48 protein-coding genes and 1 pseudogene (2 of these 49 cut by a window edge) are annotated in these 57,671 nt (G+C 63.4%); 20 read left to right on the top strand and 29 right to left on the bottom strand.

All coding sequences use genetic code 11. The features are described 5' to 3' along the window. Window positions 1-327: the 3' portion of an antibiotic biosynthesis monooxygenase gene (locus tag QJT78_RS04780; RefSeq protein WP_080586532.1), read on the top strand. Its footprint begins 114 nt before the window's first position; only the last 327 of its 441 coding nucleotides appear in the window; its start codon lies off the left edge, out of view; it ends in the stop codon at window positions 325-327. 50 nt (window positions 328-377) lie between these two features. Here QJT78_RS04780 and QJT78_RS04775 read toward each other — a convergent pair whose 3' ends face one another. After that, window positions 378-1,316, bottom strand: a complete 939-nt coding sequence (locus tag QJT78_RS04775) for an EamA family transporter (RefSeq protein WP_028148294.1) — start codon at window positions 1,314-1,316, stop codon at window positions 378-380. A gap of 133 nt (window positions 1,317-1,449) precedes the next feature. Between QJT78_RS04775 and QJT78_RS04770 the strand changes: the two genes are divergently transcribed. Next, window positions 1,450-2,046 (top strand): Ada metal-binding domain-containing protein, encoded by a 597-nt coding sequence (locus QJT78_RS04770; RefSeq protein WP_028148293.1) that lies wholly within the window; start codon window positions 1,450-1,452, stop codon window positions 2,044-2,046. Window positions 2,047-2,062: 16 nt separating this feature from the next. On the opposite strand, the gene map is transcribed toward QJT78_RS04770, so the two are convergent. Together map and QJT78_RS04760 are read right to left on the bottom strand one after the other, a co-directional pair. Then, a complete protein-coding gene (map, locus tag QJT78_RS04765) occupies window positions 2,063-2,881 on the bottom strand; it encodes a type I methionyl aminopeptidase (protein WP_028148292.1) in 819 nt (272 codons plus the stop codon). Between the two features lie 107 nt (window positions 2,882-2,988). Beyond that, window positions 2,989-4,305, bottom strand: a complete 1,317-nt coding sequence (locus QJT78_RS04760) for a mechanosensitive ion channel domain-containing protein (RefSeq protein ID WP_038942794.1) — start codon at window positions 4,303-4,305, stop codon at window positions 2,989-2,991. Window positions 4,306-4,515: 210 nt separating this feature from the next. Here QJT78_RS04760 and QJT78_RS04755 point away from each other — a divergent pair, with 210 nt between their 5' ends. After that, entirely contained in the window at window positions 4,516-6,309 is a 1,794-nt protein-coding gene (locus tag QJT78_RS04755) for a potassium/proton antiporter (RefSeq protein ID WP_038952086.1), read from the top strand. Window positions 6,310-6,352: 43 nt separating this feature from the next. Here QJT78_RS04755 and modC read toward each other — a convergent pair whose 3' ends face one another. From modC to mepA, 5 genes are all read right to left on the bottom strand, one after another. Continuing rightward, on the bottom strand, window positions 6,353-7,015 hold the full coding sequence (gene modC, locus QJT78_RS04750) for a molybdenum ABC transporter ATP-binding protein (RefSeq protein ID WP_028148289.1): 663 nt from the start codon (window positions 7,013-7,015) through the stop codon (window positions 6,353-6,355). Window positions 7,016-7,017: 2 nt separating this feature from the next. Next, entirely contained in the window at window positions 7,018-7,713 is a 696-nt protein-coding gene (modB, locus tag QJT78_RS04745) for a molybdate ABC transporter permease subunit (RefSeq protein ID WP_028148288.1), read from the bottom strand. Window positions 7,714-7,726: 13 nt separating this feature from the next. Further along, entirely contained in the window at window positions 7,727-8,512 is a 786-nt protein-coding gene (modA, locus tag QJT78_RS04740; protein WP_028148287.1) for a molybdate ABC transporter substrate-binding protein, read from the bottom strand. A gap of 193 nt (window positions 8,513-8,705) precedes the next feature. Continuing rightward, entirely contained in the window at window positions 8,706-9,209 is a 504-nt protein-coding gene (locus QJT78_RS04735; RefSeq protein ID WP_028148286.1) for a hypothetical protein, read from the bottom strand. Between the two features lie 350 nt (window positions 9,210-9,559). Further along, entirely contained in the window at window positions 9,560-10,504 is a 945-nt protein-coding gene (gene mepA, locus QJT78_RS04730) for a penicillin-insensitive murein endopeptidase (protein ID WP_028148285.1), read from the bottom strand. 468 nt (window positions 10,505-10,972) lie between these two features. Between mepA and QJT78_RS04725 the strand changes: the two genes are divergently transcribed. Further along, on the top strand, window positions 10,973-13,138 hold the full coding sequence (locus QJT78_RS04725) for an EAL domain-containing protein (RefSeq protein ID WP_038952084.1): 2,166 nt from the start codon (window positions 10,973-10,975) through the stop codon (window positions 13,136-13,138). A 47-nt stretch (window positions 13,139-13,185) separates the two neighbouring features. Here QJT78_RS04725 and QJT78_RS04720 read toward each other — a convergent pair whose 3' ends face one another. Further along, window positions 13,186-14,352, bottom strand: a complete 1,167-nt coding sequence (locus tag QJT78_RS04720; RefSeq protein WP_281460184.1) for an acyl-CoA dehydrogenase family protein — start codon at window positions 14,350-14,352, stop codon at window positions 13,186-13,188. Window positions 14,353-14,800: 448 nt separating this feature from the next. Here QJT78_RS04720 and QJT78_RS04715 point away from each other — a divergent pair, with 448 nt between their 5' ends. Beyond that, window positions 14,801-15,919 (top strand): acyltransferase, encoded by a 1,119-nt coding sequence (locus QJT78_RS04715; protein WP_080586533.1) that lies wholly within the window; start codon window positions 14,801-14,803, stop codon window positions 15,917-15,919. A gap of 221 nt (window positions 15,920-16,140) precedes the next feature. Here QJT78_RS04715 and QJT78_RS04710 read toward each other — a convergent pair whose 3' ends face one another. From QJT78_RS04710 to QJT78_RS04690, 5 genes are all read right to left on the bottom strand, one after another. Continuing rightward, window positions 16,141-17,070, bottom strand: a complete 930-nt coding sequence (locus QJT78_RS04710) for a hypothetical protein (protein ID WP_028148281.1) — start codon at window positions 17,068-17,070, stop codon at window positions 16,141-16,143. Then, entirely contained in the window at window positions 17,070-17,534 is a 465-nt protein-coding gene (locus QJT78_RS04705; RefSeq protein WP_281460183.1) for a hypothetical protein, read from the bottom strand. The genes QJT78_RS04710 and QJT78_RS04705 overlap by 1 nt, the downstream gene beginning before the upstream one ends. Before the next feature lie 305 nt (window positions 17,535-17,839). After that, window positions 17,840-19,060 (bottom strand): MFS transporter, encoded by a 1,221-nt coding sequence (locus tag QJT78_RS04700; RefSeq protein ID WP_028148279.1) that lies wholly within the window; start codon window positions 19,058-19,060, stop codon window positions 17,840-17,842. 160 nt (window positions 19,061-19,220) lie between these two features. Continuing rightward, complete coding sequence (locus QJT78_RS53115) at window positions 19,221-20,336, bottom strand: winged helix-turn-helix domain-containing protein (protein WP_028148278.1); 1,116 nt, start codon at window positions 20,334-20,336, stop codon at window positions 19,221-19,223. 111 nt (window positions 20,337-20,447) lie between these two features. Then, window positions 20,448-22,034: a winged helix-turn-helix domain-containing protein gene (locus tag QJT78_RS04690; protein ID WP_028148277.1), complete on the bottom strand. Its 1,587-nt coding sequence runs from the start codon at window positions 22,032-22,034 to the stop codon at window positions 20,448-20,450. Window positions 22,035-22,187: 153 nt separating this feature from the next. On the opposite strand from QJT78_RS04690, the gene QJT78_RS04685 reads away from it, so the two are divergent. From QJT78_RS04685 to QJT78_RS04675, 3 genes are read left to right on the top strand one after another with little or no spacing between them, the layout of a single operon-like run. Then, window positions 22,188-23,105 (top strand): DUF1127 domain-containing protein, encoded by a 918-nt coding sequence (locus QJT78_RS04685; protein ID WP_028148276.1) that lies wholly within the window; start codon window positions 22,188-22,190, stop codon window positions 23,103-23,105. 46 nt (window positions 23,106-23,151) lie between these two features. Further along, a complete protein-coding gene (locus tag QJT78_RS04680) occupies window positions 23,152-24,126 on the top strand; it encodes a tripartite tricarboxylate transporter substrate-binding protein (RefSeq protein ID WP_038942802.1) in 975 nt (324 codons plus the stop codon). A gap of 24 nt (window positions 24,127-24,150) precedes the next feature. Beyond that, window positions 24,151-25,356, top strand: a complete 1,206-nt coding sequence (locus QJT78_RS04675) for a methyltransferase (RefSeq protein WP_240537554.1) — start codon at window positions 24,151-24,153, stop codon at window positions 25,354-25,356. Between the two features lie 257 nt (window positions 25,357-25,613). Here the strand turns inward: QJT78_RS04675 and QJT78_RS04670 are convergent, their stop codons facing one another. Further along, window positions 25,614-25,823 carry a hypothetical protein gene (locus QJT78_RS04670; protein ID WP_014498566.1) on the bottom strand — a complete coding sequence of 70 codons (210 nt, stop codon included), beginning with the start codon at window positions 25,821-25,823 and terminating at the stop codon, window positions 25,614-25,616. Window positions 25,824-26,122: 299 nt separating this feature from the next. Here QJT78_RS04670 and QJT78_RS04665 point away from each other — a divergent pair, with 299 nt between their 5' ends. Continuing rightward, complete coding sequence (locus QJT78_RS04665) at window positions 26,123-26,539, top strand: SRPBCC family protein (RefSeq protein WP_038942804.1); 417 nt, start codon at window positions 26,123-26,125, stop codon at window positions 26,537-26,539. A gap of 192 nt (window positions 26,540-26,731) precedes the next feature. Here the strand turns inward: QJT78_RS04665 and QJT78_RS04660 are convergent, their stop codons facing one another. Continuing rightward, entirely contained in the window at window positions 26,732-28,105 is a 1,374-nt protein-coding gene (locus QJT78_RS04660; protein WP_028148273.1) for a (Fe-S)-binding protein, read from the bottom strand. A 319-nt stretch (window positions 28,106-28,424) separates the two neighbouring features. Here QJT78_RS04660 and QJT78_RS04655 point away from each other — a divergent pair. From QJT78_RS04655 to QJT78_RS04645, 3 genes and pseudogenes are all read left to right on the top strand, one after another. Continuing rightward, window positions 28,425-30,007: pseudogene (locus QJT78_RS04655) on the top strand (winged helix-turn-helix domain-containing protein). A 275-nt stretch (window positions 30,008-30,282) separates the two neighbouring features. Beyond that, on the top strand, window positions 30,283-31,128 hold the full coding sequence (locus tag QJT78_RS04650; RefSeq protein ID WP_038942805.1) for a hypothetical protein: 846 nt from the start codon (window positions 30,283-30,285) through the stop codon (window positions 31,126-31,128). Between the two features lie 482 nt (window positions 31,129-31,610). Beyond that, window positions 31,611-32,198, top strand: coding sequence for a hypothetical protein (locus QJT78_RS04645; RefSeq protein WP_038942806.1), 588 nt, complete (start codon window positions 31,611-31,613; stop codon window positions 32,196-32,198). 131 nt (window positions 32,199-32,329) lie between these two features. Here QJT78_RS04645 and QJT78_RS04640 read toward each other — a convergent pair whose 3' ends face one another. After that, window positions 32,330-33,334: an ABC transporter substrate-binding protein gene (locus QJT78_RS04640; protein ID WP_080586535.1), complete on the bottom strand. Its 1,005-nt coding sequence runs from the start codon at window positions 33,332-33,334 to the stop codon at window positions 32,330-32,332. A 337-nt stretch (window positions 33,335-33,671) separates the two neighbouring features. On the opposite strand from QJT78_RS04640, the gene QJT78_RS04635 reads away from it, so the two are divergent. Next, entirely contained in the window at window positions 33,672-35,252 is a 1,581-nt protein-coding gene (locus tag QJT78_RS04635) for a winged helix-turn-helix domain-containing tetratricopeptide repeat protein (protein ID WP_038942807.1), read from the top strand. A 238-nt stretch (window positions 35,253-35,490) separates the two neighbouring features. On the opposite strand, the gene QJT78_RS04630 is transcribed toward QJT78_RS04635, so the two are convergent. Further along, complete coding sequence (locus tag QJT78_RS04630) at window positions 35,491-36,390, bottom strand: alpha/beta hydrolase (RefSeq protein ID WP_080586985.1); 900 nt, start codon at window positions 36,388-36,390, stop codon at window positions 35,491-35,493. 517 nt (window positions 36,391-36,907) lie between these two features. Further along, the gene (gene lepA / locus QJT78_RS04625; protein WP_028148267.1) at window positions 36,908-38,719 is read right to left on the bottom strand and encodes a translation elongation factor 4; all 1,812 of its coding nucleotides are present in this window, start codon (window positions 38,717-38,719) and stop codon (window positions 36,908-36,910) included. Between the two features lie 126 nt (window positions 38,720-38,845). On the opposite strand from lepA, the gene QJT78_RS04620 reads away from it, so the two are divergent. Then, complete coding sequence (locus QJT78_RS04620; RefSeq protein ID WP_028148266.1) at window positions 38,846-40,471, top strand: glycosyltransferase family 39 protein; 1,626 nt, start codon at window positions 38,846-38,848, stop codon at window positions 40,469-40,471. A gap of 7 nt (window positions 40,472-40,478) precedes the next feature. Here the strand turns inward: QJT78_RS04620 and QJT78_RS04615 are convergent, their stop codons facing one another. From QJT78_RS04615 to QJT78_RS04595, 5 genes are all read right to left on the bottom strand, one after another. Continuing rightward, window positions 40,479-40,796: an HPr family phosphocarrier protein gene (locus QJT78_RS04615; protein ID WP_028148265.1), complete on the bottom strand. Its 318-nt coding sequence runs from the start codon at window positions 40,794-40,796 to the stop codon at window positions 40,479-40,481. Next, complete coding sequence (locus QJT78_RS04610) at window positions 40,793-41,194, bottom strand: PTS sugar transporter subunit IIA (protein ID WP_007597752.1); 402 nt, start codon at window positions 41,192-41,194, stop codon at window positions 40,793-40,795. The genes QJT78_RS04615 and QJT78_RS04610 overlap by 4 nt, the downstream gene beginning before the upstream one ends. Before the next feature lie 133 nt (window positions 41,195-41,327). Continuing rightward, on the bottom strand, window positions 41,328-41,852 hold the full coding sequence (locus tag QJT78_RS04605) for an HPr kinase/phosphatase C-terminal domain-containing protein (protein WP_028148264.1): 525 nt from the start codon (window positions 41,850-41,852) through the stop codon (window positions 41,328-41,330). Then, window positions 41,849-43,651 carry a sensor histidine kinase gene (locus tag QJT78_RS04600; RefSeq protein ID WP_028148263.1) on the bottom strand — a complete coding sequence of 601 codons (1,803 nt, stop codon included), beginning with the start codon at window positions 43,649-43,651 and terminating at the stop codon, window positions 41,849-41,851. The genes QJT78_RS04605 and QJT78_RS04600 overlap by 4 nt, the downstream gene beginning before the upstream one ends. Window positions 43,652-43,768: 117 nt before the next feature. Then, window positions 43,769-44,470: a response regulator transcription factor gene (locus QJT78_RS04595; RefSeq protein ID WP_038952081.1), complete on the bottom strand. Its 702-nt coding sequence runs from the start codon at window positions 44,468-44,470 to the stop codon at window positions 43,769-43,771. A 241-nt stretch (window positions 44,471-44,711) separates the two neighbouring features. Between QJT78_RS04595 and QJT78_RS04590 the strand changes: the two genes are divergently transcribed. The 3 genes from QJT78_RS04590 to QJT78_RS04580 all read left to right on the top strand — a co-directional run bounded on the left by QJT78_RS04590 (window position 44,712) and on the right by QJT78_RS04580 (window position 50,016). After that, the gene (locus tag QJT78_RS04590; RefSeq protein WP_028151656.1) at window positions 44,712-45,446 is read left to right on the top strand and encodes a DUF2470 domain-containing protein; all 735 of its coding nucleotides are present in this window, start codon (window positions 44,712-44,714) and stop codon (window positions 45,444-45,446) included. A gap of 78 nt (window positions 45,447-45,524) precedes the next feature. Continuing rightward, window positions 45,525-48,116: a CHAT domain-containing tetratricopeptide repeat protein gene (locus tag QJT78_RS04585; RefSeq protein WP_028151655.1), complete on the top strand. Its 2,592-nt coding sequence runs from the start codon at window positions 45,525-45,527 to the stop codon at window positions 48,114-48,116. 283 nt (window positions 48,117-48,399) lie between these two features. Next, a complete protein-coding gene (locus tag QJT78_RS04580; protein WP_028151654.1) occupies window positions 48,400-50,016 on the top strand; it encodes a phosphoenolpyruvate carboxykinase in 1,617 nt (538 codons plus the stop codon). A gap of 242 nt (window positions 50,017-50,258) precedes the next feature. Here QJT78_RS04580 and QJT78_RS04575 read toward each other — a convergent pair whose 3' ends face one another. Both QJT78_RS04575 and QJT78_RS04570 read right to left on the bottom strand, forming a co-directional pair. Then, a complete protein-coding gene (locus QJT78_RS04575) occupies window positions 50,259-51,074 on the bottom strand; it encodes a thioesterase family protein (protein WP_028151653.1) in 816 nt (271 codons plus the stop codon). A gap of 94 nt (window positions 51,075-51,168) precedes the next feature. Continuing rightward, window positions 51,169-53,685, bottom strand: a complete 2,517-nt coding sequence (locus QJT78_RS04570) for a glycogen/starch/alpha-glucan phosphorylase (protein ID WP_038952079.1) — start codon at window positions 53,683-53,685, stop codon at window positions 51,169-51,171. Between the two features lie 206 nt (window positions 53,686-53,891). Here QJT78_RS04570 and QJT78_RS04565 point away from each other — a divergent pair, with 206 nt between their 5' ends. After that, window positions 53,892-54,125: a hypothetical protein gene (locus QJT78_RS04565; protein ID WP_028151651.1), complete on the top strand. Its 234-nt coding sequence runs from the start codon at window positions 53,892-53,894 to the stop codon at window positions 54,123-54,125. Between the two features lie 27 nt (window positions 54,126-54,152). On the opposite strand, the gene QJT78_RS04560 is transcribed toward QJT78_RS04565, so the two are convergent. The 3 genes from QJT78_RS04560 to QJT78_RS04550 form a co-directional block, all read right to left on the bottom strand. Then, on the bottom strand, window positions 54,153-54,719 hold the full coding sequence (locus tag QJT78_RS04560; RefSeq protein ID WP_028151650.1) for a PAN domain-containing protein: 567 nt from the start codon (window positions 54,717-54,719) through the stop codon (window positions 54,153-54,155). A 112-nt stretch (window positions 54,720-54,831) separates the two neighbouring features. After that, a complete protein-coding gene (locus QJT78_RS04555) occupies window positions 54,832-56,202 on the bottom strand; it encodes a glutamate--cysteine ligase (protein WP_028151649.1) in 1,371 nt (456 codons plus the stop codon). Between the two features lie 101 nt (window positions 56,203-56,303). After that, window positions 56,304-56,798, bottom strand: a complete 495-nt coding sequence (locus QJT78_RS04550; RefSeq protein WP_014498535.1) for a MarR family winged helix-turn-helix transcriptional regulator — start codon at window positions 56,796-56,798, stop codon at window positions 56,304-56,306. 127 nt (window positions 56,799-56,925) lie between these two features. Between QJT78_RS04550 and gstA the strand changes: the two genes are divergently transcribed. Both gstA and QJT78_RS04540 read left to right on the top strand, forming a co-directional pair. After that, entirely contained in the window at window positions 56,926-57,540 is a 615-nt protein-coding gene (gstA, locus tag QJT78_RS04545; protein ID WP_028151648.1) for a glutathione transferase GstA, read from the top strand. A gap of 12 nt (window positions 57,541-57,552) precedes the next feature. Beyond that, on the top strand, window positions 57,553-57,671 hold the 5' end (the start) of the coding sequence (locus QJT78_RS04540) for a hypothetical protein (protein WP_028151647.1). The gene runs 334 nt beyond the window's last position; 119 of the gene's 453 nt are visible here — the first part of the coding sequence; the start codon lies at window positions 57,553-57,555; its stop codon lies beyond the right edge, outside the window.

Here is a 57,671-nt window from a genome sequence, read left to right as displayed (position 1 = left end):
AAGATGGAAGCGACCATTCGCACCGGTAGCGACGTCGCGACCCTCGTCAACGTCTTCACGGTCGAGCCGGACAACCAGCAAAAGCTGGTTCACTTGCTGAAGGAGGGTACCGAGACCTTCTTCAGCAAGCAGCCCGGCTTCATCTCGTCCAGCGTCCACGCCAGCAAGGAGGGCCGGCGCGCGATCAATTACTCGCAATGGGCAAGCGCAGGGGACATCGAGAATTTTCGCCGGGATCCGCGATTTGCGCCGTACGTCCAGAGCCTTGCGGCGCTGTCGAAGGCCGAGACGATCCTGTGCGAGGTCGTCGAGGTCAATCATGCCTGATCGGTAGCGGCGGCTCGGGGGCGGTCCAGAAGATCGCCCCGCGGACGCTCTCACTGTTCGAGATCACGCTGCCGCGCCGGCGGGGGTATTGTGATGGCGATGACCCCGGCGAGAACGAGCGTCATGCCTGCAAGGGCCGACCAGGTGAAGCGTTCGCCGAGCCATGCCGTGCCGAGCGCCACCGCGAAGCCGGCGCGCAGATAGCTGCCGCTGGTTGTGCCGAGTGGGCCGAGCGTGCGGATCAAGCGGAAATAGATCACCATCGCGAGCGCCGTGCAGACCACCGCGAGGCTGACGACGGCCGCGACCGCGTGCGAAGTCGGTGCCAGCGTCCAGGGCTGCTCGAGGACGAGTGCAGCAGGGACCATGAGGATCGCGGCAGAGCTCATGGCGCCGGCCGCCGTGACGGTGGCGGGAAAGCCGGAGAACCGCTGCCCCCATATCGGTGCGAGCGCGTAGCAGAGGCTTGCGCCGAGCACGGCGGCCTGCGCCAGCGGGGCCGTCGTGCCCAAGGCGGACAGCGCATCGATGCCGATCGTGACCGCGACGCCCGCAAGACCAAGCGCGACGCCGATGATCTTCCGGCTGCTGATCGCCTGCCGCCCACGTCCGGTCATCATCGCGATCGCGAGCACGAACATCGGCGGGGTCGCATTGAGCACGCCGGCGAGACCGCTTGCGATATGCAGCTCGCCCCAGCTGATCAGGGTAAACGGCAGCGCGCTTTGCAGCAGCCCTTGCACGAAGAAAGCCGCCCAGATCAGTCCTCGACCGGGAAGAGCGTGCCCCTGCGCGCTAGCGATCGCGATCAGGAGAATGGCCGCGATCGTCACGCGCGCGGCGACCATCGTGAATGGCGGGATCGTCGGGATTGCGACCTTGATCAGCGTGAACGAGCTGCCCCAGATCAGTGAGAGCAGCAGCAGAAGCCCGATCTCGAACGTGAGCGTGGTTCGTCCTGACGTCGTTTGTTGCGCCTGCGTGTGCATTGCGAATCTGCTCCGGGATGGACCGGGACCATGATCCGGCGCGGCGGCGCAGGCTGGCTGGATTCGGACCTCATCGCCCGATCGAGTCCGATTCCAGCTACTCGGCGGGCTGCGTTGAAGCTAATCTTCCGCCATGGCAACAGGCTCGGCACATCGGCAGACGCTGCCGCCGCATCTCGACTGGGACACCTGCGATCGGGCGCGGCTCGCGCGGGCACGCGCGTTCGACGGGCTGTTCTTCTCCGGCGTTCGCTCGACGCGCATCTATTGCCGGCCGGTCTGTCCGGTTCGCCCCGCTCGCTCCGAGAACGTCACCTTTTATGCGACCGCCGCTGCCGCCGAGCGCGCCGGATTTCGTCCATGCCTGCGCTGCCGGCCGGAAGCCGCGCCGGGATCGCCGGCCTGGATGGGAACGGCCACCACCGTCGCGCGCGGGATGCGCCTGATCAATGACGGATTCCTGGATCGCGCGTCGATGATGGACCTTGCGGAAGCCCTGGGAGTCGGACCGCGCCATCTGCTCCGCCTGTTCATGCGCCACGCCGGTGCGAGCCCGAGCGAGATCGCCGCGACCCGCCGTGTGCAGGAAGCCAAGCGTCTGATCGACCAGACAAGCATGACATTGGCGGAGATCGCCTTCGCCGCCGGTTTCGGCAGCGTTCGCAGATTCAACGATGCCTTTGTCGCGACCTACAAGCGGCCGCCGTCGTCATTCCGGCGCCGCCACTAGGACGCCGAGCCGGGCATCACCCGATCTGCTTCTCGCCGTGCCGCTTCGACAGCGTGAAGATCTCGACGCCCGTCGCGGTCACGCCGACGGAGTGCTCGAACTGCGCCGACAGCGAGCGGTCGCGGGTCACCGCGGTCCAGCCGTCGGAGAGGATCTTCACATGCGGCTTGCCGAGATTGATCATCGGCTCGATGGTGAAGAACATGCCGGGCTTGAGCTGAACGCCTTCGCCGGGCCGGCCGATATGGATGATGTTCGGCTCGTCGTGGAACATGCGCCCGAGGCCATGGCCGCAGAAATCGCGCACCACGCTCATGCCCTGCGGCTCGACGAAGCTCTGGATGGCGTGGCCGATGTCGCCGGTGGTGGCGCCGGGTTTTACGGCGGCGATGCCGCGCATCATCGCCTCATACGTCACCTCGATCAGCCGCTCGGCCTTGCGGGCGATCGGGCCGACCGCATACATCCGGCTGGAATCGCCGTACCAGCCGTCGACGATGAAGGTGACGTCGATGTTGACGATGTCGCCTTCCTTCAACGGACGGTCGCCAGGCATGCCGTGGCAGACCACGTGGTTGAGCGAGGTGCAGGTCGAGTAGCGGTAGCCGCGATACATCAGCGTCGCCGGATAGGCGCCGTGGCTGAAGGCGAAGTCGCGGACGAACTGGTCGATGCGCTCGGTCGGCACGCCGGGCCCGACGATGTCGGTGAGCTCGTCGAGGCACTCCGCCACCAGCGCGCCCGCCTTGTGCATGCCGGCAAAGGCGCTCGGCCCGTGCAGCTTGATCTGTCCGGTCTTGCGCAGGGAGGTATCGGAGGCTTCGACGTAGCTCATGCGGGGCTGGTCTCGATGTCGGCGGAAGGGCTTGATTTCAGGGCCATAATCTAATGATCACGGGCCCTCATGCAAGTCGGGCGTGCCTCTTGCGCCCGAAACAGGGCCTAATTCGGGACTTCTACGGTGGTTTCCACCGGCAGGGCGCCGCCCCAGACGCGAATCTCGCGGACCGGATAGGGAACCCGGATGCCCTCGCGCTTGAAGGCCTCCCACAGCGCCAGCATCACGTCGCTCTTGACGCCATCCATGCCGTCGGGGTCCGCGATCCAGAAGGTCAGCGAGAACTTCATCCCGGCTTCCGCGAACTCGGTCAGGATGCTGTTCGGCGGCTTGCCCTTCTGCGCGCGGGGATGGGCGGCCGCGGTCTCCGCGGCGAGCTTGCAGACCAGCCGCGGGTCGGCGTCGTAATTGGTGCCGAAGGCGATCTTCACCAGCGTGTTCTTGTCGGTATAGGTCCAGTTGACGACCTTCTGCGTCACCAGGTCCTCGTTCGGCACCAGGAATTCGCGGCCGTCGCCGGCGGCGACGGAAATATAGCGCGTCTTCATCGCGCTGATGCGCCCGGTATTGTCGCCGATGGTGACGAGGTCGCCCGGCTTCACCGACTTGTCCGCGAGCAGGATGATGCCCGAGATGAAGTTGGCGACGATCTTCTGGAGGCCGATACCGATGCCGACGCCGACCGCGCCGGAGAACACCGCGAGCGCCGAGAGATCGATGCCGACCGCGCCGAGCGCGATGACGATTGCAATGGCCAGCAGCCCGATGCGGATGATCTTGACCAGCAGCACCTGCACCGACGGGGTCAGATCGGTGGTCGAGTTGATCCGGCTCTCGGCGAAATTGCTGGCGATGTTGGTGGCCCAGAGCGCGATGAGCAGCAGCGCGCCGGCCTTGATCACCAGCAGTGGCGTCAGCCGCAGGCCGCCGAGCACGATCGCAAAGGAATCGAGCAGATCGATCGTGGCATCGAGCTGTCCGATGATGGACAGCGCCGCGACGAACCACGCCGTGATCGACACCAGCTTGACGATGAAGGCGTTGCGCAGCACCGAGGTCACGAGCCGGATCGCAAGCCACGCCAGCCCCAGCTTGGCGGCGACCATCAGGAGATAGCTGCGGCTCGGCCAGGTCGCGTGATACATCACCACGCGGGAGATGATCACGATCAGGGTGAACACCGCCGTCGAGGCGCTGGAGACCATCACCCGGGCGAAATGCCGGAGCGGCAGCGGCCAGCGGATCGCCAGCGACGTCATGTCGACGCGGTTGCGAACCCCGGCTTCCGCGGCATAGGCGATGCCTGCCGCGGCCAGGATCAGGCCGAATTGCAGGTAGAACCAGGGTGAGGAGATTTCCGCCCCGACGCTGCGCGCGGTGGTCTGCACGAACTCCATGAAGTCCTTGAGGTCCATGTCCATCGGTCTCGTCGGCAAGCAGGCGGGAGGATTTGATTCGAGGGCGCCGCAGAATCCCACAACGGGCGCCGCCGGGCCATCGATACACCGCTAAGTGAAGCGCGTTAAGGCCGCAAAATACGGGCAGATTGCCGCGAGCGGGAGAAAATGGGTTGGCGCGGGAGTCTGCCGACGATAAGGATGCAATTCCAGTGATTTGTACCCGGAAGGTGGATGGCTTCCCTCGACTCTGTCAGCCTCGCCATATTGCTCGGCGCCGTCCTCGTCATGGCCGGTATCTTGTCGAGCCTGCTTGCTCTGCGCTTCGGCGCGCCCCTGCTGCTCGTCTTCCTCGCCATCGGCATGCTCGCGGGCGATTCCGGCCCCGGGCAGCTTCAGTTCGACGACGTCCGCACCACCTATCTGGTCGGCTCGGTGGCGCTCGCCCTGATCCTGTTCGACGGCGGCCTGAAGACGCGCTTTGCCAGCATCCGCACCGTGCTCGCGCCCTCCGTCGTGCTCGCGACCGTCGGAGTGCTTCTGACCGCGCTGATCACGGCGCCGTTCGCCAAATACGCGCTCGACCTCAACTGGACGGAATCGCTGCTGGTCGGTGCCGTCGTGGCCTCGACCGACGCGGCCGCAGTGTTCCTGCTGGTGCACACCCAGGGCCTGCGCCTGCGCCCGCGCGTCGGTGCGACGCTGGAGGCCGAATCCGGCACCAACGATCCCTTCGCGATCTTCCTCACCCTGATGCTGGTCGAATACATCTCGCTGGGATCGAGCTCGGCGGGCCATGTGGCGATGGAGTTCATCCAGGAGGCGGTGCTGGGCGCCGTCGTCGGCGTGGTCGGAGGACGTCTCGTCGTCGTCGCGCTCAACCAGGTTGCGCTGCCGCAGGGCCTGCATGCACCGTTCGTGACCACGGGCGCGCTCGTGATCTTCGGCGGCTCCCAGATCATGCATGCCTCCGGCTTCCTCGCGGTCTATCTCGCCGGCATCATCATCGGTAACCGGCCGACGCGCGCGCACAATTCGGTGGTCGCCTTCCTGGATGCAGCGACCTGGCTGGCGCAGATCGTGATGTTCGTCCTGCTCGGCCTGCTGGTCTCGCCGAGCCGGCTTGGCGCCAGTGCGCTGCCGGCGGTCGAGGTCGCATTCGTCCTGATGCTGGTCGCGCGGCCGATCGCGGTGCTCGTGTGCCTGGCGCCGTTCCGCTTCAACTGGCGCGAGAAGATCTTCATCGCCTGGACCGGCCTGCGCGGCGCGGTCGCGATCTTCCTGGCGTCGATCCCGATGCTGGTCGGCCTGTCGAAGGCCTATCTCTATTTCGACGTCGCCTTCGTCGTCGTCATCATCTCGCTTCTGCTGCAGGGCTGGACGCTGGCGCCCGCCGCGCGCAAGCTGCACGTGGCGTTGCCGCGCGCCGAGCGTGGTCCGCGCCGTGTCGAGCTGGATCTGCCCGGCCAGCTCGAGCAGCAGCTCGTCGGCTATCCGGTGCGGCCCAAGAGCCTGTACTTCCGCCGCGGTCTGATCCCGTCCTGGTCCAAGCCGACGCTGGTCATCCGCAACGAGAACATCTTGACCCCGACGGAAGCCGATCCGATCGCGCCCGGCGACTACATCTATCTGCTGGCCCCGCCGGAAAAGGCTGAGTCGCTCGACCGCTTCTTCGTCGACATGCAGCCGAGCTCGGCACCTGATCCGCATCTGCTCGGCGACTTCATGGTCTCCGGCGAGCACACGCTGGCCGAGCTTGCCGAGATCTACGGCGTGAAGGTCGGCGAGGATGACGGCAAGCTGACCCTCGCCGACTATTTCGACGTCCATCTCGACCGCGCGCCGAAGGAGGGCGCCGAGCTGCCGCTGGACGAGATCGTGCTGGTCGCGCGCAGCATCTCCGGCGGCCGCGTCAACGTCGTCGGCCTGCGCCTGCCGGAGGACGAGGAAACGCCCGCGCCGCTGACGCGCCGGCAGGCGCTGCGGCGCAAGCTCGCGGATTTGTGGACGTCGGTGGCGGGGGTTTAGCCACGGGCTCTGCGCTCGCAATGACGCGAGTGGGCTACGACCGCTACGTCAGCACCTTCACCCCGCCGAACGATGTCACCCGGCCCTGCTTCAGCATCACGATCTGCGTCGCGAGCTGGCGCAGCTCGGCGACGTCGTGGCTGACATAGACCATGGGGACATTGGCCTCATCGCGCAGCCGCACCAGATAGGGCAGGATCTCCAGCTTGCGGCCCTCGTCAAGCGCGCCGAGCGGCTCGTCGAGCAGCAGCAGGCGCGGCCTCGACAGCAGCGCGCGCCCGAGCGCCACGCGCTGGCGTTCGCCGCCGGAGAGCTTTCCTGGACGGCGATCAAGAAGCGCGCCGATGTCGAGCAGCTCGATGATGCGCTTGTGCTGGGCAGGATCGGGCGTGAGGCCGTTCATCCGCCTTCCGTAGTCGAGATTCTGCGCGACGTTGAGATGCGGAAACAGCCGCGCGTCCTGGAACACATAGCCGATGCGGCGGCGATAGGTCGGGACATGGATGCCGGCGGAGGTATCGTCCACGGTCTCGCCGTCGATCACGATGGTGCCGCGGTCGGGCCGCAGCAGGCCTGCGATCATGTTGACCAGCGAGCTCTTGCCGGCGCCCGACGCGCCGAACAGGCCGATGACGCGGCCTTCGCTGGTGAAGGTTGCGGAGAGCGAGAATTCGCCGAGTTGTTTTTCGATGTCGACGCGCAGCATGGTCAGTTCCCGTGCAAGCGCTGTGTGGCGCGGCGGGCGAACCATTCGGCGGCGATCAGCGCGCCGAGCGCGAGCACGATCGAGATGATCACGAGTCGTCCCGCGGCCGCGTCGCCATCGGGCGTCTGGATCAGCGAGTAGATCGCCGAGGAAATTGTCTGGGTTTCGCCGGGAATGTTGGAGACGAAGGTGATGGTCGCGCCGAACTCGCCGATCGCCTTGGCAAAGCCGAGCACCATGCCGGCGAGCACGCCGGGCAGCGCCAGCGGCAGCGTCACTGTGAAGAAAACTTTCCAGGGCGCCGCACCGAGCGTCTCCGCGGCCTGCTCGAGCCGGCGATCGATCGCCTCGATCGACAGCCGCATCGGGCGCACCAGCAGCGGAAACGACATCAGGCCGCAGGCGAGCGCCGCCCCGGTCCAGCGAAACGCGAAGACGATACCGAGATAGTCGGCCAGAAATCCGCCGACGAGTCCCTTGCGACCGAAGGTGAGAAGCAGGAGATAGCCCGTAACGACAGGCGGCAGCACCAGCGGCAGATGCACGAGCGCATCGAGCACCGATTTGCCCCAGAAGTCATGGCGGGCAAGCAGCCATGCCAGCGCAATGCCGAATGGCGTTGCGACCAGTGTCGCGATGACGGCGACCCTGAGCGAGAGCAGGATCGCCGTCCATTCGGCGGGAGAGATCTCGAGCATCAAGTCGTAGATATCAGGTCGTCGGGCTAACCAGGAACTTGAAGCCGTATTTTTCCAAGATGGTCTTGGCGGCGGTCGAGCGCAGGAAGGCGAGATAGTCGTTGGTCTCGGCCTTTGCGGTGGTCGTTGCTGCAACCGGATAGATGATCGCGGGATGGGAGTCCGCCGGGAAGGTGCCGACGACCTTCACGCCGGGCTCCACCTTGGCGTCGGTCGAATAGACGATGCCGAGATTGGCCTCACCACGCGCCACCAGCGTCAGCGCGGCGCGCACGCTCTCGGCCATGGCGAATTTCGGCTCCGCAGCCTGCCAGGCGCCCAGCTTCTCCAGCGCCGCCTTGGCATATTTGCCGACCGGCACGGACTTGACGTCGCCGGTCGCGATCTTGCCGTCACCGGCGAGCTTTGCGAGGTCGAAACCCTGCGCGATTGTGACGTTGTCGATCTTGGAGTCCTTCGGCGCGATCAGCACGATGCTGTTGCCGAGCAGGTTGACGCGGGTCGGCTCGTTGATGGTCTTCTTTGAGATGGCGTAGTCCATCCAGTCGGTGTCGGCGGAGACGAACACGTCGGCCGGCGCGCCCTGCTCGATCTGCTTGGCGAGCACCGAGCTTGCGGCATAGCTGACGCTGAACTTGACGCCGGTCTTGGCGGTGTAGGCGGCGTCGATCTCGTCGAGCGCGTTCTTCATCGAAGCGGCGGCGAATACGGTGATGGTCTTGTCCTCGGCGGCGGCAGGCGAAAGGCTCGCGCCTGCGAGGAGGACGAAAGCGGTGAAAAGTCCGGCAATACGAATCATGGAATGCGCTCCGTGCGAGTTCGCGCGCGCGAATGCACGCGCAAATCTGGCGTTGGGTGGGTTGGCGTGCGACGGGCGGAAGCGCTGTTCCACGTGTCCTCGCAACGGCTTACGGCCGGCGGGGATATCGCAGGTGCGAAGATAGCAGGCTAAGCCTTCAGATCAAAGGCGGCCGTTTGTCCAACCAAGCGACTTATTGTGCCGGCAGGATCGCGATCGACAGCGAATTGTCCTTGGCGCCGCTGACCTGGAGCACGAAAGGCTGCGCCGACAGCTCGTATTTCATGGTCTTGCGGATGCCTTCGCAATCGGTCGCGCCGCTGAAGGCGACGGGCTTGAGGAAATGCCCGTCCTGGACCACGTCGACCCAGGCCCCGCTGGACAGGCTGACGGTGTAGAGCCCGGCCTTCGGCGCCTTGATGCTGGTGAAGCCCGCGAAGGTGCCGTCCTTCGGCGCCCTTTCGGGCGGCGTCGGCAGCTTTGCGTCCGCGGGTGCCACCAGCCCCAGCGTGATGGCCGACGACGGCAACGCCGCCTGCTCGCTCCCCGAGGCGAGCTTGGCGCGGGCCGGCGCGGTGAGCGCGGCGCGCTCACGCTCGATCGGCCATTTGAACTTGTCGCAGCCGCTGGGCTCTTCGGCAGCCAGAGCGGTGGTCGCACCGAGCAAAAGCGCAGCGAGGAAGGTGAGGACGCGCATGTCAAATCTCATCGTTGGCCACGCTAAAGATGCGGGGCTTGCGGTCAGGCTTGTCGAACGGCGGGATGCGCATCCCGGGATGCCGCGGGCTTACGGCCGCGCGGTAAGGCGATCCTAGCGCATTTCGCGGGATAGGGGCCAGTCATCAGTCCGTCATCCCGGGCGCGCGCCCGAATCACCACTGTCATCCCGGACAAGCGCAGCGCAGCTGCGCGCCGATCCGGGATCCATACCCACAGGGAGATGTTTGGCGAAGACTCGGAGTGACCAGCTCGTGCCAAACCGCTCCCTGTGGCTATGGGTCCCCGCGTGCGCGGGGACGACACCGAGAATGTGGCGGGCAGCGTACGCTATTGCTTCGCATCCGCCGCGTGCAGCACCGCTTTGCAGGCGGCCGGCATCTGCGCCAGCGTCATCGGCGGCTTTGGCTTCGGCGGCTCCGGCGGAGGCTTTGGATGCAGCACGGCGTCGCTGAACCAGTAGGCGAGGTCGGACGCCTTGCAGCCTTCGTCCTCGGATTGCGACGACTGGCCTTCGCATTCGCTCGAGCCAGCAGGGCAGCGCATGCGGATGTGGAAGTGATAGTCGTGGCCCCACCACGGCCGGATTTTCGACAGCCATGAGCGGTCGCCCTTGGCCTCGCGGCACAGCGCCTTCTTGATCGCGGGATTGACGAAGATGCGCTGCACCGCCGGCTCCTGCGCCGCGTCGCGCAGCACCAGCACATGAGCAGGTGTGAACACTTTGGGGTCGATGTCGAGCCGGTCCTGGCGCACCATCATCACCGCCGATATGTCCTCGCGCTCCTCGCGCGACAAACGACGGTCCGGCATCGGCGTCAGCCAGATGTCGGCATCCAGGCCAATTTGATGGCTGGCATGGCCTGACAGCGCCGGCCCGCCGCGCGGCTGGGCGATGTCGCCGACCAGAATGCCCGGCCATCCGGCGTCCTTGTGCGCCCTGGCCGCGAGCCGCTTGATCAGCGCGATCATGTCGGGATGGCCGTAATTGCGGTTACGCGACAGCCGCATCACCTGCCAATTGTCGCCGTTGAGCGGCATCTGCACGGCGCCGCCGATACAGCCCTTGCTGTAGGAGCCGATGACATGAGCCGTTCCCTTCGACGGCAGCAGCTTTCGCGCGAACAGCTCCTTGGCGCCGATGCTGGGATCGTTTGGGTTGGCGAGCGGCGGCAGCGGCTTTGGGTTGACGCTGCCCTTGTCCTGGGCCAGCGCGGCGCCGGCGGTCAGGAACGTCATGACAAGCAGGAGAGGGGCGAGGCGGCGGGGACTCATGCTGTCATCCTTATAACGCAAAGCGGCGTCAGGGTTAAGAAACAGTCCTTCGGCCGAAATATTGTCCGAAAGTCGCAGTTCCCTGCGCGCGGCCGGCCGATGTTTAACGACGCGATAACCCTCTCGTGCATTGACCAAAATTCGTGCGTGGGAGGCGTGCTCCCAACCCTCTGTATACATTGGCGCGCGATCTCGGAAATGATTCAAGGCAGCGCGCAATTTTGCGCCATCGCGTTCTCCGATGACGACGATGTGATGGGCCTGGCGCGCCCGGCGGCGCTGCCGCGCCGCGCAAAGCGGCAATAAGGGCTGCTTTCCTGCGGCCATCAGACTGTGCGGCCGACCGGCAAGCCACCCAAGATTACTTTTTTTTCAGACACTTGCCCCAAAACTTGCGGCCACTGGGCGCGACTGGGACGTATCAAGTTGAGTTTGGGGTTTCGAAAAACAACAAAGCGAAAGGGAGGCGTGCTCGCCCGGGCTCGCCGACAGCCGCGCAAGCCGCGCTTCGCGCGCGCGCCTCAATCCGCTTCCGAACGCGACGAACTCCTGCGCCGCCGCGCCGAGGCGGAGACCGCGATTGCCGAGGCCCGCAAATCCCGTGAGCGCCTGCGCCAGGCCATCGACCTCCTGCCGCAAGGCATCGTGTTTCTCGATGCCGAAGGCCGTTACGTGCTCTGGAACAGGAAATACGCCGAGATCTACAGCAAGACCGCCGATCTGTTCGAGGAAGGCGCGCGCCTCGAGGACACGCTGCGCATCGGCGTCGCGCGTGGCGACTATCCCGAGGCGGCCGGCCACGAGGACGAGTGGATCGCCGAGCGGCTGCAAAAGCTTTATCAACCCGGCGCGCGCCACGAGCAGATGCTCGCGGACGGCCGCGTCATCCTGATCGACGAGCGGCTGACCGACGACGGCGGCGTGGTCGGCCTGCGCGTCGACATCACCGAGTTGAAGCAGCGCGAGGCCTCGTTCCGCCTGCTGTTCGACGGCAATCCCGTCCCGATGATCGTCTGTGCGCTCGACGACGAGCGCATCCTCGGCGTCAACGATGCGGCAATCTCGCATTACGGCTATAGCCGCGCCGAATTCGAGAAGCTGAAGATCCGCTCGTTGCAGGCTTTCGACAGCGAACCGCCCTGGACCACCGATCACTCCAGCGAGGAGCAGGCCGCCCGCACCTGGAAGCACGTCAAGGCCAACGGCGCGCTGATCGACCTTGCGATCTATTCCCGCGAACTGACCTATGCCGATCGGCCCGCGGTGCTGCTCGCGCTGATGGACATCACCGAACGCAAGCGCGCCGAGGCGCGGCTCGCCTTCATGGCCCAGCACGACGGGCTGACCGGCCTGCCGAACCGCAATCTGCTGCGCCGGCAGGTGGACGAGATGCTGCTGCATATGCGGCGCAGCTCCGACAAGGTCGCGCTGCTGATGCTGGGGCTGGACAATTTCAAGGCGGTCAACGACACGCTGGGACACGCGGTCGGCGACAAGCTGCTGCGCGGCGTCGCCAAGCGGCTGCGCTCGACCTTGCGCGAGGAGGACGCGCTGGCGCGGCTGAACTCCGACGAGTTCGCGATCGTGCAGAGCGGGCTGACGCGTCCCGAGGATGCGGTGATGCTGGCCAAGCGACTGCTGGAAGCCATCGCCGATCCCTATCTGCTCGATGGCCATTCCGTGGTGATCGGCGCCTCCATCGGCATCGCGATGGCGCCCGGCGACGGCGATGATTCCGAAAAGCTGCTCAAGAGCGCCGACATGGCGCTGTCGCGCGCAAAATCCGACGCGCGCGGCACCTTCGCCTTCTTCGAGGCCGCGCTCGATGCCAGGGCGCAGAGCCGCCGCAAGATCGAGGTCGAGCTGCGCGACGCGATCCAGAACGACGTGCTGCGCCCTTATTATCAGCCGCTGATCGACCTCCAGAGCGGCCGCATCACCGGCTTCGAGGCGCTGGTGCGCTGGCCGCATGCCGAGCGCGGCATGGTCTCGCCGGCCGAGTTCATTCCGGTCGCCGAGGAAACCGGGCTGATCAATCCGCTCGGCGGCCTGATGCTGCGCCGGGCGTGCCTGGATGCCGCGACCTGGCCGGACGATGTCCGCGTCGCCGTCAACCTGTCGCCGCTCCAGTTCCGCAGCGGCAATCTGCTCTCGGTGGTGACGGACGCGCTGAAACATTCCGGCCTGCCGCCGCGGCGGCTCGAGCTCGAGATCACCGAGATGTTGCTGCTCGAAAAGAGCGCGCAGGTGCTGGCGACGCTGCATGCGCTGCGCGCGCTCGGCGTCCGAATCTCGATGGACGATTTCGGCACCGGCTATTCCAGCCTCAGCTATTTGCGCAGCTTCCCCTTCGACAAGATCAAGATCGACCAGTCCTTCGTGCGCGATCTCGGCGCCAACCGCGAGGCCCAGGCGATCATCCGCTCCATCGTCAGCCTCGGCAAAGGCCTTGGCGTCACCATCACCGCCGAGGGCGTCGAGACCGAAGCCGAGCTGAGCTGCCTGCGGGCCGAGGGCTGCGACGAGGGCCAGGGCTTTCTGTTCAGCAAGGCCCGGCCCAACGCCGAGATCATCAGCCTGCTCGCCGCCCAGCGCGGCATCGATGGTGGCGAGAAGGCTGCGATGGTGGCGTAAGGCGGGCTGCCCCTTACCTCGCCCCGCTTGCGGGGAGAGGTCGGAATTCACCGGCGCTCCACCTCAGTTGCCCGCCAAGATCGCCTTCCCACGTCCTCATAATGCGTATCCCGCGCCTGGATCTGCTGCGCGATGGCGTGCATGTCGCGAAAGCGCCGCTCGAACGGATTGCTGCGGAACACCGCGGTCGCGCCGGCCATGTGATAGGCGGCGTCGACCACCTTGGCCGACTGATGGATGGTCCAGGTCGCGGCGAGGCGAACGGCGCTACGATGCGCCGGGCTGAATTGGCCGGTCGCGCAGAGGTCGTGCCACATCGCATTCGCGGTCGCATAGAGATAGGCGCGCGCGGCGCGCAGATCGCCCTCGGTGCGGCCGATCAGGCCCTGGACCGCCTGGTTGTCGCGCATGGCGCTCGCTGCCAGCGACTGGTGCTTTGCCCGCGACAAGGCGATGGCGGCATCCAGCGTCGCGCGCGCGACGCCCAGCGAGACCGCGGCAAAGCCGAGGCTGAAGGTCGAGCCGGTGCCGATCCTGTAGAGCGGACCCTTCTCAACCAGCGCGGACGGCACATCACGAAACGCCGTGAAACGCTCGGGGATGAAGAGGTCGCTCACCTCATAGGAATCCGTGCCGGTGCCGGCGAGCCCGATCGCCTGCCAGACGTCATGCAGCACCGCGCTCGCAACGGGAAACAGGATAGTGCGAACCTCCGGCGAGCCGTCGGTATTTTTGCGCAGCGTGCCGTCGGCTCCGACGATGCGCACATGCGCCCCCAGCCAGCTCGCCTGCCGCGAGCCCGAGGCGAAATCCCAGCGCGCGGTGACGCGATAGCCACCCTCGACCGCACGCGCCTCATGCGCGATCGCGCCCCAGGCGAGGATGCCGGGAGCTGTGTTGAAGATCTCATTTGCGGTGTGGTGGTCGAGCGAGGCTGCGATCATGGCGCAGACGCTGCATTGGCCGAGACACCAGGCCGTCGAGGCATCTGCCTTCGCGATCTCCTCCTGCATCTGCATGAAGATCTCGATGGGGGCCTCGGCACCGCCGAGACTCTGCGGCAAAAGCGCGCGATAGAGCCCGCTCTCGATCAGCGCGCTGACGACCGCGGGCGTCAGCCGTCGCGTTCGCTCGATATCTTCCGCCTCGCCCGCAATCAGCGGTGCGATGGCGCGTACCCGCTCGACCAGGCCAAACCCGGGAGTTGCGTTCATGCGCGTTTCCTCGCCCCTTCTGCCGTGAGCGGTCAGGCACGATGGTGGTTTATTTGGTGGCGAGGATCAAGGCCGTGCCGCCGGCGTGTGACGTGTCCGCCGAAGCTCGAAGGGCGAAGACCCCGACTCCATCGGGGGCAAGTCGAGGGACCTGTCATTGCGCCCGCGCAAATCGCCCTCGTTGATGTTGGCGGTGAGAGCAGGTCCCTGGCGCGACGCGCAGCGCCTTGCCGGTGTCATCGTAACTTCGCAAAGGCGCTGCAAAGGATTACGCGCGCGATCCATCTCATGCAACTTGGCGCCCTCCCGAAAGATGACGTGGCTTTTGGTACGGCCGCGACTGAGCTCATTAAACTCACGGCATGACAATAAAGAAATTCAGAGGACTTCCGTGACCATCGGCTAACGACTAGACGAGGTTCAGGGATTTGGACCTGGTTTTGATTTCCTGCGCATATTCCTGGCCGTCAGCGTCGTGCTGATTCACGCTCCGCTGATTACCGGAACGTGGTCACCGCTCGATCCGGTCTGGATGTTTCAGTTTTCGATCCTGCCGATGTTCTTTGCTCTCAGCGGCTTCCTGATCGGGGGAAGCGCCCAACGGCTCGCGTTCAGCTCGTTCATCCTGAACCGCGGGTTCCGGATCATGCCGGCCCTGGTCGTGGAAATCGTTCTCTCGGCGCTGGTTCTCGGACCGCTCGTGACGAGCCTGGATCTCGCCTCCTATTTCAGCGACGAACGGTTCTTCAGGTACTTCCTCAGCATTGTCGGTCTCATTCAATACGAGCTGCCGGGCGTCTTTGAGAACGCCCACTATACGAGGTTTCTCAACGGGCACGAGGTGGGGATTGTCAACGGGTCGCTGTGGACCGTCCCTCATGAGATGTTCTGCTACCTCATTATGTCGGCCATCATTCTCCTGGGTCTGCTCAAGAGACCTCTTTTGGTGCTGTCATTCACAATTCTCGTCGTGTCCGGCGGCATCGCGCTTCAACTGACGGCACCGCATCCGGGTCGCATTCTCGACTCGCTCACTTACATCTTTGCCCAGCGTGGTTCCGCGCGCCTTATTCCAGCGTTTCTGGCTGGATTGCTCTTCTATCAATTCCGGCATGCGATACCACTCAGGTGGTCGCTCGTGGCGGGTTGCTTCGTCGGCCTTGCCGCGATCCAGTTCATTGGGACACAGGACTGGATTGCGTCGGTGCTCGTCCAGGCCATAACCACACCGATGCTCGCCTATATCACGGTCTTCTTGGGATTGACGCCGCTTCCAAGGCTCGGGATTCTCAACACGGGTGATTACTCCTACGGAATCTATCTCTATTCCTGCCCGATCCAGCAAACCGTGAATTGGCTACTGCCGGATATTCGCAGCAATGCCTTCAATTTCATCACCAGCCTGGTACTGACGGCACTGTTCGCGGCCTTCTCTTGGCACTTCATCGAGAAGCCCGCACTGAAGCTGCGAAAGAGCTTTTCTTTGCGGCGGCCCACACACCAGGACGACAAGACGCTCGCCGTTGAACCGACACCGCTAACGGTACCCTCCCGGGAAATCGCCTAAAGCGTGATACGGAAAAGTGCGCAGCGGTTTTCCGGAAAGATCATGATCAAACCACAACCTAAAGCGCGTTGCCGATTCATCCCAATCTCATCGCGCTTTAGGTTGAGAATGCGAGCTCGCAATTTTGCAACCGAGCTGTTCGCGGTTGCCTGAAAGGATTTCGTATCGAAGGGTGACGCTTCCACCCTTCGCAGACGGCGATTTGGCTACGCCCTGGGATATCAGGTCCCGTTGGCGAAATTCAGCGTCACGACCTTTGTGCTGTCGAGGGGGGAAACATCGCGGATAGGCGCGGCAAGAATTTCTCCATATCCCTGAAAGATCCCTGTGACGGTCGCCGGATCATGGGATCCGTTCACGACGAAGAGGTCCAGCGCGACATGGGGCGGGGCGTATGACGGTGAAACGGACAGCCGCGCCTGCGTGATCAGGTTGTTCTGGTTCATGGCGACGCCCTGCCGGTGCGTCAGGGTGGGATCCGGGTAGGGGAAATTTCCACCCAGCGTCGACGTACAGTCGAACTTCCAGGCATTGGAAGCCAAGCCGCCCGTACCGCCGCTAAAGTCGGTTGCGTCCAGCCGCATCGTCCCTGCGATCGCCCAGTTCGAGCAGTTTGGATTGCCGTTGGCTTCTCCCGTCATCACTCGAAACCAGGCATTGCCGCCGCCCGCGAGCTTGAGCGAGAAAGGCTTGAGCCTGCGAAATCCGGAGCCGTAAATCGGTGACACGATACCCATCGGAGCAGCATTGCCGCTGGACGCAAGCGCGCCGGCAAAAGAGGGACCGCTTTCGACCATCCAGTAGAAGAGGGAAAATGACGTCTGACCGAGCTGCCAACCGACATAGTTGATGTCGGATTGCTGGATCCCGACGTCACCCTTCTTCGCGGCAGCAAACGCATGAGTGTGGGAATGTCCGTCCGGTCCGAAAATGGTGGCCGTTCGACCGACAAAATCATATTCGATCGAACAATTCAGCGGCGTACCGTCGGTCGGCCACGGCGTTTCCCACAAGCCGAAACCGAATACGCCGTCGTCCAAACCCTTCGTTCCGGTCGCGGTTTGCTGCAGAGTGTAGCCATCCGCCGCCACCTGCGCGTGAAAGAACTTGCCCTGCGTTTCCGTAAACTGGGTATCTGCAGAGGCGAACATCACTGAGTTCGCATTGGCGCGGTCGCCCGATCCGCCTGGGACGGGGAGAAAGGAAACGACCTCTGACTGTCGATAAAACGTGCCGGCTGGACTGGCAGGTAGTTGTAGCAGTTGTCCTGGGCCGTCATGCGGGCGCCGACAATCTGCAACGTTGACACGCCGGGTCCAGTGCAGAACCACGTTTGTCCGGTCGGGCTGACACGCCCCTGCACGGGCGTCCCGTCGGGAGCATCGAAATTGTCATAGATCGTTGGAGCCCTGGATGCGAGATTGCCGCGGGCACGCACGAGGATCGATGCGGATGCGGATCCGAAATTCATCCACACGGCCGCGTCGCGTGCGCCGCTCAGGCACTGCCAGACGGTGCCGGAAGCGACGTTGATCCATGTCGAACCGACCTCATAACCCTGCGATGAGTCATTCGTCGCAGCCGGGTCACTGTTGGCCGAATAATTGTTCTTCACAATTTGATCTCCTCATTGGCCCGGGCCGCAACGTGCGCCGTGCACGGCCGCTTTCGCGGTAGTGTCGGCCCCCGGCTATCCGCGCCAGTTGCATAGAGATCGGCGACGACGTTGCGATGACGTTGCAGCGAATGATTCGTTATCGCGATCGTTCCGGTTCGTGGCCTATGGCCGTTGGATTCTCCTGATCCATGACGCGCACTGGGAGACGGAAAGCGCGCAGAGACATTCCGTCGTTGCGCGCGATCGTCATGGCCGCAAGCCCCGGCGTACGCAGCGGCTCCGCCAATCTCGCAAACTCACACTCAGGCCGCGGCGCGGCCAAGGTCGAGCGCTTGCTTGCGTCTGGTCGGAAAGCTCAGCGCCACCGCGACGGCGGCAAGCCCGATCGCGAAGGAGCCGGCATGTAGCCACGTGTATCGTTGGAAATTGTCGAACACGAGACCGCCGGCCCACGGACCCAGCGCCATGCCGAGGCTGGCAAAGGCCGACACCGCGCCGAACACGGTGCCCATGATGCGCGCGCCGAAGTACTCGCGGACCAGCACCGCATAGAGCGGCATCACCCCGCCATAGGCGAGGCCGAACACGACCGAGAGCGCGTAGAATTCGCCGAGCTGCGCCACCGCGAGATAGGTCGCGATGCACATCGCCTGCACGAACAGGCCGCCGACCAGCACGGGCTTGGCGCCGATGCGATCGGCTGCCGCGCCGAGCAGCAGGCGTCCGCCGAGCCCGGAGACGCCGGCGACGCTGTAGACCGTCACCGCGGTGAGCGGGGCGATGCCGCACACCATCGCATAGGACACCATGTGAAAGATCGGACCGGAATGCGCCGCGCAGCAGGCGAAATGCGCGGCCGCGAGCGCGATGAATTGCGGCGTGCGCAGCGCCTGTGCCGCGGTCAGCTCTACTTCCGGCGTCGCGTCTGCAGTTGTGGGGCCCGCCGCGGCCGGCGCCGGCCGCACCAGGAAGCAGGCCGGGATCAGCAGCGCCCACGCCGCACAGCCGATCACCAGCATCGCGGTGCGCCAGTCATAGGTCGAGATCAGCCAGCTTGCGGTCGGCGCGATCGTCACCGGCGACACGCCCATGCCGGCAGAGACCAGCGCCACCGCGAGGCTGCGGTTCTTTTCGATCCAGGCGCTCGCGAGCGCCATCATCGGCGCGTAGAAGCTGCCGGCAGCGACGCCGATCAGCACGCCGAAGAACAGCTGGAATTGCCACAGGCTGGTTGCCTGGCTCGCAGTCACGAGACCGAGGCCCAGCAGCAGGCTTCCGGCAAGGACCACGATGCGGGTGCCAAATCGATCCGATAGTGTGCCCCAGAAGAACGCGGCAACGCCCATGCAGAGGAAATCCAGCGTCGCTGCCGCCGACACGCCGGCACGCGACCAGCCCATCGCTTCGGAGATCGGCTGCAGGAAGACAGCAAGCGACAGCATCGTGCCGAAGCCGACACAGGTCATCAGCGCTCCCGCGGCGACGACGACCCAGCCATAGTCGAATCCTGACGGCTTGCCCATGCGTTTCCTCTGCGCTTTTGCTCTTGTTGATGGTGCGCGCGGGGATGGTGGCCCATCTTTCGGCGGAGGGCAAGGTTACGCGCAATGCGCGGGTACAGAGCTCGTTACCTTGCAGCTGCCTTGAGCATCGGCACGCGCGATGGGCCGCCGCAACGCCGACTTAGGATGTGTTTTGTGCTGCATTTTCGCTGCCCCCGAGTGCCCGTTGCATTTGCCCCGGCCACCCGTACGCCGAGATCAGGCTCATATAGGCCTCAAAATCCGTGCCGGTCATATTGAGGGAGCGGCTGCACTGTTGAAGGGCTTCTTCATATTGACGGAGGTGCAAGTGTGCGACGCAGAGAAGCCGCGCTGCGATGGTATCGTGCAAGACGGCCAGGTTTGCGAGGTCGCCGTCGAACCGATCCGACCAGATGTCGCGGGCGGTCTGAAGGTCGGTTAGAGATACGTTGACCCGCACCTGGTCTCCGTCGCGTCTCACCGCGCCCCGCACGGCCCAGCGGATGCGGAGATCCGTCCCGAGCTGCTGCAAATCGATCGCCTTCTTCTTGTAGGCCAAGGCGGTGTCGCGTCCAACAACGAGAGTGGCGGGCGTTCGCGCGAGATCGGTCGTCAAGCCTGTCGAGATGGAGTTGGCAAAGGAGTCCTGCGCCGGACCGTCGTTGAAGCTCGCGAAGGGCAACACGACGAGAGAGAGGCGAGGCGCGATCTCGGGCCTGACGGTCGGCTGTGCCTGGATGTTTTGAGCTTCCCGTTGGGCGTCGGCACGGACCGTCTTCCAGGCATTCCAGTATCCGGCAGCGCCGCCGGCAATTGCGCCGATGGCGGCGACCGACGCCAGCACGCTGCCGACGAGCCTGAAACGGCCCCTGAGGTCCTCCAGCCAGCCGGCGGATCGCCGTTCGCCAACAGCGTGTGCAGAGGTAACCGGGATCGTAACTGCTGCCGTGGTTCCTGGTTGCCGATCCTCATCGTGGACGGCGCCCACGAAACGAAAGCCCTTGCGTGGAAATGTCTTGATAAGACGTTGTTGCTGACCGGAATCACCGATCGCGCGTCGGACGGCGTTCAGCCGGGTCGTCAGCGCCGCATCGGATACGATCCGGCCATTCCAAATCGCGTTGACGAGATCGTCCTTGCTGACGACGCGATCCCTGCTGCGGATCAGATGTTCGAGCAGATCGAGAACCTGGGGTGTCGTGGGCACCACATCGAGCCCGCGCCGCAATTCGCGCCGCTCGGTGTCCAACGCACAGTCCTCGAAGAAATAGCGCATGGCACCATTCTCCAAGCCTGCCCTCTATTCTCCGAGGGCGCGGGGGCAATAATCCGTGGAGAATAGGCCTTCGCTCCCGAAAATGTAAGCCGCGAACATTGGTCCACCCCGTCAGGGGGGGCCAACGCCGTGCTTTTCCGGAAGGCCCGCTTGGCAGAGACCCTTTTCGAAGATCGCGAAGTCATCCGCCCGGCGAAACGGTGCCAGATTCCCGAGATTGGCACGAAGATCCGGATTGCATTCAAGGGCTTGCAGGAGGGATCGTTGCGCTCGTTCACGCCGCCCGGCGAGTGCGTTGCTGGCTGCGGCAATGCAGGTCACGAGCAGGAAACTCGTCTGACCACGCAAGGCGCTCTCGGCGCATGATGATGCCGCGTCATAGCGGCCCGCCAGAAAATGCGCATAAGCCATGGCCCCCTGCGCGTCATAGTACATGGGCGGATCGAGCGGGCTAAGTCTCACGGCACGTGCGGAGTGCTCGAGGGCGAGACCCGGCTCTCCCCTCCAAACCCTCAGCCAGGCACTGGTGGCCCACGCTTGCGCGAAGTTCGGGTTGTCGGCCAAAGCTCGATCCACGAAAGCAGCCGCGTCGTCGAACTCATGGGCTATGAAGGCGAGTGCATATCCACCCACGGACAGTGCAACCGGATCATTTGTCCCCAGTTCTACAGCCTTCCGCGCCAGCCGGGTGGCTTCCGCAATTTCCTTCGCCGGATCGATGATCCAGCCGTTCGCCTTGCGCCGGGTATAACACCAGGCGGCCATCGCATAGCCACAAGCCAGTCGAGGGTCGAGTTCGGTCGCCTTGCAAAAGAGCTGCAACGCCTCCGTGTTTGCGTTGTTGGACCAACGGGATTTCGCCAGCCCGCGCAGATAATGATCATACGCATCCAGATTTTCGGGCGGCTTCCGCCTTGCCCGCTTGATCTCCTCACGCTGCAGCCTCGGGGCGATTGCGCCTATGACACTGGACGTCAGATTGTCCTGCAGATCGAACATGTCCTCGATCGGGCCCTCAAAGCGATCTGCCCAGAGATGCGTTCCAGTTTCGGCATCGATCAGCTGTCCCGCGATTCGAATGCGATTTCCGGCTTTGCGCACGCTGCCTTCGAGGACATAGCGGACACCAAGCTCGCGGCCGACCTGCTTTACGTCGACGACCCGGCCCTTATACGCAAAGCTCGAATTGCGTGCGATCACGAACAGCCAGCGAAAATGAGCCAGCGCCATCGTGATTTCCTCCACGATGCCATCTGCGAAATACTCCTGTTCGGGATCGGAGCTGAGGCTGACGAAAGGGAGTACGGCAATCGAGGGCTTATCCGGTAGCGGGAGGGGCACTGTTCTCGCTTCTGACCGGTGAGGGACGGTTGAAGGATCCGGCTCCCGTACTTCCCGAACGGCTCCGACGAAACGGAAGCCCTTGCGCGGGATCGTCTTGATCAGGCGCTGCGCTTCCCCGCAATCGCCGACTGCCGTGCGGACGCCATTGATGCGGGTCGCAAGCGCGGCCTCCGATACGATGCGCCCCTTCCAGATCGCGTTCATGAGGTCGTCTTTGCTGACGACACGCTCCCTGTTGCCGATCAGATAGTCGAGAATGTCGAAGACCTGTGGCGCAACGGAAACAGCATCGGCTCCGCGATGCAGCTCGCGCCGATCCGTGTCGAGCACGTATTCATCGAAGAGATAGCGCAAATTGCCACTCCGGTCGCTGGATGAAGCCGCCTCTGCACCTGCTGGGGCGTAAAGTAAGGCGCCGGTCAGGAAAATGTAAGCTGCACGTCAAGCGTGCCCGGCGAAGTCCTGACATCCTGCCCTCGGTAAAGGTATCGCCAAGGGATATCGCCGATGAGTACCATCAACGGCGTTGCGCAGGTGCGACGGACTGCCACACCCGTGCAGCAAGTGACCAGCCTTTTCCTGCGGGTCTGGAGCGCATGGCAGAAGCGCCGAAGACGGCTGAAGGTACAAACCGCTCTCTGTGCCCTCAGCGATCGGGAGTTGATGGATGTCGGCGCGACGCGCGCCGAGATTGACTACGTTGCCCTGCAGCAAGGCCGCGCAAAGCCCGATCGTCCGGCACCCTGGCGCATTGGTAGTGCGCTTGCGATCCTGTCGCTTTTCAACATGCTCGGCTTGATTTCCGTAGATCGCGTCGAGGCTCAATGCACGGCCCAGGATGTTCTGCGGAGACAGCTGGCGGTCAAGGTCGATCCGCCGGCTCCCAGATCGGAGATTCCGATCAGCTCCGCTGCAGATGTCCTGGTGTGGAAGACGATCCGGATAGGAACATTCACGGATACTTTCGCTCTTCGCAGCGCGATGAGTGCAATGGGCTGTGGCGTCGGAAACGCGGCCGATGAGATACTCGCTCGACCGGCCTTCACTCTGAGTCGCAAGAAGGCGGAGGTTGAGCTTGTTGCCGTGTCGGTTGCCGAACTCGGCTTTCAAGGCGAGGCTTCGCTGCGGGAAATCTATGCGCGTGCACAACAGCTCGGTCTTGCACTGGCGCCCGCCGAAATCGCGCCGCAGCTGAGACTCCAGTATTTGGACCAGCCGATCGGTGAGTTTCTCACCATCGGGATGGCGCCGATCGGGACGTGGGCGGGCGAAGCGGTCGTCCTGACGGTGGCGAATGGCGGAGCAGGCCTCATTTTGATCGGCCAGGATGGCCGTGAGGATACGCAGATATCTGCGATATCCCGTTTCGTGTTCGTGCGGCCCGGTTCATCCGTGGCTCCCGAGGCCGCAGCGATGGCCAGGTAGCATGCCGCGATCTCATTTGGTCTGGGCTCGATCAGGGAAACGGGTGATGATCACGCGTCGTGATGTGTTGTCGGCGGCTGCCGCGGCGTTCGCCGCTACGCATATTTCACCGCGGGCTCTCGCACAGCCGATCGCGAGAACCGTGCATATCCTGACGGGCTTCACGCCCGGGCTGCAGGATGGGCTGGCGCGGCTCGTGGCCGGCCAGATGAGCGGCTATGCGGAAACCATTGTGGTCGAGACCCGTCCCGGCGCGGCCGGTCGCATCGCGGTGGAGGCGGTGAAGAGCGCCGACGCCGACGGATCGGTCATGCTGTTCGCGCCGCTCGGCTTCATGATGTTCTTTCCGCACGTCTACAAGACACTGAGATACCATCCACGGGATTTCACGCCCGTGTCGACTGTCGCCTCGACCCCGACATTGCTGACGGTCGGTCCCAGCGTACCGGCCGACGTCAAGACGCTGGCGGACTTCGTGGCCTGGTGCCGCGCCAATCCGAAGCACGCCACCTTTGGTTCGCCGGGCGCCGGAACCTCGCTGCATTTTCTTGGTACGACGCTGGGCCGCACCGCCGGGTTCGATTTTCTTCACGTGCCCTATCAGGGCGGTGGCGCGATTCAGGATCTGGTCAAGGGCGTGATTGCCGCGACCGTCATGCCGATCGGCAGCTCGCTCGGACTCGTCCAGTCCGGCGATCTTCGTGCGCTGGCGACCACCGGGCCGCGTCGCTGCCCGTTTGTTCCGGCGGTACCGACGATGCGGGAGGCCGGATATCCGTCGCTCGAGGACCTCACATGGTTTGCGTTCTTCGTTCCGGCCAAGACGCCGGCGCCGATCGTCGATAAGCTCAACACCGCGATCCAGGCGGCCTTGCGCACCGACGAGGTCAAGGCCGGCATGGCAAAGCTGGCGGTCGAGCCCGACGCGATCGCCATGGAAGACTTCGCCCGGCTGATCGCATCCGAATCCGACCGGTGGAAGGCGATCGTGCAGGCAACGGGGTTCGTCCCGACCGATTGAAGCGGCATTGACAGGAGGCAATACATGAGCGGGCCGGCATCCGTGCATGATCTCGTGCAGTCGCATCGCATCACCGCGGTGATCTATGCGGCGGCGAAGCTCAATCTCGCCGAGGCCATCGGCGATGAGGCGAAATCGGTGGCCGAGCTCGCCCGGCTGGTGTCCGCCGATGAAAGCGCGCTGCGCCGATTGCTCGTTGGCCTGACGACACTTGGCCTGTGCAGGCAGGCAGGCCGGGATCGATTTGCCATGACCGAGCTCGGCCGGCAGCTCGACGAGACCGCCGACCCCTCCTTCAAGGACTGGGTTCTGTTCGAGGGCGAGATGCTCGCGCAATCCTGGATCGGATTGGTCGATTCGGTTCGCTCCGGCAAGAGCGCGGGCGAGCTGCGCGGCGATGGCGACGATCGCTATGCCGCGACGAGCAATGCGCCGGAATTCACCCGCCGCTTCAACGCCGCGATGGTCAGCCTGACGCGGAGCATCGTTCCAAGGATCATCGCGGCCCACGACTTCGCGACCGCGCGCGTTGTCATGGACCTCGGTGGCGGCACTGGCGAATTGATCGGCGGCGTGCTCCAGCACAACCCGCATCTTGAGGGCATCGCCTTCGACCTGGCGCGCTGCGAGGCGGGAGCGCGGGCGCATTTTGACCGGCTAGGCATCGCCAATCGCTGCCGGTTCGTCGCCGGCAGCTTCTTCGAGAAGGTCCTGGGCGGCGCCGACACGATCCTGATGAAGAGCATCCTGCACAATTGGAGAGACGATCGTTGCGAGGTCATTCTGCGCAACTGCCGGGACGCGCTGCCGGCCAGCGGAACGTTGATCGTGATCGAGCGGATCATGCCGGAGCCTGCGACGACCGAGGCCCAGGACCGCTCCTGCGCCATGAGCGACCTCAATATGCTGCGGGGACCTGGCGGCCGCGAGCGGACGGAAGCCGAGTACCGCAGGCTTGGCGTCCTGGCCGGCTTCGCCTTCGTCGGCACCAGCGGTGTCGGCTCGTTCAGCCTGGTCGAATTCCGAAAGGTCGGGCACTACTGCCGTCCGTTGGGACGGCAGTCGAGTCTCATCCTATCAGGCCTTGCCATCAGGCCTTGGCGCTGGTTCGATCAGCAGCCCCGGCAGACGCCGGAGATCTTGCGATCGACGTCGGCATCCTCCTGGTCGAGGAAATCCAGCAATCCCAGACTTGCCGAGGGCACGTCGGAGGTGTGGGGCTGGCGGTGACCGACCGGGGCCGTCCACGGCCTGGTGGTCGTTTCCTTTCCGGGCAGCGACGGGTGGAAAGGTTGCGCCGAAGCTGCGCCCATCGTCGATACGATCGTGACCACAATCAGCATCTTTGAGGTGATCATAGGTGTCTCCAAATGCATCCCGCCCTGCATGTGCGGTTCAGACATTCAGATTTGCATCGAAGACCTGCTATTCCCTGTCATCGCGCAGGCGTGATGCCGCCGCGGCGCGGCCTTCCGGAACGACGTTGGTCAGGCCGGCGCTTTCCGGCCGATCAGACCGAAGACGATCATGACGAGGCTGATGCCGCCGACGGCGCCCGAGACCTCTCCGACCGTGCGCATCAGGGCGGCAGGATCATTGGACCACGGCGTCATGTCCCGCATCGAGAGGAAGAACAGGACGGCGAGCACCAGCAGCACTGAGCCTACGGCAATCAATCGCCAGTTTCGCTTTCGCATGACAGACATTCCCCCGTATCGCCCACGGATGGGCGGGTCCGTTTAGGACGCAGGGAGGTAGTGTCGTCGAGCCCGGGTCGGGTTCAATGGCCGCGAGCCGCATCGAACAAATGTGACCCTCATCCCCAATTTGTTCGCGGCCGCTGGTGGGTGGCCAACAGACGTTTTGACATTTTTGTGTTTTCAACGCTTTGACGGCTCGACCCTGTCGGATTGGACCAGTCTCGATCGTCCTTGGATGGACCCCGCACACGTCAGTGATGCCGTCACCTAGAAAATCGAACCAGGAGCTTATGTTCATGAGGATCACCGTCGAAACCACCGTAGCAGCCCCCATCGATCAGGTCTGGCGTGCCTATACGACACCTGCTGACATCATGGCGTGGAACGCCGCGTCCGACGACTGGCATACGACCAAGGCTACGGTCGACCTGCGGGAAGGCGGGCTCTTCTCGTCGCGCATGGAAGCCAAGGACGGCAGCATGGGCTTTGACTTCGCCGGGACTTACACGACGATCGTCGAACACAAGCTGATCGAATATTCATTCGGCGATCGCAAGGCCGAAGTCGAGTTCGTGCCCGGGGCGAAGGGCGTCGTCGTCCGCGTCGTCTTCGATAGCGAACCGACGCACTCGGTTGAGCAGCAGCAGGGCGGCTGGCAGGCCATCCTCGACAACTTCGCACGACACGTGCAGGCGAAGCAGAAGACGTCGTGAAGCCGTGCGGGGGGCAGGAGAGGGCGGTCCCTGACGGGCGTCGTCGGCTTTCCGCGCGGTGCACGTGACGGAAACTGACAGTCGAGGAATAGCCGGCTTCGGGGGCAGCCGCGTCGGTTGCCCCCTTAGCCGGCGACCTCCGGTTTGCGCCGGGCTCACTGGCGCGATGGGCCAGCAGGTGACGTCAAGCTGCTACGACGGCTCCACGCCCCCCGCGCGCGTCTCCGGGGGCGCGCCACGCCTCAGGGGAAGCGGCTGGTCGCCAAGCAACACCTTCACCACCACGTCACGCGCATTGTCGGGATCAAGCGAGTGCTTTGCGATCAGGTCGCTACAGTCGGCGACGATCTGGTCGGCGTCCTGCATGATCTTGAGCTCTTTGTAGCGATCGTGCCGATGCAGGCCCATGCTTTCGCCGACCACTTCAAGGATATTGACGATACGGAATGGCCAGTCGCGCTCGTGCCCGCACAGTTCGCGATGATCGGAATGATAGACCGCGACCAGTGCATCGACACCTGCATCGCGCGCCGCCTCAAGCTCCATGAGTTGCAATTCGCGCTTGTACTTTGGAAGCGCGCCGACATCCACGCTTTGCAAACCCACCGCCGGCTGGTTCAGATCGACGAGCTCGATACCGGGTACCGCCGTCAAGATTTCAGCGGCGGATTCCACGACGCCGGCCACGCCGGGATGCCTGTGCAGCGCGACCCGCATTTCGACCCTGCGTTGAAGGTGCGGCTTGAGCTGCACCAGCCGGTCGCCGAGAAAGCGCATGAACGGGTTCATCTCGAACGGGCGGGACCCGTGCTGTCGCTCCACCGTTGGCAGGATGGTCTCCGTGTACTGGACGTAGCACGACGGGCACCAGGAGATCACCTGCCCCGAGTTCGAATGCGACAGCTTTTCCATCGTACTCGATCCCATACGACCGGCCATCTCTGCGTCGCCAGACTTGAGCTGGAGAATGCCGCAACAATGGCTCGGTCCGCCCATCACCTGGTAACTGACGCCGAGCGCGTCCATGATATCGAGGGCAAGCAAGGCGATGTGCGGCGTCTTGAGCACATTGCAGCCGGTGTAAAACACGAAATCCGGCGCCTCAACGGGCGTAGCGACCGACGCCGATCTCTGACCCAGTCGTTCGAGCACGTCCGCATCGAGTTGCAGGCGCGAAAGCATGTTCACGCCACGACTGCCGTCGCGGTACCTCTCGACACCCCGGCGGCGCCGTTCGGCAAGCTCATTGTCCGACTTCGCGATGCCAAGCCGCGCCATGCTCAGCAGGAAACGCGGATTGACGCCATAGCTGCACGCCTTGATGCATGCCCCGCTCCGCATGCAAGACTGCGCCCATTTGCGCGACGCTTCCGGGCCGTTGCCGGTACGGACCAGCTCGAGAATGCCGCCGATGATGTCTTCGGACTTTGTCGTCCGCGAGATGCCGGCCGGCTCGACACTCGGACAGGCCTCGACGCATTTCCCGCATCGCGTACAGGCGTCGAGCATGTCTTCGGCATATTCAGCCAGGGACGTCTCGAACGGGACCTCGTTCATCGGCTGCATGACCAACTCCCAGGCCTGCCGGAGGATCAGCTACGTGCGGCACACGACAACGCCTGAACCTAACCCACAATTGGCGAGCTGTACACGAGCAGGCCGCAATGGGGATCTGTCGCCTTCGGGTCACGAGCAGCAATACTTGCAGTGAGCAAATCAAGTCGGCTCCGCCTCTAACAGGGGACCTCGGCAAGCCTCCCACAATTGTCGCGATGGGCCAGAAGCAGACAATCACCACCTTGAGCGGCTTACATTTTGCTTACTGGCGGCATAGCTTATGCGTGGTTGACGTCCCTCAGCGAGCTAGGCCACGAGGGGAATGGCTGTGCGCTATCTCTTCGAGAACTACACATTTGACACAGACCGGCGTGAGCTGTGTCGCGGCGCCAAGATGATCCCTCTCGCGCCACAGGTCTTCGACCTGCTCGACTACCTGATCCGCAACAGGGAGCGCGTCGTCAGCAAGGACGACCTGATCCGCGCCATCTGGGACAACCGCTCCGTCTCTGATGCTGCATTGACGACCCGTCTCAATGCCGTCCGAGGCGCGATCGGCGACACCGGTGAGAAGCAGCTTCTGATCAAGACGCTGCCGCGCAAAGGCTTCCGTTTCGTTGGGGCCGTGCAGGAAGAAACACAGGGGAGCCCGGCCGAGCAGGCTGGTTCGGCGACGTGTGGTGGCGTGACTGCAGAGACGTCGTCTTCAGCACATCGCCTTTCCATTGTTGTGCTGCCGTTCGCTAATCTCAGCGGAGATCCCGAGCAGGGCTATTTCGTTGATGGCGTGACCGAGAGTTTGACCACGGATTTGTCGCGCATCTCCGGTTCATTCGTGATCGGCCGACACACCGCCTTCACGTACAAGGATAAAGCAGTCGACCTCAGGAAGATCGGGCGCGAGTTGAACGTCCGTTACGTGCTCGAAGGCTCCGTGCAGCGCAGTGGGAACTGGCTTCGGGTGAACGTGCAGCTTGTCGATGCCGAAAGTGGCAACCACCTATGGGCCGAGCGTTTCGACAAGCCCATCGCTGATCTGTTCGACATGCAGGACGAAATTGTGTCGCGGTTAGCCAACACGCTGGATGCCCAGCTTGTTGAAATTGAGGCCCGACGGGCAGAACACTCTGTACGTCCCGACGCGATGGATTTGTATTTCCAGGGCATCGCTCACTTAAACAAGGGAGTGACCCTCGAGCACCTGACGCAAGCGCGTGGCTTTTTCGAACGCGTCTTGGCGCTTGATCCCGGCAGTATCGAAGCACTGGTTGGCACGGCCATAGTTGACTACTCTATGGGCGTTAACTTCTTTACGGAAGACCGAGCCGCGTCCCTGGCGGCGGCCGAGACGGCCCTAAACAAGGCTCTGTCAATGGCTCCACAGCACGCGCAGGCTCACATGTATCTGGGCGTGGTGTATATTTTCACATTCCGCGCGGCCCAAGGGATTGCCGAATGCGAGCGGGCGTTGGTGTTGGATCGAAATTGGCTAACGCTCATGGCTGGATCGGTCGTGGCAAGTTTCATCTTGGTCGCGCTGAGGAAACCGAGGCCCACATCCATGACGCGCTTCGTCTCTCGCCTCGCGACACCTTTGCTTACCGGTGGATGATGGTCATGGGCCTCGCCAAGTTCTGGCTCGGTGCCGATGCCGATGCGGTCGCATGGTTGCGGCGCAGCCTTGAGGCCAACCGGAATTTTCCCTTCACGCATTTTTTTCTCGCTGCGGCCCTAGCGCTTGTCGGGCAGCTGGATGAGGCGCGCGCTGTAGCGCAGGCCGGATTGACGCTCCAACCAAATTTCACCATTCGTCGCTTCCGCGCTAGCCTATACAGCGACAATCCGAGTTACCTCGCCAGGCGTGAGCGCGTCTATGAGGGCATGCGGTTGGCCGGGGTGCCCGAGTGCTGATGTCCGACTTGGGTCAAAATGCGAAGAACTCAGAGTGAGCAAAGTCAGTCCGCTCTACCCCTAAGCGGACCTCAATGAAAGGTGTCGCCACTTCGCTGACGGGCCAAGGGGTGACATTGTCCGCGAGCGGCTGGCGCCAGAACAAATGTGAGATAGTTCATATCCGGCGCGTCGCCGACGTGTTGCCATTACGATGTTCCGGCGAAACTTCATTTCTTTCGCCGCCGTGGTCGGTGCGTATCGCGCTACGGTTCGGACTGTGCGGGAGGTGTTGAATGGTCAATATCAAAGTTCCTATTAATCCAGTGCAAAAACGCGGCTTGTGGCCGCCCAAAGGCGGGCGCGAATATCCGGTCTTGGATACGGACGACTGGTGGAAAATTGCGGCGCGCGAGCACATAGATGCGTGGGCGTTAATCGAGTTCAATTTCCAAACGCACGTTCCTGAGGAGGTGAATTGGTATTTGCGAGAGCTCGTGGGTTGCCGCCACAGCCGTGACGGGGGGCGCAATTACGCGTTTATCGGGGCTGACCCGAAGCTGCGCAAAATCTATCTTCCCGCTGTGCCGCCTCCGCCCCCACCTAAACCCATACCCTGGCCCGACAAACTCAAGAAGCTCCAGTACGAGGTGGAGCATTCGACCGATCCACAAAAGGAACGATTCCTCTGCATGCTCAAGGCGATGGAGAACCGCCGTGATGATCGCGTGATCTTTTGGTCCACCATAGCCCCGGGCCCCGAGTGGGTTGCTCCGCTTGGCGTTGAGGGAAGAGGGATTGGGAAAGCGTTGATCGATTCGCAGTGGCTCTATAAAAATATAAAGACTGTGCGGGATGTGGACCTTCTTCCGTATGGCGACGGGATGCCGAGAAGCGATACTTTCGTGATCAGCTTCCACAAGTATCTGTTTGAAACGGCTGCGCCTTCCATCGGAATCCTGCGCGCGGCGAACGCAGAAATCGTCAAGACGCATGTCATGTTGGATCGTTGGGCGAACCAAAGCATGGGTGGAAGTGCGTCGATGCCGACGTGTTATCGCGCAATCAAAGAATTTATTCGCTTACAGGAGCAAAGTGATTACCCGTCTGTGATCAACTGCATTGTGACGACTGGCACGTAACCAGGTCCCTGGGCGGATGACTGCACCAATCCCCACCGCTTCAACGATTGCGGAGTCATCTGCTTCGGCGGCGTTAAGTCCACCGACATGCACCTCGCACTCGCAATTCACCACGTCAACAAAGAGATCATCGGCTGGCTGGAACCGGCGGCGAACAGCATCTCTCATTTGGTTTGATCACCTCGTCGGTGGACCGCTGGAGATGCAACGACACGTCGAGGTCGAGCGCTTTTTGGCGGTCTTGACTTGATCACCAGTCAAATTTGGTCGGTGCCTGAATCGGCGGGTTGTAGCCCTTCATATTGGGTACGCTGGAACGCGACCGATGGCTCAATTGAGTCAAAATGCGGAGAACGCAGAGTGAGCAAAGTCAGTCCGCTCTACCCCACGAAGCGAGCCTCAATGAAAGGTGTCGCCACTTCGCTGATGGGCGAGAAGCGGACATTCCCGTTCGTAGCCCGAGTGTGCTAGCCTGAGGCACCATGCCCACACCTGCCGAAGCAGTAAGAACCTACATCCTGGCCAAGGACGGCAACCGACCGTTCTTGATGAGGCAGGCGTTCTCTGAAGACATTGCACTCGAAATGGTGGTCAAGACCGACGCCATTTCGTTCCCCAACACGGCTTCCGGCTTGAACGCCGTGGAAGAAATTTTGGTGCGTCGTTTTGGTGTCGAATACGAAAACATCTACACGTTCTGCCTATCCCAGCCTTCCGAGACTGACCGAGCGCGCTTTCAGTGCCATTGGTTGGTGGGGATGTCCGCCAAGGCCAGCGGGCAACCGCTGCGAGTTGGATGCGGACGTTACGACTGGCATTTCAATGAGCACGGAAAAGTGGTGAGGCTGGTGATCACCATTGAAGTCATGAAAGTCTTATCGGGCGCCGAACTCGATGGCGTGATGCGCTGGCTATCCTCGCTTCCCTATCCGTGGTGCAGTCCGTCTCAGGCTCTCCTGTCATTTCCTCCGCAGAACGACCTGCGTGAGGTTGAAGCCTACTTGAAGCAGGCTCAGCAATCTTCGCGGTCGAACTACGATTGGCCAATAGGGTTGACGTCCCGAAGTTGAAGCTCGCCGTGTGTCGCCTTCGCATCAATCGCGTCACTATGGCCGCGTGCCGCTCCCTTCCGGTCTGCCCCTGTGAACGGAAATCGTCAGACTGCGCGGGCATGTCACCCGCGGGCCATCACCGAACCTGTTCACTCGATGACCTTGTCGGCACTGGCCGCGAGTGCAGGAGGGACGGAAAGGCCCAGCTGCCTGGCCGTCTTCAAGTTGATGGACAGATCGAATTTGGTCACTTGGTAGAATGGAATATCGCCAGCTTTTGCTCCGCGGAAAATTGCGTCGATGTTGTTGGCAGCGCGCTTATACAATTCGACTAGATCAAAGGAGTAGGCCATTAGGCCCCCGGCTTCGACGGATTCGGTGAACGCGAAAATCGCCGGAAGTCTCGCGTCGGTCAGCAACTTGGCGATCAAAGCGCTGTTTTGAAAAGTTTCAGGGGAGTCGACCACCATGACTGCATTTGCGCCTTCGCCGGAAAGGCTCTCTACCGCTGCCCGCCAGTCATTTTCTTGAGCACCAACATCCAGTAGTGACACCGCGATAGGTAGGCCAGCCTCCTGGGCCGCTGCGGGGATAGGCGAACCCTTGACGAGCCCGCTGTATTGGATGTGAAGAGCGAGCAAGCCAAGTTTTGATATTGAAGGAAAGATTTCGCGCAGCAGTGCAATCCGCTTTCCATGAATTGATGGACCGGCGTCGATGCTGGCTCCCGTAAAATTTCCGCCCGGGCGAGCCAGACTTTCGGCAATTCCCAGTCGAACGGGGTCGGCAGTTATCGTTACGATTGGAATACGCGATGTCAGTTTTTTGAAGATGAGTGCGCCAGGACCACCGAGGAGAATGACGTCCGGGTTGCTGCTAACGATTTCCGTCGCCAAGGCCTCGAGGCCGGACGTGTTTTGCTCTCGTCCATAACTTTCGACTTTGAGGTTTTGTCCCTCGATCTGTCCCAACCGTCGCAGCTCGGCGAAGAGCGCTCGAGGATATTTTTTCCCGCTAAGCTCGTGCCAGTCCGCGCTCGGCTCTGACGGGACGAAAATAGCAAGACGTTTCTTCTTGGCGCTCTCCGCAACCGCAGCCAGCCGCGGCAATGCTACCGCACCACAAATGGCACCGAGAAAAGCACGCCGCCTCATGTTCGCCCCTAGCTAGAGTCTAGGTCAACGCAGCTTAGCGTCTAAAAGGCCATACTGAAAATCAAAGGTGGCTCTGCGATGTCCGGGTTGGGTCAAAAGCGTCGGTTTGGCGCTCAGGGGCAAACTTCCGCTCTGCCGCCATCACCCGACATAGCTGCACCGCGTCAACGGAAGCGATGGGGCACGAGCGGAAATGCCTAGCCGCTCCATATCGGCCGCCGTCGGTCATCCCTGAACGAACAGCTTACTTTTCTCTCGTCTCCGGCCTATTCTTGGTGTCCTTCTGCGATGAGCGCGTTTGGGAAGAAATGTGGTCTATCGGGCGGAGAAGACGGCCTTGCGCTATCTCTTCGAAGACTACGTATTGGACGCGGACCAGCGCGAGCTGCGCTGCGGAGCCGAGCTGATTGCGACTGCGCCACAGACGTTTGACTTGCTCCTATATCTCATTTGCAACAGGGAGCGGGTTGTCAGCAAGGACGACCTCCTCGGTGCTGTCTGGAGTGGTCGCATCGTCTCGGATGCCGCGCTCACGACGCGCATGAATGCTGCTCGCGGCGCAATTGGCGACACGGGCGAGAGACAGCGTCTGATAAAGACGATGCCCCGCAAGGGTTTCCGCTTTGTTGGCACAGTGCAGGAGGCGCAAAGGCCCACAACCATCCCCCCTGGCTATGTGGCGCAGAACGATGATGCAGCGCAGAGGTCGCTTTCGCCACCTCGCCTTTCCATCGTTGTGTTGCCCTTCGCGAACCTCAGCAGCGCCCCCGAGCAGGACTACTTTGTTGATGGTGTGACCGGGAGCCTCACCACGGACTTATCACGCATCAGCGGCTCATTTGTCATCGGCCAACACACCGCGTTCACCTACAAAGGCAAATCGGTCGATGTCAGGCAGATTGGTCGTGAGTTGAATGTTCGCTACGCGCTCGAAGGCTCGGTGCAGCGTTGCGACAATCGTCTCCGGGTGAACGTTCAATTAATCGACGCGACGACGGGCAATCATTTGTGGGCCGACCGCTTCGACAAGCCCTTCGCCGATCTGCTCGATATGCAGGACGAAATCGTAGCCAGGATTGCGCGGACTCTAGACGTCCAACTCGTTGTCGCAGAGTCGCGGCGCGCGGCAAGAACGCTGAATCCCGATGCTGCCGATCTCTATTTCCAGGGCCGCTATTCCTGGAACAAAGGATTGACACCCGAATATTTGGCAGAAGCTCGCCTTTTTTTTGAACAAGCCTTGGCGATTGATCCCAACAATATCGACGCCTTGAGCTGGACGGCGACGGTCGAGGCCGCACTTGGAGTGTTGTTCCTAACCGACCATCCCCACGAACATCTGACAGCGGCAGAGACAAAAGTGCTGAGGGCGCTGTGCCTCGCTCCGGACCATGCCTGGGCTCATTTCACCTTAGCCGTCGTACTCATCTGTACGAACCGCGTGGCCCGAGGCATGGCTGAGTGCGAGCGAGCCTTGGCCCTGGACCGCAATTTGGCTGACGCTCACGAGATGCTGGGCGTCGCCAAAAATTATATGGGTTGCGCTGCGGATACGGAGTCCCACATCAATGAAGCGCTGCGGCTGTCCCCTCGCGATATCTCCGCCTTTCGATGGATGAATACGGCGGCCTTTGCCAAGCTGCTGATCGCTGCCGACGCTGAAGCAGCGGTCTGGTTTGCTCGAGGAATCGAAGCCAATCGAAACTATCCGCTTTTGCATTTCGGATACGCTGCAGCGCTCGCACTTCTTGGAAGGCTGGACGAAGCGCAAGTCGCGGCGAAAACGGGACTTGCGCTCGATCCAGCGTTTACCATCCGTCGCGTCAAAGGCGTTTCAGTGAGCGGCGAGGCGACGTTCGTCGCAGGAATCAAGCGCTTTGTTAAGGGAATGCACATTGCCGGAGTACCGGAGGGATGATGTCGGCGATCGGTCTATCGCGTCACTATGGCCGCGTGCCGCTCTCTTCCGGTTTACCCCTGTGAACGGAAATCGTCGGAATGCACCGCCATGTCTCACACGGGCCAAAAGCGGAAGTCGCGCTGCGTCATTCAATCACTTCATCGCCCGTGGATACCGGCGAATGGCGAAAGAGAGAAGTGGAGCGTGCGGTTACCAGACTAAGAATCTCAGTGAGCACACGAGCAGCCGCACCTTGCTAGTGGCTCGCGATGAAGGCCAGTACGACCTCGTCGTAGGCGTTAGGGGCCTCTCCTGGAACGGTGTGAGATGAGCCGGGAATTTTGACTCGAGTTCGTTGAGGCAGGCATCGTTCCAGTTCGTCCACGATGCGTTGGAAGAACTCCGGAGTGCGCTCACCATTTGTCACAAGCGTCGGCGCCGAGATGCGCTTTGCCATGTCACAGGTGAACACCGGACGCGGGCGGGTGGCTATCACGTCCGCGACAGAAGACAGCGCATTGTCCGACATCATCTTGCGATCACTCTCGGACCGCCGGTCGTAGGTGCCGGGCCCGCCGACAGCTTCGGCGAAGAGCCGCAGCCCGGCATCGATCTCGCCTTTTCGGAATGCCTCCCGTGTGGACGCAAATCGAACGTTCCATTCCTTCAAGACCTCCGCGCCTCCGGGTGTTCCGGCGAGCAAGCCTGTAGCCGGGGGTTCATTGATGATCAGCGTTTGCACCATCTCAGGATGATTGAAGGCAAAGAACAGCGCGGCATGTGCGCCGGCCGAGTGAGCAACTATGTGAGCTCGTTTCACGCCGAGCCCTGCCAGGATGGCGGCCAAATCCTCACCGTGAACGTCTGCCGCCGCATCAGGCAGACCGTCCCCACTCGTTGCGTTCGGAAAATGGTTCTGCCGGCTATAGGCGATGGCACGGTAGCTTTTCGCGAACAAGGGAAGATGCGCATTCCAAAAACGATAATCCTGAAGTCCGCCGTGCACCAAAACAACGGGATCGCCTTGCCCAACCTCGATATAGGCAAATTGCGCGCCGTTGACGCTTACCTGTTTGACGTCAGCTCCGATAGCTGTGGCCAAATGCCAAGGACAAAGAACGAGGCAGGCTATCAGGGTTCTGATTCCGAAGCGCATGGTGACCCCCTGCGTGTCGAGGCAAACCAGAATACCCCGGCGGGGTAACCTTTGCTATGCGACGTTGCGTTGCACCGATCAACGCACCGTAGGTTTACAGTCAGAGCGAGCAGCACCCAACGAAGCCCACTATGACGGTAAGCTCTGCCTGCAACGTCCGCCTCGGGTCAAAAGCGGTCTTCGAGGAGCAGTGCTTGGCAGGTCGGCTGACGGGCCAGTAGCCGGCGCAAGCCGTCACCGACGTGGCGCCTGGATATCGAATTCAGAGGTTGCCGATCGGTCGGCGGTCGAGATGGTGCGTTCTGATGGACGCCTGCTGCACACCCGCTCCCATGATGTCATCATGCCCCTGTTTTGCCCGACGGGTCAAATCGATTTCGTAAAATCGAAAAAGCCCAATGCCGACACGGGGCCGGCTACTGTGCATGGGGTTGTTTTCGCGAATTTTGCTTGTCGGCCCCCGATAGGCCGGGCCGGCCCCAATCTCGTTGGGCCCGGAGTGGCCTGAGCGTTCCCCTCAGCTATCCACCTTCAGCGCGGCAATGAAGGCTTCCTGCGGGATGTCGACCTTGCCGAACTGCCGCATCTTCTTCTTGCCTTCCTTCTGCTTCTCCAGAAGTTTCCGCTTACGCGTGATGTCGCCGCCGTAGCACTTCGCGGTGACGTCCTTGCGCAGGGCGCGCACCGTCTCGCGCGCGATCACCTTGCCGCCGATCGCCGCCTGGATCGGGATCTGGAACATGTGCGGCGGGATCAGCTCCTTCATCTTCTCGACCATGGCGCGGCCGCGCCCCTCCGCGCGGGTGCGATGCACCAGCATCGACAGCGCGTCGACCGGCTCGTTGTTGACCAGGATCTGCATCTTGACGAGATCGGCCACCTTGTAGTCGGTCAGGTGATAGTCGAACGAGGCGTAGCCTTTCGAGACCGATTTCAGGCGGTCGTAGAAGTCGAACACGACTTCGTTGAGCGGCAGATCGTACTTCACCATGGCGCGGGAGCCGACATAGGTCAGCTCCTTCTGCGCGCCGCGGCGGTCCTGGCACAGCTTCAACACGCTGCCGAGATATTCGTCGGGAGTGAGGATGGTGGCCTCGATCCAGGGCTCCTCGATATCGGCGATCTTGACCACGTCGGGCATGTCGACGGGATTGTGGATCGAGATCTCCTGGCCGTCGGTCAGGTGCATCTTGTAGATCACGCTTGGCGCGGTCGCGATCAGGTTGAGGTCGAACTCGCGCGACAGCCGCTCCTGGATGATCTCGAGGTGCAATAGCCCGAGGAAGCCGCAGCGGAAGCCGAAGCCGAGCGCGGCCGAGGTTTCCATCTCGTAGGAGAAGCTCGCGTCGTTGAGGCGCAACTTGCCCATCGCCCCGCGCAGCGTTTCGAAGTCATTGGCGTCGGCCGGGAACAGGCCGCAGAACACCACCGGAATCGCCGGCTTGAAGCCCGGCAGCATTTCGGTGACCGGCTTCCTGTCGTCGGTGATGGTGTCGCCGACGCGGGTGTCGGCGACTTCCTTGATCGCCGCGGTGATGAAGCCGATCTCGCCGGGGCCGAGCTCGTCGACCTGCTCCATCTTCGGGGTGAAGAAGCCGACGCGCTCGACGTCATAGGCCGCGCCTGTGCCCATCATGCGGATGCGCTGGTTCTTCTTCATGACGCCGTCGACCACGCGGATCAGCACGACCACGCCGAGATAGACGTCGTACCAGCTGTCGACCAGCAGCGCCTTCAAGGTCGCCTCGCGATCGCCCTTCGGCGGCGGCAGGCGGGTGACGATGGCTTCCAGCACGTCGGGGACGCCGAGGCCGGTCTTGGCCGAGATCATCACGGCGTCGGAAGCATCGATGCCGATGACGTCCTCGATCTGCTGCTTGATCTTCTCGGGTTCGGCCGCGGGAAGGTCGACCTTGTTCAGGACCGGGACGATCTCGTGGTTGTTGTCGAGCGCCTGGTAGACGTTGGCGAGCGTCTGCGCTTCGACGCCCTGGCTGGCGTCGACCACCAGCAGGGAACCCTCGCAGGCCGCCAGCGACCGCGAGACTTCGTAGGCGAAGTCGACATGGCCGGGCGTGTCCATCAGGTTGAAGATGTAGTCCTTGCCGTCCTTGGCGTGGTAGGCGAGGCGGACCGTCTGCGCCTTGATGGTGATGCCGCGCTCGCGCTCGATGTCCATGGAATCGAGCACCTGCTCCTTGCCCGCCATTTCGCGGTCGGTGAGGCCGCCGGTCATCTGGATCAGGCGGTCGGCCAGCGTCGACTTGCCATGGTCGATATGGGCGACGATGGAGAAGTTGCGGATGTTGGAAATGGGGACGGTCGTCATGGGCGCGGGATACCACTCACATCCCCGTGCGGCAACCATATTGCTGTATTTTCAGGGCCTTTCTTCACGCCAAGCTGATTCCACGAGGGCTCAAAACGCGCTACGCAACGGCCCATGTCCAGGCTCATGTCCACGACCTCGATCCCCTCCGCCCGAACACGCGTAAAAGCCCGGGTGAGCTTTAACCGCTTCCGGGCCTGGCTGGTTGCCTGCGCGATCCGGCCCGAAGCGCGGCTCTGGCTGGTGATCCAGCTCGCCATCCTGCATGCCGTGATCTGGACCTTCATCCTGATCAATCTCAAGGCAGCGCAGGACGTTCACATGGACGTCGCAGAAGCCTATGGCTGGGGCCAGGAGTTCCTGTGGGGCTACGGCAAGCACCCGCCGCTGTCGGGCTGGGTCGCCGGCCTCTGGTTCAAGGTGTTCCCGGCGGCGGACTGGGCGACCTATGCGCTGGCGATGGCGACCGTCGGCGTCGGCATGGTGATCTGCTGGCTGCTGAGCTTGCGCGTCGTGGACGCGCGGCGCGCGTTCCTGGTCGTGGTGATGGTCGCGCTCTATCCGATCTTCAATTTCAAGGGTTTCAAGTACAACCCCGACCTGCTCCAGCTCGTCACGCTGCCGCTGCTCGTGCTCGCCTATCTCAACGCCTTCGAGAAGCGGACCTGGCAGTCCGGTATCTGGTTCGGGCTCGCCGGCGCGCTGGCGCTGATGACGAAATACTGGGTGCTGACCATGATCGGCGCCATCGGCCTTGCCGCGCTGATTCATCCCGATCGGCTGCGATTCCTGCTGTCGCCGGCGCCGTGGGTGGCGATCGTGACCATGGTGGTGGCGATGATCCCGCACATCGTCTGGCTTGCGGGCGTGCATTTCGTGCCGCTGACCTATGCCGGCGATACCTACAGCCTCGATGACAGCCGCCAAGTCCATCAGCTCGTGGCGGGCTACGCCCTGCATAATTTGGCGCTGCTGGCGTTGCCGGTGGCGCTGGCCGCGCTCGCAATGGCACTGGTGCCGCATTGGTTCACCCTGCTGCTGCGCGCACCGTTACGCATCGTCACGCGTGCCTGGGGGCGCGGCGCCAATCCCGGCGTCAATGTTTCGCAGGCGCTGAACGTCTGGATCATCCAGATCATCGTCGCGGTCGGCCCGCCGCTCGGCGCGCTGGCCTTCAGCATCTACATGAAGACCGATTGGGGCATCTCGCTGTTCTTCCTGGTACCCTTGGCGCTGGTCGCGATCCCGGCGCTGCGGGTGCAGAGCGCGGCCCTGTTCAACATCGCCGCGATCTGGCTCCTGCTCAGCGTCGCCACGCTCGCCGCCTCGCCCTGGATCGCCGCGCGCGAGATGGCGGCCAATGCCGGCAACACGGCGACCTACGGCGCGCGCTCGGAGCTGGCGCATGAATTGACGCAGGCCTGGCACACGCGTTTCGGCTCGCGCTGGGCGGTCGTCGCCGGCACCATGGAGTCGATCCAGCCGATGGTGTTCTACAGCCCCGATCATCCGGCCGCGTTGATGCCGCTCGAAGCCTGGGATTCCGGGCTGACGTCGCGCGAGGATGCCAAGAAGTATGGCTTCATCGGCGTGTTCGATCCGACCGACGGCCGCCTGCCGGCGTTCGAGAAATGGGTCTCGGAGATCGCACCGAACGCCGAGCGCATCGTGATGACGACGCGCCGCTTCACCCACGGCAAGGCCGGCCCGGCGATGAGCTGGAATATCTACATCGCCCCGCCGGCGAAGTGACCGAGGATTAGATCCCTTCCTCGTTGAACTTGCTTTCAACGAGTTCCGTGATCGCTGCGAGCGCGGCTTCCGCTTCAGTGCCGGCGGCGGCGACCGTGATCGTCGTTCCGGGACCCGCGGCGAGCATCATCAGGCCCATGATCGAGGTGCCGCCGACGGTCTCGCCGCCGCGCGTCACCCACACCTGCGCGTCGAAGCGCTCGACCGCCTGCACGAACTTCGCGGAGGCCCGCGCATGCAGGCCGCGCTTGTTGATGATCAGGAGGTCTTTGGAGATCGCGCCCGCGGGCACGCCCGTCCCGGCTTGCGGCGCGTCGTCGCTCATTTGCCGGCGAGCACGCGGCTGGCAATGGTGACGTATTTGCGGCCCGCTTCCTGGGCCATCGCGATCGCGTCGGGCAGCGGACGCTCCTCGCGCACCTTGGCAAGCTTCACCAGCATGGGAAGGTTGATGCCGGCGAGCACCTCGACCTTCGGCCGGCTCATGCAGGATATTGCAAGGTTCGACGGCGTGCCGCCGAACATGTCGGTGAGGATCGCAACGCCGTCGCCGGAATCGACGCGGTTGACCGCCTCGATGATGTCGCTTCGGCAGAGATCGGAATCATCTTCGGCACCGATCGTGATCGCTTCGATTTGCTTTTGTGGGCCCATGACATGCTCAAGCGCTGCCTTGAATTCGTCGGCAAGGCGCCCGTGGGTCACAAGTACTAGACCAATCATCGGAAAACTCCTCGCGGGCGCTTTTGGTGCACCGCACGAACGCGCCACTTTGACCATCCAGAGCCCCCGCGCAAGAGGGGATGTTGCGTATCTCCCTGAATCTAGACGGATGGATGAGGGGAGGTGCGCCGGTTTATTCGGTCGCGATAGTGGGGTTCATATGGTTACCATTTCCCTTCAAACAATCGCCTGAAGGGTTAACGGAAGATGAACTCTTGGTAGTGGTCAAGGCCGCAACAACCAAGGGGAGGGGCGAATAGTCGCGGCTAACAGGGATTCTCGGTATTTCGACACCGAAAATACTTGTTTTCAGCGATTCCGCCGCGGGCAGCCGTTCGGCGTCGGCAGCGTCCAGATCGACCACGAGGCCGACGGTCGCATGCTCCACGAAGTCGCAGCGGCGGATTCCAAGTCCCCGGATCTCGATCAGGCCGGCCAGCAGCGGCGCGGGGCGGACTTCAATTTCCTCGCCGACTGTCGCCAGATGGACACGGTCATCGCCGACCAGAACGGCCCTTTCGACCACGCCGGCGCGTCCCGCCATGATCAAATCGAAGGCAAGGCGCGACTTGCCGGAGCCTGAGGGCCCGCGGATCAGCACCGCCAGAGTCCCGATCTTGACTGCGGAGGCGTGAACGCTGGGGCCGCCGTCGCTCATAGCGCCGGGAGCCTCACCACGAAACGCGCGCCCGCAACCGTAGGCGCTCCGTCCTCGTCCACCGGGCCCGGGCGGTTCTCGGCCCAGATGCGCCCGCCATGGGCATCGACGATCTGCTTGGAGATCGACAGGCCGAGGCCGGAGTTCTGGCCAAAGCCCTGGTGCGGACGGTCGGTGTAGAAGCGCTCGAAGATGCGCTCCAGCGCGTCGTCGCGGATGCCGGGCCCGTCGTCGTCGACCACGATCTCGATCTCGGAGCGGACGCGGCGGCAGGTGAGGCGCACCTTGCTGCCGGGCTCGGAGAACGACTGCGCGTTGGAGAGCAGGTTGGAGACCACCTGCCCGAGCCGTGAATCGTGCCCAGTCACGGAGAACGTGTCGTTCGCGCCTCGGCCCTCGAAGCGCGTTTCGACCGCGACGTCATGGCCGAGCTTGGTTTCATTGGCGACGGATACGAGCGTCGTCAGCAGGCGGCGCAGGTCGACCCGGACCGCATCCTGGCGCTGCAATTCGGCGTCGAGGCGGCTGGCGTCGGAGATGTCGGAGATGAGGCGGTCGAGCCGCTTGACGTCATGCTCGATCACCTCGAGCAGGCGCGCGCGGCTGGTCTCGTTGCGCGCCAGCGGCAGCGTCTCGACCGCAGAGCGCAGCGAGGTCAGCGGGTTCTTCAGTTCATGTGCGACATCGGCGGCGAACATTTCGATCGCCTCGATGCGGCTGTAGAGCGCGCTGGTCATGTCGCGCAGCGCGCCGGACAAGTGGCCGATTTCGTCGCGGCGCCGGGTGAAGTCGGGAATCTCGATGCGGGCCTTGATGCGGCGGCGGACGCGCTCGGCGCTGTCGGCGAGCCGGCGCACCGGACCTGCGATCGTGCTGGCGAGCAGCAGCGACAGCATGATCATGACCGCGGCAGCGACGCCGCCGACCTTCAGGATCGCCAGGCGCTCGGCGGTCACCATCTGGTCGATGTCGTCGCCCTGCGTCGACAGCATAAGGGCGCCGTGGATGGCGCGCGAGCGCAGCACGGGGACTGCGACCGAGACGATCACCTCGCCGCGCGAATTGACCCGCACCATCGAACGCTTCTGGCCCTGGAGCGCGTCGCTTACTTCCGTGTAGCCATTGCCGTTCTCGCGCCCGAGCTCGCGATACAGCGGCAGGTCACCGCGGTTGATCCAGAGGCGCACCGAGGTCAGGCCGCGCTCGATCACGCCGGGCTTCTGCGATGGCGGCGGCAACGGGAAGATCAGCACGTTCTCGAGGTCGCGGCTGTCGAGCAGCACCGTCCCGTTGGGATCGAATATCCGCGCCCGGGTCTTGGTCGGCGAGATCAGCGTGCGCAGCACGGGGGCCACGCGCTCCGGGCTGATCGGGAAGTTCAGCGCCGAATAATCGTCGGATTCGCCATAGCTGTCGCCGAGCTTCAGATCGAGCAGGCGGTCAGGATCGACCGTGATCGCGTTGGTCTGCACGGTCGCCGACGCTCCGATGGCACCGGCAATGATCTCGGCCTGCACCAGCAGGCTCTGCGCACGCGCGTCGATCAGGCCGGCGCGGAACTGCGAGAGATAGAGAATGCTCGCGACCAGCGCGACGAGGCCGGCGAGGTTGAGCGAGACGATGCGGCGGGTCAGGCTCGAGAAGGAGAGCGCGAAGAAATACTGACCGGCGCGCGTCAGCCAGGACAGCGGCCGCCAGCCTTGCGCGGCCGGCTTGTCGTCGGCGACGTGCTCCGAAACGCCGTCGGATGCGACATCCCCGGCGTTCTGGTTCTCATCAGACTGCGTTCGGTCAAGCAATGCTTATGCCCGCGTTAGGACATCTCGTGCGAAGGGCCCCCGCATCCTAGAGCCATCCCGGTCCCGATGGAACGAGAACCGGCGATGCTCTCAGTCTTTCGTGAAGGCGCGTGAGCCTCAGGCTTCCTTGAAGCGGTAGCCGACGCCGTAGAGCGTCTCGATCATCTCGAACTCGTTGTCGGTCACCTTGAATTTCTTACGCAGCCGCTTGATGTGGCTGTCGATGGTGCGGTCGTCGACATAGACTTGGTCGTCATAGGCGGCGTCCATCAGCGCGTTGCGGCTCTTCACCACGCCGGGCCGGGTCGCCAGCGCCTGGAGGATCAGGAATTCGGTGACGGTCAGCGTCACCGGCTCGTTCTTCCAGGTGCAGGTGTGCCGTTCGGGGTCCATGCGCAGCAGGCCGCGGTCGAGCGCCTTGGCATCGTTCTCCTTCGGCGCGACGGTCGGGTCCTTCGGCGCTGAACGGCGCAGCACGGCCTTAACGCGTTCGACCAGCAGGCGCTGCGAGAACGGTTTGCGGATGAAGTCGTCGGCGCCCATCTTGAGGCCGAACAGTTCGTCGATCTCTTCGTCCTTGGAGGTCAGGAAGATCACCGGCAGGTCGGATTTCTGCCGCAGCCGGCGCAGCGTTTCCATGCCGTCCATGCGCGGCATCTTGATGTCGAGGATGGCAAGATCGGGCTGGGTGGTGCGGAAGCCGTCGAGCGCGGAGGCGCCGTCGGTGTAAGTCATGATGCGGTAGCCTTCGGCCTCCAGCGCGATCGAGACGGATGTGAGAATGTTGCGGTCGTCGTCGACCAAAGCGATTGTGGGCATGAGCCTCTGCTTTCTGCTTTCCGTTTGGGTCGTGGCTTGAAACGGCGAGCAATCCAGTGATGCGCCGCATACATGGGTGCCGAAGTCGGCGGTCGAACCTTGTCACCGAGCAATGCAAGCTGGGCTGAAGTGTGACCAAGTTCCACGAAGCGCGGCAGATTCGCCGCGTTTCGACCCATAACCTGACCCCCGTTTACCCGAAAAAAGACCTCTCTTGCAACCACCTGACTCGAGAAAGCCGATGCACCCGACCCCCGATTTCGACCCCGGAAAGCTTGCCAAATCGCTGCTCAGGCGCTCGCGCCAGGGGGCGCTGGCAACGTTGATGGCCGGCAGCGGCGATCCCTATTGCTCCCTGGTCAATCTGGCGAGCCACCCCGATGGCTCGCCGATCCTGCTGATCTCGGGCCTGGCCGTGCACACCAGGAACATCCTGGCGGATCACCGGGTCTCCCTGATGCTGGACGAACGCGCGGCCGGCGATCCGCTGGAGGGCGCCCGAATCATGCTGTCCGGCCGGGCGGAACAGGCCGATGCCGACAAGGATCTCCTCCAGCGGCGGTATCTCAATGCCCATCCATCCGCCGAGGCCTTTGTTTCGTTTAAGGATTTCTCGTTCTTCAGAATTCGACCCACGGGAACCCATCTGGTCGCCGGCTTCGGCCGCATTGTCGATCTCAAGCCCGAGCAGTTCCTGACGGACCTCACCGGCGCCGAGGATCTGCTGGCGGCGGAGGAGGGGGCGGTCGCGCACATGAATGCCGACCACCGCGACGCCATGGGCCTCTATGCAACAAAACTCCTCGGCGCGGCGGAGGGCGACTGGCGCTGCACCGGCTGCGACCCCGAAGGCCTCGACATGCAGGATGGCCAGACTGCGCTGCGGCTGGACTTCCCGGAGCGGGTGACTGACGGCACGGCGCTGCGCAAGATGCTGGTCCGCCTTGCTGGCGAAGCGCGCGCGAAGGTGGACTAGCGCGCAACAATTTGAACGCTGCCCCCCATCGCTGCGACCCAAGACCGTAATGGTTCGAAGCCGGCAGCGAGAGGGTTCATGATACGCCGTCGTTTGACGCTGGTTGCGGGTTTGGCGCTCGCGATCACCGCATCGCTTGCCACGCCCAGCTTTGCCCAGAAGGGTCTCGCCGCGGAGAGCGCGCGGATCAACGCGCTCCGAAGCGCCGGCAAATATTCGGAGGCGCTGCCGCTGGCGCAGGCCATGGTGGCGTCTCTCGAGAAGACCACCAACAATCGTGATCTCGCGGGCGCGCTCAACAACCTCGCGCAGATCTACGCCGACCAGGGCCACGACGACCAGGCCGAGCCGCTCTACAAGCGCGCCATTGCACTGATGGAGAAGGGGACCGGTCTCGACAGCGTCGAGATCGCACCGGTGCTGAACAACCTCGCCGCGCTCTATCAGAGGCAGAGCCGCTTTGCAGAGGCCGAGCCGCTGTTCAAGCGTGCGCTCGCCGTTCGCGAGAAGGCGCTGCCGCGCGAGCATCCCGACGTCGGTCAGTCCCTCAACAATCTCGCCACATACTATGTCAAGCAGCAGCGTCAGGCCGAAGCCGAGCCGTTGTTTCAGCGCGCGCTCGCGATCTACCAGAAGGCCGGTGGCCCCGAGCATCCGGCGGTCGCGACGCTCCTGAACAATCTCGGCCAGCTCGACCGCGACCTCAACCGCGATGCGGATGCCGAGGCGCCGATCAGGCGCTCGCTCGCGATCCGCGAAAAGGTGCTGGGACCGGACCATCCCGACGTCGCACGCTCGCTGAACAATCTCGCCGGTCTCTACGAGCATCAGCAGCGCTACGCCGACGCGGAGCCGCTCTATCGCCGTGCGCTGTCGATCCGCGAACGTGCGCTCGGTCCCGATCATCCGGACGTTGCGACCTCGACCAGCAATCTCGCTTATTTCCTCTACGTCTCCGGGCGGAACGCCGATGCGCTGCCGCTCGCCGAAAAGACGCTTGCGACCAATCGCTCGCAGCTGCGCGTCGTGCTGCCGATCCTGTTCGCCGCGCGACAGCAATATCTACTGCCTGACGACAGGGCGCTGGACGAGGCGCTCGCCGCGATCCAGCGCGGCACGCAATCCTCCGCCGCGTCCGCCGTGAACAAGCTGGCCGTGCGCCTTGCTGCCGGCAGCGACCGGCTCGCCGAGCTCGTGCGCCGAGACCAGGATCTTGCGGCCGAGTCCGAGGCGCTCGACAAGGCGATCATCACCGCGGTGTCGAAGCAACCGGCCCAGCGCGACGTCGCGGCCGAGCAGCGCAGCCGGGTGCGGATCGCGGCGATAGCGACCGAACGCACGGGCTTGCAGAAGACGCTCGCGGTCGAGTTCCCCGAGTACGCGTCGCTCTCCAACCCCCTGCCGCTGGCGGTCAAGGATATCCAGCCCTTGCTGTTGCCCGACGAGGCGATGGTGCTCTACTCCGTCGTCGACAAGCAGAGCTATGTCGTGGCGATCACGCGCGAAGGCGTCGACTGGAAGGAGATTCCGCTCGGCGCGGACGCGCTGACGCAGAAGGTGACTGCCTTTCGCAAGGGGCTCGATGTCGGCAAGGCGCGCGATGCCTCCGGCAAATCGGGGTTGTTCGATCTCGGGCTCGCCAACGAGCTCTATGTCGCGCTGCTCGGCCCGGTCGAAGCGCTGACGAAGCACAAGCGCAACCTGCTGGTGGTGCCGTCGGCCGCGCTGACGGCGTTGCCGTTTCATCTGCTCGTCACGGAGACGCCGCAAGCTGCGATCCCGGACACGCTCGAAGGCTATCGCAGCGCCGCCTGGCTGTTGCGGCGTCAGGCGGTGTCGGTGCTGCCCTCGGTGGTCAGCCTGAAATCGCTGCGTGCCGTCGCGCGCCGGGAGCAGGGCGTGAAGCCGATGACCGGCTTTGGCGATCCCGTGTTCAATCCTGCGCTGGAAGGGCCGGCCGATCGTCGCGCGGCAAGCGGTAAGGTCGCTGCACGCAACATTGCAACAATGGCCTATAGCGATTTTTGGCGCGGTGCCGGCGTCGATCGCGCGCGGCTTGCGCAGGCGCTGCCGCAACTGCCGGACACCGCGGACGAGTTGAACGCGGTGGCCAAGGATGTCGGCGCGGCCGAGGCCGACATCCATCTCGGCCGCGATGCCAGCGAAACGACGCTGAAGCGTGCAGCGCTTGCTCAATACAGCATCATCTACTTTGCCACCCACGGTCTCGTCGCCGGCGATATCAAGGGATTGGGCGAGCCCTCGCTTGCGCTCTCCATTCCCGATCGGCCGACGGAGCTGGATGACGGCTTGCTCACGGCAAGTGAAGTCGCTCAGCTCAAGCTCAACGCGGATTGGGTTGTGCTGTCGGCCTGCAACACCATCGCCGGCGACAAGCCCGGCGCCGAGGCCCTGTCGGGGCTGGCGCGCTCGTTCTTCTACGCGGGTGCACGCGCGCTGCTGGTCTCGCATTGGGCAGTGGATTCGGAAGCTGCGACCCGCTTGACCACGTCGACTTTCGAACTGCTCAAGAACGAACCAAAAATCGGCCGTGCCGAAGCCTTGCGCCGCGCGATGTTAACGTATGTCGATGACACCTCGTCACCGCGCAACGCCTATCCCGCGATGTGGGGGCCGTTCGCGCTCATTGGCGAAGGCGAGGTACGATAGGACGGTCCTGCGATTGTGCGTCGCAATAACCACAGGAAACGCGGAATTGCGCATTTGGTTGCGCGATCATTCGCGTTTTTTTGATGCGCTCGCTCAGAGCTGACATGCGCGACGTTTGGCGCGGTCCTTGAATAAACCAAATCCTGCGGGATCGGCTTGGCAACGCCAGCGTTCACCATTATTACGTCGTTCAACCGAGGCCGGACGGCCTGTAATTCACGGTGACCGCGATGGCGCCAAAGCTTGGTCGCGCTGAGTGTCGCGGGTTCTAGGAGGATTTTTCGTGCAAGAGACGGGCGTGCGCAACGGTGCCTTCGGTGCCGACAAATTCGGCTTAAAGAATCTCAAACGGGTTCACTGGAACCTCGGCGCGCCGCAACTCTATCAATACTCGCTTTCCGCGGGCGAGGCGGTGCTGTCGGCCGACGGTTCGCTTTGCGCCGACACCGGTGAGTTCACCGGTCGCAGCCCGAAGGACAAGTTCACGGTGCGTGACGCCACCACCGACAAGAAGATGTGGTGGGCGGGCAACCAGTCGATCACCGCCGAACAGTTCGAGACGCTCTACCAGGACTTCCTCAAGCACGCTGAAGGCAAGAGCCTGTTCGCGCAGGACCTCTATGGCGGCGCCGATCCGGCCTACCGGATCAAGACCCGCGTCTTCACCGAGCTCGCCTGGCACTCGCTGTTCATCCGCACGCTGCTGATCCGCCCCGAGGCGGTCGAGCTGCCGAGCTTCACGCCGGAGCTCACCATCATCGACATGCCGAGCTTCCGCGCCGATCCCAAACGTCACGGCTGCAAGTCGGAGAACGTCGTCGCGATCGATTTCGCCCGCAAGATCGTCCTGATCGGCGGGTCTTATTATGCCGGCGAGATGAAGAAGTCCGTCTTCACCACGCTGAACTACTATCTGCCCGAGCGCGGCGTGATGCCGATGCACTGCTCGGCCAATGTCGGCGCCAATGGCGACACCGCGATCTTCTTCGGGCTGTCAGGCACCGGCAAGACCACGCTGTCGGCCGATCCGAACCGCACGCTGATCGGTGACGACGAGCATGGCTGGGGTCCGAACGGCGTCTTCAACTTCGAGGGCGGCTGCTACGCCAAGTGCATCAAGCTCTCGCAGGAAGCCGAGCCCGAGATCTACGCGGCGTCGACGCGCTTCGGCGCGGTGCTCGAGAACTGCGTGCTCGACGAGGACACCCGCGTCGTCGATTTCGATGACGGCTCCAAGACCGAGAACACGCGCTCCGCATACCCGCTTGAGTTCATCCCGAACGCTTCGCGCACCGGCCGCGCGCCGCAGCCGAAGAACGTGGTGATGCTCGCCGCCGACGCCTTCGGCGTGCTGCCGCCGATCGCAAAGCTCTCGCCGGCGCAGGCGATGTATCACTTCCTGTCCGGCTACACCGCCAAGGTCGCCGGCACCGAGCGCGGTCTCGGCAACGAGCCGCAGCCGGAATTCTCGACCTGCTTCGGTTCGCCCTTCCTGCCGCTCGACCCCAGCGTCTATGGCAACATGCTGCGCGACCTCATCGCCCAGCACAATGTCGATTGCTGGCTGGTCAACACCGGCTGGACCGGCGGCAAGTATGGCACAGGCTCGCGCATGCCGATCAAGGTGACGCGCGCGCTGCTCACCGCCGCGCTCGACGGCTCGCTTCGCAACGTCGAATTCCGCACCGACAAATATTTCGGCTTCGCGGTCCCGACCGCGCTGCCGGGCGTGCCGGCCGAGATCCTCAACCCGGTCAACACCTGGAAGGACAAGGACGAGTTCGACAAGACTGCCCGTGCGCTGGTCGGCATGTTCCAGAAGAACTTTGCAAAGTTCGAAGCCCAGGTCGACGCCGAAGTCCGCGCAGCCGCGCCGGACGTGAAGCTCGCGGCGGAGTAGGCTCTCGCATCATTCGAAATGCAAAAGGGCGGCCGCGAGGCCGCCCTTTTTGTTTGTGGCCACTTGCGTGAACCACACATTCGATGTCGTCCCCGCGAACGCGGGGACCCATACCGCGTGATCTATCGAGGCAGTGCAGTGCAAGTACCGGTGAAGAAGAAAGGGGCACTACGAGTCTTCGCCAAATTACTCCCTGTGGTTATGGGTCCCCGCGTTCGCGGGGACGACACCGGTGCGAGACCTCACGCCTTGAAATACGCGATCTGCGTCGTGGTCGCGAGCAGCCTGCCGTTCGGCGACCACAGCTCGGCGTTCTGATCGGCGTAGCTCTTGTGCATGATCTTCGAATCGGCCGTCGCGAGCACGCGCGTGATGTCCTCGGCGGCGAGCTCTTCGCTGTCGGTGTGAAAATACGTCGTCAGCGACACCGTGCCGAACGGCACCAGCTCGCGCCGGGCGTGGAAGATGCGGCCGAAGAAGGCGTCCGACATCGACATCAGCGACAGCATGTCGAGCTTGCGCGGTGTGCGGTCGCCGATCCAGAGCTTGGAATATGTGCCAGCGAGCTCGGCCTGCGGCGGGCCGATCCGCATCTCGCCCTCGACGAAGCGGAATTCATACTGGTTGGCCCAGGACGCCGAGATCTTGGGGAATGGCAGCGTTGCCTCGAACGCCGTGGCATCAGGATATTGCGCCACCCTGTGCTCCCAGGACGGCCGGCGCTCGGCGAACACGGCGGTGGCGAGCGTTGCGACCTCGCCGCCGCCCTGCGACAGTTCGACGCTCCAGTGCTGGCTGGAGCGATTGGCCTTCACCAGCCGCACGTCCAGATCGAACGGCCCCTTCGCGATCGGCGCACAGTAATTGACGGTCAGCGCCAGCGGATCGCCTGCGCGCTGCGGATGGTCGATCAGAGCCCGCAGGATGGTCGCGGCCGTGGCGCCGCCGAACGGGCCAACAAAGGCCCAGTAATCGTCGCTGGTGTGTCCCTGCCAGCTGCTGTCACCGGCGGTGATGCGTGTGGCGTCGTCGAAGGGATGCGGAAGCTTGGCGTGCATTGTCTAATCCGGCTTTCAATGACGGACGTCATACCACGTCCGCCGCTGGCTTGTGCAATTACCTCTGGGATAGCCGATTTCACGCTACGGAGAATCAGCCCGCGACGTCGCGCAGATCCGGCAACAGCGGCGTGGTCGGATTGACCGGCACGTTCCAGATCTCCTCGGCATATTCGCGGATGGTGCGATCCGAGGAGAACCAGGCCATGCGCGCGACATTGAGGATGGAGGCGCGCGTCCAGGCCGGCGCGACCTGCCAGCGTGCGTCGACGCTGCGCTGCGCTTCGTAATAGGAATCGAAATCGGCGCTGACCATGTAATGGTCGAGATAGCGCAGCGCGTGTGCGATGGATTCGAAGCGGCCGGGATCGCCGGGCGAGAACTCGCCGGTGCCGATCGCGTTGATGGCGCGCTGGAGCTTTGGCGAATTGCGGATCACGTCGGAGGCATCCAGCCCCTGCTTGCGGCGGATCATCACGTCGCCGGCCTCCATGCCGAAGATCGCGATGTTCTCCGCGCCGACATGGTCGCGGATCTCGATGTTGGCGCCGTCGAGCGTGCCGATGGTGAGGGCGCCGTTCAGTGACAGCTTCATGTTGCCGGTGCCGGAGGCCTCCATGCCGGCGGTCGAGATCTGTTCGGACAGGTCGGCTGCGGGAATGATCACCTCCGCAAGGCTGACATTGTAGTCGGGCAGGAAGACGACCTTGAGCTTGCCGCCGATCGCAGGATCGTTGTTGACGACCTCCGCAACGTCGTTGATCAGCTTGATGATCAGCTTTGCGTAGCGATAGCTCGCCGCCGCCTTGCCGGCGAAAATCTTGACCCGCGGCACACAGTTGCCGTTGGGATCGTCCTTGATCGACTGGTACAGCGCGACCGTCTCGATGACGTTGAGGAGCTGGCGCTTGTATTCGTGAATGCGCTTGATCTGCACGTCGAACAGCGCGGTCGGATCGACCTTGATGCCGAGCCGCTCGCCGATCAGGCGCGCCAGCGCGGTCTTGTTGTGAAGCTTGACGCTGCGGAACTTCTTCTGGAATTCGACGTCGCTGGCGCGGGCTTCGATCAGGCTGAGCTGGGTCGGATCGTCGAGCACGGCTTCGCCGCAGGTCTCGCGCAGCAGGTCGGTCAGCTTCGGATTCGCCAGCATGAGCCAGCGGCGGAAGGTGATGCCGTTGGTCTTGTTGGTGATGCGGCCGGGATAGAGATGGTTGAGATCGTGGAACACGGTCTCGCGCATCAGGTCCGAATGCATCGCCGAGACGCCGTTGATGCGGTGCGAGCCGACGAAGGCGAGCTGGCCCATGCGCACACGGCGTCCGCTCCTCTCGTCGATCAGCGAAACCGAGGCACGGAAATCGATGTCGCCGGGCGCGCGCGCTTCGGCCAGCGCGAGATGCTGCACGTTGATGCGGTAGATGATCTCGAGATGGCGCGGCAACAGCCGCTCGAACAGTTCGACCGGCCAGGTCTCCAGCGCCTCGGGCAACAGCGTGTGGTTGGTGTAGGACAGCGTTGCGACCGTGATCTTCCAGGCCTCGTCCCAGCGGAAATTGTGCAGGTCGACCAGGATGCGCATCAGCTCGGTGACGGCGAGGCTCGGATGCGTGTCGTTGAGCTGGACCGCGACCTTCATCGCGAGGCTGCGAAGCTGGCCGTCGGAGGTCAGGTGGCGATTGACCAGGTCCTGCAGCGAGGCGGAGACGAAGAAATACTCCTGGCGCAGCCGCAGTTCGCGTCCCGCTGGGCTCTCGTCGTTCGGATAGAGGAATTTGCAGATCGCTTCCGCGCGCGACTGTTCGGCGCTGGCGCTGACATAGTCGCCCTTGTTGAAAGCGTCGAGCTTCAACGGATCGGGCGAGCGTGCCGACCACAGGCGGAGCGCGTTGACGTGCTGGCCGCGCCAGCCGACGATCGGCGTGTCATAGGCGATCGCCTGGACGGTCTCGGCCGGATGCCAGATCGCGCGGTCGCGGCCCTTGTCGTCGACATGCTCGACGCCACCGCCGAAATGGACGTGATAGATCACCTCGGGCCGCTGCAATTCCCAGGGATTGCCGAAGCTCAGCCATTCGTCAGGATATTCCTGCTGCCAGCCCTGATTGATGATCTGGCGGAACAGGCCGTAATCGTAGCGGATGCCGTAGCCGATCGCGGGGATCGAGAGCGTGGCCATGCTCTCCATGAAGCAGGCGGCGAGCCGCCCCAGGCCGCCATTGCCGAGCGCGGCATCCGGCTCGCATTTGCGAAGCTCAGGCAGCGACACGCCGAGATCGCCGAGCGCGACCTCGAAGATCTTGAGCAGCCCCATGTTGTTCAGCGCGTCGGTGAAGAGACGACCGATCAGGAATTCGAGCGAGAGATAATAGACGCGCTTGCGTCCCGCATCGTAGCTGTGCTTCTCGGCCGTGAGCCAGCGATGCACGATGCGGTCGCGCAGCGCGAGCGCCGCGGCCTGGTACCAGTCGTGCTTGGTGGCCATGCCCGCATCCTTGCCGATGGCAAGGCGCAGCTTCGCCAGGATCGCGCCCTTGACGTCAGCCAGCGCGAGCTCGTCGATGGGCTGGCCGGAGACCGGCAAACTTGGCTGGAACGATTGATCTTGCAAGGCCGTCACTTCCTGGTCGCGAGAACACCACTAACTCTACGCGTCTTGCCCCTGCACCGGAACCATCGCTGGCGCGGTCGTGCACTGCGCTGGCGTAAATTTATGCAAGGAACGGGCCGATTTGGGAACCCGGAAGCGTACGGAGAGATGCGGATTCGGTGCTAGATTGAGGGCAGATTCAGCCATCAGTGTGGAGGAAACGTCCCATGAGACTGCTGATCGAAATCGCTGCCGCGGCCTTGCTCGTCGTCTGCATCACCGCCTCCAGCGCCGCCTTTGCCGCCGGCAAGATGGGCCGCAGTGCCGATGGCCTGAGCTGCGCCTTCGGCGTTCCGGAGAATGCGTCTCCCGCGGTGCGCTGCGCCGCCATCAAGCGCCAATGCGGCGGCAAGTTCTACGCGAATGCGTGCGGGGACAGGCTGGTGCCGGCGGCGAATTGAGGAGCGGGTCGCCGGATTCGCGGCGCGCTATCTGACCACGCCCGACGTGAAGCCCGCCTTGCGGCGCGGCGGCTTGATTTCCTTTTTCAGGAAGCAGCGCGCTTCACGCCCGGTGTAGCCGGGACGGGAATAGGTGAAGGCGCGGCACTTGTTGTCGGCGATGCAGGCGGCCTTGCAGGCCTCTTCGCCTTCGCCGTCCTTGATCTCGAAATTGCGCAAGTCGCCGCCGGGGCGGTCGATCGACGTTTCAACGCCTTCGATCCGCGGCTCGATCACGCCGGCGCCACGCACGCCGGAGATGCAGCAGTTGCCCGGGACGCGCGGCGGCACCGTGTTCTTGAGCCAGCACACCGCCGAGCCGCCTTCGACGTCGGGATAGTTGAAGCTCCAGGAGCGGCAGCGGCGGTCGCGCTCACACTGCAGCGCGCAATCCTCGGGGTCGCCTGACGTCACCGGCGAGCTGAAATAGTCGCCGCCGGGCCGGTCGAACGCGGTCTGGGCGCGCGCAGGCACGCTCGCAAACACGAGCAAAAGCAACGTGGCGCAGGCCACGACGTTTGCCATGACGGCCCCACGCAGGCGGCCCTTCCCCATCGGAACAGCTTTCGAGTTATTGACGGCGCTCAGGTTTTTTCAGCCGGTCATTTGATCGCCGCAAACCTGTATGGGCGATGAACGGCTCAGGTCCTGGTCGTCGGCCTCTGGCCTAGAACGCGTATTCCGCGTAGGCCGGTTCCACGGAGCCGTTCCAGGCGCCGTTGAACTTCTCCAGCATCTCCTCGGCCGGCGTCCGGCCGGAATCGATGATGCGATCGAGCGGCTCCAGATGCCGGGTTTCGTCGCGGCCGAGCTGGTCGATCTGGCCGCGGCGGCGCAGGCCGGCATGGGCCAGAACGAGGGATTCCTTGGCGATCTCGAACAGATAGCGGTCCTTGATCCGCGCCTTGAAGCCGAACCGCGGCACGTCGTCGCGCAGGGCCTGGCGCTCATGCGCGGTCCAGTGCTTCACGAGGTCCCAGGCGGCATCGAGCGACACATCGTCGTAGAGCAGCCCGGCCCAGAAAGCCGACAGCGCCGGCAGGCGGCCCCACGGGCCACCATCGGAGCCGCGCATCTCGAGATAGCGCTTGAGGCGCACTTCCGGGAAGATCGTCGAAAGATGATTGGCCCAGTCCGACAGCGTCGGGCGTTCACCGGGCAGATTGTTGTTGCGGCCGTCGAAGAAGGCGCGGAACGAGGAGCCCGAGACGTCGATGTAATCTTCGTCGCGCTTGACGAAATACATGGGCACGTCGAGCGCGTAGTCGACATAGCGCTCGAAACCCATGCCGTCCTCGAATGCCCACGGCATCATGCCCGAACGCGCATTGTCGGTGTCGCGCCAGATCTCGGAGCGGAACGACAGGAAGCCGTTCGGCTTGCCCTCGGTGAACGGCGAATTGGCAAACAGCGCGGTCGCGACCGGCTGCAGGGCGAGCGAGACGCGCAGCTTCTTGACCATATCGGCTTCGGAGGAGAAGTCGAGATTGGTCTGCACCGTGCAGGTCCGGTACATCATGTCGAGGCCGTATTGGCCGACCTTCGGCATGTAATTGGTCATGATCTTGTAGCGGCCCTTGGGCATCACCGGGATGTCGGCGCGCGACCAGGACGGCGTCATGCCGAGCCCGAGGAAGCCGATGCCGAGCGGGGTCGCGATCTCGCGCACCTGCGCCAGATGCGCCATCAGCTCGCTCTGGGTCTGGTGCACGTTCTCGACCGGCGCGCCGGAGAGTTCGAACTGTCCGCCGGGCTCGAGTGAGATCGCGCCGCCGCCGGTGACGTCGTAGAGGCCGATGATGTTGCCCTTCTCCATGATCGGCTCCCAGCCGAGCAGGAGCTTCATGCCTTCGAGCAGCGCGCCGATGCCCCGCGCACCCTCGTAAGGCACCGGACGGTGGCCTTCGAGCGTGAACGGCGTCTTCTCGTGCTCGGTGCCCATGCGGAATTCGGACGGGTCCTTGCAGCCGGCCTCGAACCACGCGACGAGCTCGTCGCGCGACTGCAGCGGCGTCATATCGATCTGGTCTCGCGCCATATCAAACTCTAATCAAAAAGGGCGCTTCGATCGAAGGCGCGCGGGTGACGGGGTGGCCCGTGAACCCAGGGGGTGCACGGACGAGCTGGTGTGCCGCACGATCATCGCGACGGCGTGGTTTCGTTGACGTGGACGGGCGGCAGTTTCATCTCGCCGCACGAGCAGCCGAGACGGTCGAGCAGACCGCTGAGCTTGACGGCATCCGCATCGGACAGTTTCGAGCCGACATATTTTTCGATCGCGGCCGAATAGGCGCCCCACATCCGCTTCTGCAACTCGCGGCCGGCTTCCGTGATCTCCACGAACTGGCCGCGCTTGTCGATCTTGCATTCGCGCCGGGAGGCGAGGCCCTCGTCGACCAGGCGGTCGATCAGGCGCGAAGTGGAGTATTGCGGGATCAGCATCTGCCGCTCGAGTTCCACCGGCCGCAGCTCGCCCGAGGGCGCTCGCGACAATTCGAGCAGCGCGTCGTACCAGGCCAGCGGCGGGAACCCCGCCTTCTTCAAGTCCTGTTCGACGCAATCGAGCACGCGGCTCTGCACCCGCATCAGGCGGATCCAGGCCGAAGTTGCCTCGGTCGATGGTTTGCGTTTCATGGTCCCGCTCAAGCTCGTCGTCCCGTCTCTTACCCCACTCGATGCACCTGCATCAATCTTGACTATTGGATGCAGATGCATGTAGGCGTTCCTTCGCCCTAACCAAGCGTCAAGAGAAGGAAATTCCATGAAGCTCTATTACTCGCCCGGCGCCTGCTCCCTGTCCCCCCACATCGCGCTCCTGGAAGCCGGCCTGCCCTATGAGCTGGTCAAGGTCGATATCCGGGCCAAGAAGCTCGAAAATGGTGAGGATTATCTGAAGCTGAACCCGAAGGGCCAGGTCCCTGCGCTGGGCCTCGACAGCGGCGAGATCGTGACCGAAGGCCCGGTCATTGTCCAGATGATCGCCGACCAGGCTTCGGCCAAGGCGCTGGCGCCGGCCCACGGCAGCTCCGAGCGCTACAAGCTGCTCGAATGGCTGAACTTCCTCACCTCGGAGGTGCACAAGAGCTTCGGGCCGCTGTTCGCCCCGGCGCTGAACGACGAGGCCAAGGCGTTCTTCAAGGATCGCGTCATGGGCAAGCTGACATACATCGACAGCCAGCTCGCCGGCCGCGACTACCTCATGGGAAAGCAGTTCACGGTGGCCGACGGCTATCTCTTCACGATGCTGACCTGGGGCGACCGGATGAAGTTCGACCTTTCGGCCATGCCGAACCTGACCGCCTACAAGGCTCGCGTCGCAGCGCGGCCGCAGGTCCAGGAGGCGCTGAAGAAGGAAGGCCTTGCGCAGGCGAAGTAAGCGCATCGGAAGATGCAACAAGCCAAAGGCCGGATCTACGATCCGGCCTTTTTCTTTGTGAACCATTCGATCGGCGGCCACGTCGAAATCGCGGAGCACCTCCATGAGACAGCCGCCGCCATGAACATGAT

This window comes from Bradyrhizobium sp. Mp27 (genome assembly GCF_029953005.1).
Classification (GTDB): Bacteria; Pseudomonadota; Alphaproteobacteria; order Rhizobiales; family Xanthobacteraceae; genus Bradyrhizobium; species Bradyrhizobium barranii.
The sequence above is the reverse complement of the archived record's forward strand: the minus strand, read 5'-3'. Positions and strand labels throughout refer to the sequence as shown.

Bases quoted from the DNA above. Each gene is read 5' to 3' on its own strand.
- QJT78_RS04775 (WP_028148294.1), bottom strand. From the start codon at position 1,316: ATGCACACGCAGGCGCAACAAACGACGTCAGGACGAACCACGCTCACG.
- QJT78_RS04770 (WP_028148293.1), top strand. From the start codon at position 1,450: ATGGCAACAGGCTCGGCACATCGGCAGACGCTGCCGCCGCATCTCGAC.
- map (WP_028148292.1), bottom strand. From the start codon at position 2,881: ATGAGCTACGTCGAAGCCTCCGATACCTCCCTGCGCAAGACCGGACAG.
- QJT78_RS04760 (WP_038942794.1), bottom strand. From the start codon at position 4,305: ATGGACATGGACCTCAAGGACTTCATGGAGTTCGTGCAGACCACCGCG.
- QJT78_RS04755 (WP_038952086.1), top strand. From the start codon at position 4,516: ATGGCTTCCCTCGACTCTGTCAGCCTCGCCATATTGCTCGGCGCCGTC.
- modC (WP_028148289.1), bottom strand. From the start codon at position 7,015: ATGCTGCGCGTCGACATCGAAAAACAACTCGGCGAATTCTCGCTCTCC.
- modB (WP_028148288.1), bottom strand. From the start codon at position 7,713: ATGCTCGAGATCTCTCCCGCCGAATGGACGGCGATCCTGCTCTCGCTC.
- modA (WP_028148287.1), bottom strand. From the start codon at position 8,512: ATGATTCGTATTGCCGGACTTTTCACCGCTTTCGTCCTCCTCGCAGGC.
- QJT78_RS04735 (WP_028148286.1), bottom strand. From the start codon at position 9,209: ATGCGCGTCCTCACCTTCCTCGCTGCGCTTTTGCTCGGTGCGACCACC.
- mepA (WP_028148285.1), bottom strand. From the start codon at position 10,504: ATGAGTCCCCGCCGCCTCGCCCCTCTCCTGCTTGTCATGACGTTCCTG.
- QJT78_RS04720 (WP_281460184.1), bottom strand. From the start codon at position 14,352: ATGAACGCAACTCCCGGGTTTGGCCTGGTCGAGCGGGTACGCGCCATC.
- QJT78_RS04710 (WP_028148281.1), bottom strand. From the start codon at position 17,070: ATGTTCGCCTCTGCAGATACCCAGTTTACGGAAACGCAGGGCAAGTTC.
- QJT78_RS04700 (WP_028148279.1), bottom strand. From the start codon at position 19,060: ATGGGCAAGCCGTCAGGATTCGACTATGGCTGGGTCGTCGTCGCCGCG.
- QJT78_RS53115 (WP_028148278.1), bottom strand. From the start codon at position 20,336: ATGCGCTATTTCTTCGAGGACTGTGCGTTGGACACCGAGCGGCGCGAA.
- QJT78_RS04685 (WP_028148276.1), top strand. From the start codon at position 22,188: ATGAGTACCATCAACGGCGTTGCGCAGGTGCGACGGACTGCCACACCC.
- QJT78_RS04680 (WP_038942802.1), top strand. From the start codon at position 23,152: ATGATCACGCGTCGTGATGTGTTGTCGGCGGCTGCCGCGGCGTTCGCC.
- QJT78_RS04675 (WP_240537554.1), top strand. From the start codon at position 24,151: ATGAGCGGGCCGGCATCCGTGCATGATCTCGTGCAGTCGCATCGCATC.
- QJT78_RS04670 (WP_014498566.1), bottom strand. From the start codon at position 25,823: ATGCGAAAGCGAAACTGGCGATTGATTGCCGTAGGCTCAGTGCTGCTG.
- QJT78_RS04665 (WP_038942804.1), top strand. From the start codon at position 26,123: ATGAGGATCACCGTCGAAACCACCGTAGCAGCCCCCATCGATCAGGTC.
- QJT78_RS04660 (WP_028148273.1), bottom strand. From the start codon at position 28,105: ATGCAGCCGATGAACGAGGTCCCGTTCGAGACGTCCCTGGCTGAATAT.
- QJT78_RS04650 (WP_038942805.1), top strand. From the start codon at position 30,283: ATGGTCAATATCAAAGTTCCTATTAATCCAGTGCAAAAACGCGGCTTG.
- QJT78_RS04645 (WP_038942806.1), top strand. From the start codon at position 31,611: ATGCCCACACCTGCCGAAGCAGTAAGAACCTACATCCTGGCCAAGGAC.
- QJT78_RS04640 (WP_080586535.1), bottom strand. From the start codon at position 33,334: ATGAGGCGGCGTGCTTTTCTCGGTGCCATTTGTGGTGCGGTAGCATTG.
- QJT78_RS04630 (WP_080586985.1), bottom strand. From the start codon at position 36,390: ATGCGCTTCGGAATCAGAACCCTGATAGCCTGCCTCGTTCTTTGTCCT.
- lepA (WP_028148267.1), bottom strand. From the start codon at position 38,719: ATGACGACCGTCCCCATTTCCAACATCCGCAACTTCTCCATCGTCGCC.
- QJT78_RS04620 (WP_028148266.1), top strand. From the start codon at position 38,846: ATGTCCACGACCTCGATCCCCTCCGCCCGAACACGCGTAAAAGCCCGG.
- QJT78_RS04615 (WP_028148265.1), bottom strand. From the start codon at position 40,796: ATGAGCGACGACGCGCCGCAAGCCGGGACGGGCGTGCCCGCGGGCGCG.
- QJT78_RS04610 (WP_007597752.1), bottom strand. From the start codon at position 41,194: ATGATTGGTCTAGTACTTGTGACCCACGGGCGCCTTGCCGACGAATTC.
- QJT78_RS04605 (WP_028148264.1), bottom strand. From the start codon at position 41,852: ATGAGCGACGGCGGCCCCAGCGTTCACGCCTCCGCAGTCAAGATCGGG.
- QJT78_RS04595 (WP_038952081.1), bottom strand. From the start codon at position 44,470: ATGCCCACAATCGCTTTGGTCGACGACGACCGCAACATTCTCACATCC.
- QJT78_RS04590 (WP_028151656.1), top strand. From the start codon at position 44,712: ATGCACCCGACCCCCGATTTCGACCCCGGAAAGCTTGCCAAATCGCTG.
- QJT78_RS04585 (WP_028151655.1), top strand. From the start codon at position 45,525: ATGATACGCCGTCGTTTGACGCTGGTTGCGGGTTTGGCGCTCGCGATC.
- QJT78_RS04575 (WP_028151653.1), bottom strand. From the start codon at position 51,074: ATGCACGCCAAGCTTCCGCATCCCTTCGACGACGCCACACGCATCACC.
- QJT78_RS04565 (WP_028151651.1), top strand. From the start codon at position 53,892: ATGAGACTGCTGATCGAAATCGCTGCCGCGGCCTTGCTCGTCGTCTGC.
- QJT78_RS04560 (WP_028151650.1), bottom strand. From the start codon at position 54,719: ATGGGGAAGGGCCGCCTGCGTGGGGCCGTCATGGCAAACGTCGTGGCC.
- QJT78_RS04555 (WP_028151649.1), bottom strand. From the start codon at position 56,202: ATGGCGCGAGACCAGATCGATATGACGCCGCTGCAGTCGCGCGACGAG.
- QJT78_RS04550 (WP_014498535.1), bottom strand. From the start codon at position 56,798: ATGAAACGCAAACCATCGACCGAGGCAACTTCGGCCTGGATCCGCCTG.
- gstA (WP_028151648.1), top strand. From the start codon at position 56,926: ATGAAGCTCTATTACTCGCCCGGCGCCTGCTCCCTGTCCCCCCACATC.